General features: G+C 68.7%; 58 protein-coding genes and 1 tRNA gene (2 of these 59 running past the window's edge). 27 read left to right on the top strand and 32 right to left on the bottom strand.

Annotated elements, in window-relative coordinates; all coding sequences use genetic code 11:
- Positions 1–596, top strand: the 3' portion of a protein-coding gene (locus ABD648_RS01685; protein WP_282217004.1) for an aldo/keto reductase. 244 nt of this gene lie to the left of the window's left edge; the window shows 596 of its 840 coding nt (coding positions 245–840); its start codon lies off the left edge, out of view; its stop codon occupies positions 594–596.
- A 7-nt stretch (positions 597–603) separates the two neighbouring features.
- Here ABD648_RS01685 and ABD648_RS01680 read toward each other — a convergent pair whose 3' ends face one another.
- On the bottom strand, positions 604–1,440 hold the full coding sequence (locus ABD648_RS01680) for an MmyB family transcriptional regulator (RefSeq protein ID WP_282217003.1): 837 nt from the start codon (positions 1,438–1,440) through the stop codon (positions 604–606).
- 100 nt (positions 1,441–1,540) lie between these two features.
- On the opposite strand from ABD648_RS01680, the gene ABD648_RS01675 reads away from it, so the two are divergent.
- On the top strand, positions 1,541–2,305 hold the full coding sequence (locus ABD648_RS01675) for an SDR family oxidoreductase (protein WP_282217002.1): 765 nt from the start codon (positions 1,541–1,543) through the stop codon (positions 2,303–2,305).
- A 13-nt stretch (positions 2,306–2,318) separates the two neighbouring features.
- Here the strand turns inward: ABD648_RS01675 and ABD648_RS01670 are convergent, their stop codons facing one another.
- From ABD648_RS01670 to ABD648_RS01630, 9 genes are all read right to left on the bottom strand, one after another.
- Positions 2,319–3,272, bottom strand: a complete 954-nt coding sequence (locus ABD648_RS01670; protein WP_282217001.1) for an L-lactate dehydrogenase — start codon at positions 3,270–3,272, stop codon at positions 2,319–2,321.
- Positions 3,273–3,301: 29 nt separating this feature from the next.
- A complete protein-coding gene (locus tag ABD648_RS01665; RefSeq protein WP_282217000.1) occupies positions 3,302–4,192 on the bottom strand; it encodes a TIGR01777 family oxidoreductase in 891 nt (296 codons plus the stop codon).
- Positions 4,193–4,282: 90 nt separating this feature from the next.
- Positions 4,283–4,633, bottom strand: coding sequence for a nuclear transport factor 2 family protein (locus ABD648_RS01660; RefSeq protein WP_282216999.1), 351 nt, complete (start codon positions 4,631–4,633; stop codon positions 4,283–4,285).
- Between the two features lie 34 nt (positions 4,634–4,667).
- A complete protein-coding gene (locus ABD648_RS01655) occupies positions 4,668–5,102 on the bottom strand; it encodes an SRPBCC family protein (RefSeq protein WP_282216998.1) in 435 nt (144 codons plus the stop codon).
- Positions 5,095–5,430: an ArsR/SmtB family transcription factor gene (locus ABD648_RS01650; RefSeq protein ID WP_282216997.1), complete on the bottom strand. Its 336-nt coding sequence runs from the start codon at positions 5,428–5,430 to the stop codon at positions 5,095–5,097. The genes ABD648_RS01655 and ABD648_RS01650 overlap by 8 nt, the downstream gene beginning before the upstream one ends.
- 96 nt (positions 5,431–5,526) lie before the next feature.
- Positions 5,527–7,557 (bottom strand): MMPL family transporter, encoded by a 2,031-nt coding sequence (locus tag ABD648_RS01645; protein ID WP_282216996.1) that lies wholly within the window; start codon positions 7,555–7,557, stop codon positions 5,527–5,529.
- 198 nt (positions 7,558–7,755) lie between these two features.
- A tRNA-Val gene (locus ABD648_RS01640) sits at positions 7,756–7,828 on the bottom strand.
- Positions 7,829–7,869: 41 nt separating this feature from the next.
- Complete coding sequence (locus tag ABD648_RS01635; RefSeq protein ID WP_282216995.1) at positions 7,870–8,763, bottom strand: RNA polymerase sigma-70 factor; 894 nt, start codon at positions 8,761–8,763, stop codon at positions 7,870–7,872.
- A gap of 10 nt (positions 8,764–8,773) precedes the next feature.
- The gene (locus tag ABD648_RS01630; protein ID WP_282216994.1) at positions 8,774–9,379 is read right to left on the bottom strand and encodes a carboxymuconolactone decarboxylase family protein; all 606 of its coding nucleotides are present in this window, start codon (positions 9,377–9,379) and stop codon (positions 8,774–8,776) included.
- A gap of 255 nt (positions 9,380–9,634) precedes the next feature.
- Between ABD648_RS01630 and aceE the strand changes: the two genes are divergently transcribed.
- The 6 genes from aceE (at position 9,635) to ABD648_RS01600 (ending at position 17,264) form a co-directional block, all read left to right on the top strand.
- The gene (gene aceE, locus ABD648_RS01625) at positions 9,635–12,361 is read left to right on the top strand and encodes a pyruvate dehydrogenase (acetyl-transferring), homodimeric type (protein WP_282216993.1); all 2,727 of its coding nucleotides are present in this window, start codon (positions 9,635–9,637) and stop codon (positions 12,359–12,361) included.
- Positions 12,362–12,392: 31 nt separating this feature from the next.
- Positions 12,393–13,595, top strand: coding sequence for a PucR family transcriptional regulator (locus ABD648_RS01620; RefSeq protein WP_282216992.1), 1,203 nt, complete (start codon positions 12,393–12,395; stop codon positions 13,593–13,595).
- Between the two features lie 100 nt (positions 13,596–13,695).
- Positions 13,696–14,616 (top strand): ACP S-malonyltransferase, encoded by a 921-nt coding sequence (locus tag ABD648_RS01615; protein WP_282216991.1) that lies wholly within the window; start codon positions 13,696–13,698, stop codon positions 14,614–14,616.
- The gene (locus ABD648_RS01610) at positions 14,613–15,614 is read left to right on the top strand and encodes a beta-ketoacyl-ACP synthase III (protein WP_282216990.1); all 1,002 of its coding nucleotides are present in this window, start codon (positions 14,613–14,615) and stop codon (positions 15,612–15,614) included. The genes ABD648_RS01615 and ABD648_RS01610 overlap by 4 nt, the downstream gene beginning before the upstream one ends.
- 67 nt (positions 15,615–15,681) lie before the next feature.
- Positions 15,682–15,930: an acyl carrier protein gene (locus ABD648_RS01605; RefSeq protein ID WP_017830435.1), complete on the top strand. Its 249-nt coding sequence runs from the start codon at positions 15,682–15,684 to the stop codon at positions 15,928–15,930.
- Positions 15,931–16,022: 92 nt separating this feature from the next.
- Entirely contained in the window at positions 16,023–17,264 is a 1,242-nt protein-coding gene (locus ABD648_RS01600) for a beta-ketoacyl-[acyl-carrier-protein] synthase family protein (RefSeq protein WP_282216989.1), read from the top strand.
- Between the two features lie 69 nt (positions 17,265–17,333).
- Here the strand turns inward: ABD648_RS01600 and yczE are convergent, their stop codons facing one another.
- Positions 17,334–17,999 carry a membrane protein YczE gene (yczE, locus tag ABD648_RS01595; RefSeq protein WP_282216988.1) on the bottom strand — a complete coding sequence of 222 codons (666 nt, stop codon included), beginning with the start codon at positions 17,997–17,999 and terminating at the stop codon, positions 17,334–17,336.
- A 95-nt stretch (positions 18,000–18,094) separates the two neighbouring features.
- Here yczE and yczR point away from each other — a divergent pair, with 95 nt between their 5' ends.
- On the top strand, positions 18,095–19,498 hold the full coding sequence (yczR, locus tag ABD648_RS01590) for a MocR-like transcription factor YczR (RefSeq protein WP_282216987.1): 1,404 nt from the start codon (positions 18,095–18,097) through the stop codon (positions 19,496–19,498).
- 146 nt (positions 19,499–19,644) lie between these two features.
- On the opposite strand, the gene ABD648_RS01585 is transcribed toward yczR, so the two are convergent.
- Both ABD648_RS01585 and ABD648_RS01580 read right to left on the bottom strand, forming a co-directional pair.
- A complete protein-coding gene (locus tag ABD648_RS01585) occupies positions 19,645–20,148 on the bottom strand; it encodes a DUF3145 domain-containing protein (RefSeq protein ID WP_116634819.1) in 504 nt (167 codons plus the stop codon).
- 242 nt (positions 20,149–20,390) lie between these two features.
- Positions 20,391–21,164, bottom strand: coding sequence for a hypothetical protein (locus tag ABD648_RS01580; protein WP_282216986.1), 774 nt, complete (start codon positions 21,162–21,164; stop codon positions 20,391–20,393).
- Positions 21,165–21,340: 176 nt separating this feature from the next.
- Here ABD648_RS01580 and ABD648_RS01575 point away from each other — a divergent pair, with 176 nt between their 5' ends.
- Genes ABD648_RS01575 through ABD648_RS01565 form a run of 3 tightly spaced genes read left to right on the top strand, consistent with a single transcriptional unit; the run spans position 21,341 to position 24,941 of the window.
- On the top strand, positions 21,341–23,344 hold the full coding sequence (locus ABD648_RS01575) for a DUF262 domain-containing protein (protein WP_282216985.1): 2,004 nt from the start codon (positions 21,341–21,343) through the stop codon (positions 23,342–23,344).
- Positions 23,344–24,600 (top strand): alpha/beta fold hydrolase, encoded by a 1,257-nt coding sequence (locus ABD648_RS01570; RefSeq protein WP_282216984.1) that lies wholly within the window; start codon positions 23,344–23,346, stop codon positions 24,598–24,600. The genes ABD648_RS01575 and ABD648_RS01570 overlap by 1 nt, the downstream gene beginning before the upstream one ends.
- 56 nt (positions 24,601–24,656) lie before the next feature.
- Complete coding sequence (locus tag ABD648_RS01565) at positions 24,657–24,941, top strand: hypothetical protein (RefSeq protein WP_282216983.1); 285 nt, start codon at positions 24,657–24,659, stop codon at positions 24,939–24,941.
- Positions 24,942–25,010: 69 nt separating this feature from the next.
- Here ABD648_RS01565 and ABD648_RS01560 read toward each other — a convergent pair whose 3' ends face one another.
- From ABD648_RS01560 to glgA, 3 genes are all read right to left on the bottom strand, one after another.
- The gene (locus tag ABD648_RS01560; RefSeq protein ID WP_282216982.1) at positions 25,011–25,268 is read right to left on the bottom strand and encodes a type B 50S ribosomal protein L31; all 258 of its coding nucleotides are present in this window, start codon (positions 25,266–25,268) and stop codon (positions 25,011–25,013) included.
- A gap of 111 nt (positions 25,269–25,379) precedes the next feature.
- Positions 25,380–26,165: an ABC transporter ATP-binding protein gene (locus tag ABD648_RS01555; protein ID WP_282216981.1), complete on the bottom strand. Its 786-nt coding sequence runs from the start codon at positions 26,163–26,165 to the stop codon at positions 25,380–25,382.
- A 17-nt stretch (positions 26,166–26,182) separates the two neighbouring features.
- Entirely contained in the window at positions 26,183–27,367 is a 1,185-nt protein-coding gene (glgA, locus tag ABD648_RS01550; RefSeq protein ID WP_282216980.1) for a glycogen synthase, read from the bottom strand.
- 70 nt (positions 27,368–27,437) lie between these two features.
- On the opposite strand from glgA, the gene ABD648_RS01545 reads away from it, so the two are divergent.
- The 3 genes from ABD648_RS01545 to ABD648_RS01535 are packed head-to-tail and all read left to right on the top strand — an operon-like array spanning position 27,438 to position 30,104.
- Positions 27,438–28,679 carry a glucose-1-phosphate adenylyltransferase gene (locus ABD648_RS01545; protein ID WP_282216979.1) on the top strand — a complete coding sequence of 414 codons (1,242 nt, stop codon included), beginning with the start codon at positions 27,438–27,440 and terminating at the stop codon, positions 28,677–28,679.
- Positions 28,680–28,729: 50 nt separating this feature from the next.
- A complete protein-coding gene (gene serB, locus ABD648_RS01540) occupies positions 28,730–29,365 on the top strand; it encodes a phosphoserine phosphatase SerB (protein ID WP_282216978.1) in 636 nt (211 codons plus the stop codon).
- A 43-nt stretch (positions 29,366–29,408) separates the two neighbouring features.
- A complete protein-coding gene (locus ABD648_RS01535; protein WP_282216977.1) occupies positions 29,409–30,104 on the top strand; it encodes an alpha/beta fold hydrolase in 696 nt (231 codons plus the stop codon).
- Between the two features lie 24 nt (positions 30,105–30,128).
- On the opposite strand, the gene ABD648_RS01530 is transcribed toward ABD648_RS01535, so the two are convergent.
- Complete coding sequence (locus tag ABD648_RS01530; RefSeq protein ID WP_045280106.1) at positions 30,129–30,839, bottom strand: beta-ketoacyl-ACP reductase; 711 nt, start codon at positions 30,837–30,839, stop codon at positions 30,129–30,131.
- A 143-nt stretch (positions 30,840–30,982) separates the two neighbouring features.
- On the opposite strand from ABD648_RS01530, the gene ABD648_RS01525 reads away from it, so the two are divergent.
- Genes ABD648_RS01525 through ABD648_RS01510 form a run of 4 tightly spaced genes read left to right on the top strand, consistent with a single transcriptional unit; the run spans position 30,983 to position 33,002 of the window.
- Positions 30,983–31,600: a DUF4190 domain-containing protein gene (locus ABD648_RS01525; protein WP_282216976.1), complete on the top strand. Its 618-nt coding sequence runs from the start codon at positions 30,983–30,985 to the stop codon at positions 31,598–31,600.
- A gap of 51 nt (positions 31,601–31,651) precedes the next feature.
- Complete coding sequence (locus ABD648_RS01520; protein ID WP_282216975.1) at positions 31,652–32,002, top strand: DUF3099 domain-containing protein; 351 nt, start codon at positions 31,652–31,654, stop codon at positions 32,000–32,002.
- Entirely contained in the window at positions 31,999–32,193 is a 195-nt protein-coding gene (locus ABD648_RS01515) for a hypothetical protein (RefSeq protein ID WP_282216974.1), read from the top strand. Before ABD648_RS01520 ends, ABD648_RS01515 begins: the two co-directional genes overlap by 4 nt.
- The gene (locus ABD648_RS01510; RefSeq protein ID WP_282216973.1) at positions 32,190–33,002 is read left to right on the top strand and encodes an SURF1 family cytochrome oxidase biogenesis protein; all 813 of its coding nucleotides are present in this window, start codon (positions 32,190–32,192) and stop codon (positions 33,000–33,002) included. The genes ABD648_RS01515 and ABD648_RS01510 overlap by 4 nt, the downstream gene beginning before the upstream one ends.
- A 6-nt stretch (positions 33,003–33,008) precedes the next feature.
- Here the strand turns inward: ABD648_RS01510 and ABD648_RS01505 are convergent, their stop codons facing one another.
- The 5 genes from ABD648_RS01505 to abc-f are packed head-to-tail and all read right to left on the bottom strand — an operon-like array spanning position 33,009 to position 37,201.
- Entirely contained in the window at positions 33,009–33,776 is a 768-nt protein-coding gene (locus tag ABD648_RS01505; protein ID WP_282216972.1) for a hypothetical protein, read from the bottom strand.
- Positions 33,777–33,779: 3 nt separating this feature from the next.
- Positions 33,780–34,214, bottom strand: coding sequence for a cupin domain-containing protein (locus ABD648_RS01500; RefSeq protein ID WP_282216971.1), 435 nt, complete (start codon positions 34,212–34,214; stop codon positions 33,780–33,782).
- A gap of 36 nt (positions 34,215–34,250) precedes the next feature.
- The gene (locus tag ABD648_RS01495; protein ID WP_282216970.1) at positions 34,251–34,937 is read right to left on the bottom strand and encodes an HAD family hydrolase; all 687 of its coding nucleotides are present in this window, start codon (positions 34,935–34,937) and stop codon (positions 34,251–34,253) included.
- A gap of 50 nt (positions 34,938–34,987) precedes the next feature.
- Positions 34,988–35,545 (bottom strand): pyridoxamine 5'-phosphate oxidase family protein, encoded by a 558-nt coding sequence (locus tag ABD648_RS01490; RefSeq protein WP_282216969.1) that lies wholly within the window; start codon positions 35,543–35,545, stop codon positions 34,988–34,990.
- A 57-nt stretch (positions 35,546–35,602) separates the two neighbouring features.
- Positions 35,603–37,201 (bottom strand): ribosomal protection-like ABC-F family protein, encoded by a 1,599-nt coding sequence (gene abc-f / locus ABD648_RS01485; protein WP_282217476.1) that lies wholly within the window; start codon positions 37,199–37,201, stop codon positions 35,603–35,605.
- Between the two features lie 164 nt (positions 37,202–37,365).
- Here abc-f and ABD648_RS01480 point away from each other — a divergent pair, with 164 nt between their 5' ends.
- From ABD648_RS01480 to ABD648_RS01465, 4 genes are all read left to right on the top strand, one after another.
- Positions 37,366–37,983, top strand: a complete 618-nt coding sequence (locus ABD648_RS01480) for a DedA family protein (protein WP_282216968.1) — start codon at positions 37,366–37,368, stop codon at positions 37,981–37,983.
- A 5-nt stretch (positions 37,984–37,988) separates the two neighbouring features.
- Positions 37,989–39,233, top strand: coding sequence for a sensor histidine kinase (locus ABD648_RS01475; protein ID WP_282216967.1), 1,245 nt, complete (start codon positions 37,989–37,991; stop codon positions 39,231–39,233).
- On the top strand, positions 39,230–39,901 hold the full coding sequence (locus tag ABD648_RS01470; protein ID WP_282216966.1) for a response regulator: 672 nt from the start codon (positions 39,230–39,232) through the stop codon (positions 39,899–39,901). The genes ABD648_RS01475 and ABD648_RS01470 overlap by 4 nt, the downstream gene beginning before the upstream one ends.
- A 97-nt stretch (positions 39,902–39,998) precedes the next feature.
- Positions 39,999–41,309 (top strand): acyltransferase family protein, encoded by a 1,311-nt coding sequence (locus ABD648_RS01465; protein ID WP_282216965.1) that lies wholly within the window; start codon positions 39,999–40,001, stop codon positions 41,307–41,309.
- Positions 41,310–41,312: 3 nt separating this feature from the next.
- Here ABD648_RS01465 and ABD648_RS01460 read toward each other — a convergent pair whose 3' ends face one another.
- A complete protein-coding gene (locus ABD648_RS01460) occupies positions 41,313–41,906 on the bottom strand; it encodes a CbiQ family ECF transporter T component (protein ID WP_282216964.1) in 594 nt (197 codons plus the stop codon).
- Positions 41,903–42,601, bottom strand: coding sequence for an energy-coupling factor ABC transporter ATP-binding protein (locus ABD648_RS01455; protein ID WP_282216963.1), 699 nt, complete (start codon positions 42,599–42,601; stop codon positions 41,903–41,905). The genes ABD648_RS01460 and ABD648_RS01455 overlap by 4 nt, the downstream gene beginning before the upstream one ends.
- Before the next feature lie 90 nt (positions 42,602–42,691).
- On the opposite strand from ABD648_RS01455, the gene ABD648_RS01450 reads away from it, so the two are divergent.
- Entirely contained in the window at positions 42,692–43,276 is a 585-nt protein-coding gene (locus ABD648_RS01450) for a TetR family transcriptional regulator (RefSeq protein ID WP_282216962.1), read from the top strand.
- Here ABD648_RS01450 and ABD648_RS01445 read toward each other — a convergent pair.
- The 7 genes from ABD648_RS01445 to sufB are packed head-to-tail and all read right to left on the bottom strand — an operon-like array spanning position 43,239 to position 49,820.
- Positions 43,239–44,609 (bottom strand): MFS transporter, encoded by a 1,371-nt coding sequence (locus ABD648_RS01445; RefSeq protein WP_282216961.1) that lies wholly within the window; start codon positions 44,607–44,609, stop codon positions 43,239–43,241. The genes ABD648_RS01450 and ABD648_RS01445 overlap by 38 nt on opposite strands.
- Positions 44,606–45,760 (bottom strand): MalY/PatB family protein, encoded by a 1,155-nt coding sequence (locus ABD648_RS01440; RefSeq protein ID WP_282216960.1) that lies wholly within the window; start codon positions 45,758–45,760, stop codon positions 44,606–44,608. The genes ABD648_RS01445 and ABD648_RS01440 overlap by 4 nt, the downstream gene beginning before the upstream one ends.
- A 2-nt stretch (positions 45,761–45,762) precedes the next feature.
- Complete coding sequence (locus ABD648_RS01435; protein ID WP_046011974.1) at positions 45,763–46,092, bottom strand: metal-sulfur cluster assembly factor; 330 nt, start codon at positions 46,090–46,092, stop codon at positions 45,763–45,765.
- A 9-nt stretch (positions 46,093–46,101) separates the two neighbouring features.
- Complete coding sequence (gene sufC / locus ABD648_RS01430) at positions 46,102–46,872, bottom strand: Fe-S cluster assembly ATPase SufC (protein ID WP_282216959.1); 771 nt, start codon at positions 46,870–46,872, stop codon at positions 46,102–46,104.
- Positions 46,873–47,199 carry a non-heme iron oxygenase ferredoxin subunit gene (locus tag ABD648_RS01425; RefSeq protein WP_116637043.1) on the bottom strand — a complete coding sequence of 109 codons (327 nt, stop codon included), beginning with the start codon at positions 47,197–47,199 and terminating at the stop codon, positions 46,873–46,875.
- Complete coding sequence (sufD, locus tag ABD648_RS01420) at positions 47,196–48,401, bottom strand: Fe-S cluster assembly protein SufD (RefSeq protein WP_282216958.1); 1,206 nt, start codon at positions 48,399–48,401, stop codon at positions 47,196–47,198. The genes ABD648_RS01425 and sufD overlap by 4 nt, the downstream gene beginning before the upstream one ends.
- Positions 48,402–49,820 carry a Fe-S cluster assembly protein SufB gene (gene sufB, locus ABD648_RS01415; protein WP_282216957.1) on the bottom strand — a complete coding sequence of 473 codons (1,419 nt, stop codon included), beginning with the start codon at positions 49,818–49,820 and terminating at the stop codon, positions 48,402–48,404.
- Between the two features lie 234 nt (positions 49,821–50,054).
- Between sufB and ABD648_RS01410 the strand changes: the two genes are divergently transcribed.
- Positions 50,055–51,176, top strand: a complete 1,122-nt coding sequence (locus ABD648_RS01410) for a COX15/CtaA family protein (protein WP_282216956.1) — start codon at positions 50,055–50,057, stop codon at positions 51,174–51,176.
- Positions 51,177–51,242: 66 nt separating this feature from the next.
- Entirely contained in the window at positions 51,243–51,719 is a 477-nt protein-coding gene (locus tag ABD648_RS01405; RefSeq protein ID WP_282216955.1) for a hypothetical protein, read from the top strand.
- Between the two features lie 103 nt (positions 51,720–51,822).
- On the opposite strand, the gene ABD648_RS01400 is transcribed toward ABD648_RS01405, so the two are convergent.
- Entirely contained in the window at positions 51,823–52,737 is a 915-nt protein-coding gene (locus ABD648_RS01400; protein WP_425561718.1) for a heme o synthase, read from the bottom strand.
- Between the two features lie 254 nt (positions 52,738–52,991).
- Between ABD648_RS01400 and tkt the strand changes: the two genes are divergently transcribed.
- Positions 52,992–54,515 carry the 5' portion of a transketolase gene (tkt, locus tag ABD648_RS01395; RefSeq protein ID WP_282217474.1) on the top strand. The gene runs 588 nt beyond the window's last position, so the window shows 1,524 of its 2,112 coding nt (coding positions 1–1,524); it begins with the start codon at positions 52,992–52,994; its stop codon lies beyond the right edge, outside the window.

The raw sequence follows: 54,515 nt of genomic DNA, 5'->3' as shown, positions 1-54,515 counted from the left end.
ACCCGACCGCGAAGGCGCGCACCAGCATCGAGGAGAGCCGCTCGCGGCTCGGCCTCGACATCACGGACCTGCACCTCATCCACTGGCCCAACCCGACCCAGGACGAGTACGTCCAGGCATGGGCCGCCCTCGTGGACGCCCAGGAGCGGGGCATCGTGCGACAGATCGGCGTGTCGAACTTCCTGCCGGAGCACCTCGAGCGCATCGAGCGCGAGACCGGTGTCCGGCCCGTCGTGAACCAGATCGAGCTGCACCCGTACTTCCCGCAGGAGGAGCAGCTGGCCTATCACCGCGAGCACGGCATCCTCACCGAGGCATGGAGCCCGCTCGGTCGCGCCCGCGAGCTCGTCGACGAGGGCGTGGTGGCCGAGGTCGCCGCGGCGCACGGCATCACCCCGGTGCAGGCCGTTCTCGCCTGGCACGTCGCACGGGAGACCGTGTCGATCCCGAAGGCCTCGTCCCTCGAGCACCAGGTCTCGAATCTGGCCGCCGCGGAGATCGTGCTCGATGACGCCGAGGTCGCCGCGATCACGGCGCTGGGCCGTGCGGACGGACGGCTCTTCGACGCCGACCCGCGGACCCACGAGGAGTCCTGACCCCAGATCAGACGACCTGCGTGCCGAGCACCCGGACCAGTTCGAGCTTGCTGGCCGCCTCGCTTCCGGGCGCGGCGGTCAGCACGATCAGCGCCTGGGACTCGTCCTCGGTGAAGAGCGCCTGACAGTCCACCTCGATCTCGCCGAGCTCGGGATGCACGAGCACCTTGTGCTCCTCGAACCGACGACGTACCTCCTGCGCGTCCCAGAGCTCGACGAACTCGGGGCTCCGCGCCGTCAGCTCCCGGACGATCTCGCCGGCGCGGGAACGGCTGCCGAGCAGACCCTGCGCGGCACGGAGCGATGCGACGAGCGAGCGGCTCTGCCGCGCATGATCGCTCTCGAGATATCGCCCTCGCTCGGACTCGGGGTGGGCGAACCACCGGTAGATGCCGCTGCGCTCGAGACCGACCAGATGGCTCGCGTCCCCGAGGAGAGCGCGGGCCGCGTCGTTCTGCACCAGGACCTCATCGAGCACGGAGACCACGAAGGCCGGTGCGTCGTGCAGCCGGTCGAGGATGCGGAGCATTCCCGGACGCACGTAATCGGTCACGGCTCCACGATCCGGGGCGCTGTAACCGGCCACGCGATGCAGGTAGTCGCGCTCGTCGGAGGTGAGACGGAGTGCTCGGGCCAGAGCGGCGAGGATCTGAGGACTGGGCTGCGGGCCGCGCTGCTGCTCCAGACGCGTGTAGTAGTCGGTCGACATGGTCGCGAGCTGCGCGACCTCTTCCCGCCGCAAACCCGGTGTGCGTCTGCGCACTCCGGGGCTCAACCCGACATCCGAGGGCTGCAGCATCTCCCGTCGTCGCAGGAGGAACTCGGCCAGCGCTTCACGATCCACCTCTGAAGTATCCCTCTCGCCGAGGTCGGCATCCAGGGACCGCCGATCCCCGGATGAGCGCTCTCTGGTGGGCGTCGCGCACCTGATCGACGCTGAAGTCATGAACATCAGCGGAAACACCATCTTCATCCCCGGCGCCACGAGCGGGATCGGTCTGGCTCTCGCCCGCGCGCTCCGCGCCGAGGGCAACACCGTCATCGTCGGCGGGCGCCGCACCGCGCTCCTGCAGGAGATCGCCGCGGCGGATCCCGCCATCCACACGGTGCAGATCGACACGACGGATGCCGAGAGCATCCGCGCCGCGGCATCCGAGGTCATCGCGGCGCACCCCGACCTGAACGCCGTCATCACGATGGCGGGCGTGATGCGCGTCGAGGACTGGTCGCAGCCGTCCGGATTCCTCGCGACGGCCGAGGAGACCATCGTGACCAACGTGCTCGGACCGATCCGCCTCATCGGCGCATTCATCGAGCAGCTGCGCAGCATGCCCGACGCGACCATCGTGACCGTTTCGTCCGGGCTGGCCTTCGCTCCCCTGCGCGTCACGCCGAGCTACAACGCGAGCAAGGCGGCGATCCACATGCTCAGCGAGTCGCTGCGGCTCCAGCTGGAGGGATCGACCGTGAAGGTCGTGGAGCTCGAGCCGCCGTCCGTGCAGACCGACCTGATGCCCGGTCAGAGGGAGAGCGACTTCGCGATGCCGCTCGAGGACTTCATCACCGAGGTGATGCACCTGTTCGAGACTCAGCCCGACGCCACGGAGATCCAGGTCGAGAACGTCAAGTTCCTCCGCTACGGCGAGGCGCGCGGCGACTACGACCAGGTGGTCGCGACGCTGAACAGTCGCGACCCGCACGGCCACTGAACCGGCCGGCGGTTCAAGCGCCCAGGGTCGCCCTGACGCCCTCGAGCGCGGTCGCCGAGCGATGGAGCAGGTCGAGTTCCTCTGCGGAGAAGGACGTGTTCCTGATCGGCACCGCGCCCGTGGCGCTCACGATCGACGGCACTGAGAGCGCCACCCCGTCCACGCCGTGGAAGTCGTGCAGCACCGTGCTGACCGGCATGACCGCGTGCTCGTCGCGCAGGATCGCCTCGACGATGCGGGCGCTCGACAGACCGATCGCGTAGTTCGTCGCACCTTTGCCCCGGATCACCTTGTACGCGGCGTCGCGGACGTCGATCGCGATGGCATCCAGTTCCTCCCGCGTGAGACGTGGATGCCCCGGCACCTGCCAGTCGAGGATCGGCACCGTGCCGATCGTGGCGCGCGACCACAGCGGGAACTCGGTGTCGCCGTGCTCGCCGACGATGTGAGCGTGCACGCTGCCGGTCGAGACGCCGGCGCGCTCGGCCAGCTTCCAGCGCAGGCGAGAGGTGTCGAGGACCGTGCCCGAGGCGAAGACGCGCTCCGGCGGAAGCCCGCTGACCTCCTGCGCGATGACCGTGAGCACGTCGCACGGATTCGTGACGATGACGTAGACCGCATGCGGGGCGACCTCGAGCAGCTGCGGCATCATGCTGCGGATGATGCCGGCGTTCACCTCGGCCAGCTCGGTGCGGGTCTGGCCGGGCTTCTGCTTCGCACCGGCGGTGATCACGACGACGTGGGATCCGGCTGCGACCGAGATGTCGCTGCCGCCCACGATGTCGCTCGACCCGGTGAACTGCGTGCCGTGGGCGAGGTCGAGGACCTCCGCCTCGACCTTCTCGGTCGCGACGTCATAGAGGGCGATGTGGCGGGCGGATCCGCGGATCAGCGCGGCGTAGGCGACGCTCGAGCCCACGCTTCCCGCACCGACGACCGTGAGCTTCGAGTTCTCGATGATCTCCATGGGCTCAGTCTCGCAGTCGCGGGACGCGATCACACCGCCGAGGCGACCGCCTCCTGCGCTGTCGGATGCGTGAACCGGAAACCGGACTTCTCCAGCACCGTGGGCCGCACATCCGCGTCGGAGAGGAGGAGGGAATCGGCCGCGGCCGCGCTCAGCGCGAGACGCAGCGCCCAGGCGGGGGCAGGCAGCCAGAAGGGGCGGTGCATCGCACGGGCGAGGCCGCGGCCGATGTCGTTCGCCGTCGCGGGTGTCGGTCCGGTGAAGTTCACGGGTCCGGTGATCTTCTGATCGATGACGTGCCGGATGCCGCGGACCTCGTCCTCGAGCGACATCCAGGGCCAGATCTGCGTTCCGCGGCCGAGGGGGCCCGCGAGGCCGAATCGCGTGAGCTGGATCATCGGCTTGAGAACACCCTGCCGGTGGATCACCGGAGCCGTGCGCAGCAGGGCCACCCTGGTCTGGTCCTCGGCGCGGCGGGCCTCCGCCTCCCATTGCACGCAGAGCTCGGCGAGGAAGGTGTCGCCCGCGGGCGAATCCTCGGTGAGCTGCTCCCCCGGTGCCGAGCCGTAATAGCCGACGGCGGATGCCGAGACGAGGGCCGGAGCATCGTCGCGCAGCGCGCGCAGCGCGGTCGTGATCGTGCGCGTGCTCTTCAAGCGGGAGTCGACCAGCTCCTCGCGATACCGGGGCGTCCACGGCAGTCGCCCGACGCTGGCGCCGCCGAGTGCCACGATGGCCTCCGCGCCGGCGAGCACCTCGGGGTCGAGGTCGCGCTCCCCCGGCGCCCACTGCCGCTCGGACGAAATCCTCGGAGGGCGTCGCACGAGCGTCGTGACGTCGATGCCGTCCGCGCGGAGAGATGTCGTCAGCGCGCCGCCGATCAGTCCGGATGCCCCGCTGATGACGATGCGTCGCGCCATGGTCGCTCCTGGAGTTCAGTCGCTCTGCCGTGGGCGATGCTCACGGTGTGAGTGCTGTCCAGACTAACCGCAGGCTCGATCGGATCCTCCTCACGGACGCGGCGGACCGTAGGAGAGACGATCGAAGACGAGGATGCTCTCGCTGATCCGCCCGTCGCGCACCGTGAAGTACTCGGCGGCCGGCGCGGTCGACGTCGCAGCGGTCTGGGGGTAGTAGAACAGCGCGACACGGTCCCCTTCGGAGAACTCGGCGATGTCGCCGATGCCCGTGAGCGTGGGCGCGAAGCCGCCGATGTACCGCGCGTACGCCTCTTTGCCCTGCAGGTCGACCCCGGGTGCGCGACAGGTGATGTCGTCCGCGACGTAGGTCATCGCCTGCTCCACGTCGCCGCTGGTCCAGGCCCGGTGATAGCCCTGGACGATGTCGGATGCCGTATCCATGTTCTTCCCCTTGCTGTGCGCGGTCGGTGGGTGTTCAGTCGTCGAGCGGACGCCAGTCGTCGGCTCCGAGGTCGTCGCCTGCGCCTGCGGCCGCGAGACGCGGCAGGAAGTGCGCCCAGCCGTGCGCGTGACCGCGCACCTCGGTGTCGGGAAGGTCCGAGTGGGTCAGGTCGACGCGCGTGCCGGTGCCGGTCGGAGTGAGGGTGAACTCGACGCGCGATGATCCGGCGGGAAGCGTCTCGCTCCCGGCCACGCCCCAGGAGACGACGACACGGCGCGGATGCTCGACGTGCAGATACTCTCCCCGGATGGCGTGCCCGGCGATGTCGACCGCGAACCGGCCGCCGGGTGTCGGATCGAGCTCGGCGTACTGCCCCATCCAGGCGGTCATGCCCTCCGCCGTGACGAGATAGTCGAACACGGTCTCCGGAGCGGCGGCGATGTCGATCGAGTCCCGGAACTCAGCCACGATCGTCGCCCTCGCGCGCCTCGATCACGGACTTCAACGTGGCCAGCTTGCTCGGCCAGAAGTCGTCCAGGTAGGAACGCACGGCCGACAGGCCGTCGGTGTCGACCGAGAACAGATGCCGCGTTCCCTCACGGGTGCTGACGGCGAGCCCTGCTCGCCGCAGGACGCCGAGGTGGTGGGAGGTCGTCTGCTGGGAGAGTCCGGCAGCATCCGCGATCGCGCCCACCGGCAGCGGAGCGGAGCGGATCACCCGGAGGATCGCGCGGCGGTTCCCGTCTGCCAGGGCGCGCAGCGCGAGGTCGAGATCAGCAACGGCTTCGGCACCCATCGGCCACCTCCTCCTTCGGATGAGCCGACGCTAGCACAAATGCTCCTTTGTACTCAAGAACGTTGGTGGAAGGGTTCCCGCTGCCACGGCCCGCCATCAGTGAACGCGAGCGGCGACGCGACGCCGCGGCCACATGCGGTCTCCGACGACCGCGAACAGAGCGGGAACGACGAGCGTGCGAACGACGAGTGTGTCGACGAGCACACCCACGCCGACGATGAGACCGATCTGCCCGAGGGTCACCAGCGGGAGCAGGCCGAGGGCTGCGAACACCGCGGCGAGGACGATCCCCGCGCTGGTGATGACGCCTCCCGTCGTCGCGAGCGCGGTGACCATTCCCGCCCGCGTCCCCACAGATTCCGCTTCGGTGCGCGCACGGTGCACGAGGAAGATCGTGTAGTCCACTCCCAGGGCGACCAGGAACAGGAATGCCAGCAGCGGAACCTGAAGGTCCAAGGCGTCCCAGCCGAACAGGGTGCGGCTGAGCCAAGCGCCCGCCCCGATCGCGGCGATCGCGCTGAGCGCGTTGACGGCGAGCAGGATGACTGGAGCGAGCACCGCGCGCAGCAGCACGATGAGCACCAGCAGGGTCAGGATCAGGATGAGAGGAGCGACGAGCAGGAAGTCGCGCAAGTTGCCCTCTCGCGCGTCCACATCCGACGCGCCTTGACCTCCGACGATGGCGTCCGCTCCCGGGACAGCGTGCACTGCCGTCCGCAGATCCGTCACGAGCTCCCGACTTTCGGGGCTTCCTGGCGCCGGCTCCCCGATCACAGACAGTCGGACCAGCTCGCCGTCGTCGCTGGTCGCCGACTCTGTGACCTGCACCACGCCATCGACGGATGCCGCAGCATCCTGGACGTCCTGAGACTCGGCGGCCGATGCGACGATGACGAACGGCTGCGCCTGCCCTGCATCGAAATGCGAGCTGAGTGCTTCGAGCCCGATCGCCGACTCCGACGGCACACGGAACTTCTCCACCTGGCTGAGACCGACAGACACCCCGAACAGTCCGGCGGACATGACGCCGAGCAGCGCGAGCCCGGCAACGAGCGGCACCCACGGCTTGTTCACGACACGCGTCGCGACCTTTCGCCACACCTTCCCCTGCTCTGCGGCGGTTTTAGCGCCGGGGCGCGGGACGAACGGCCAGAACACGCCCCGCCCACACACCGCCAGTGCCGGCGGCAACACGAGCAGCACAGCTGCGAGAGCGATCACCAGTCCCAGGGCGCATGCGACCCCGAGACCACGCGTGCCCGGCACAACGGCCAGCACCAGGGTCAGCAGCGACAGCACGACTGTCACGTTGGACGCCAGGATCGCGGGAACGGTCGCCCGCCACGCGGCTGCCAATGCGCTCCGATGATCAGGATCCGACGACAACTGCTCGCGATACCGCGAGATCAACAACAGTGCGTAGTTCGTTCCCGCACCGAACACCAGCACGCTCACGATGCCGGTGTCGAACTGCAGGCCCATCGCGCTGCCGAGTGCGGCCGTGGCCTTATTGGCGGCCTGATCAGCGACGCCGACCACCACAAGCGGGATCAGCCACAACACGGGGGAACGATAGGTGAAGATCAGCAAGAGGGCGACGATCCCGATCGTCACCAGGAGCAACGTGAAGTCAGCGCCGTCGAAGGCCGCCGCGATATCGGCGCCGAAAGCCGGACCACCCGTCACCTGGGCATCGACCCCGTGCACGCGGTGATCCGCGACGATGCCGCGCACTTCCTCCACGAGAAGGCGATCAGCTTCGGTATGGTCATCGCTCACGGACGCCGTCACCTGGATCACCTGGGCGATCCCGTCATCGCTCGGAAAGGGCCCCAGCACCTTTGCCCCGGCAACCGCTTCCAGCTCGTCCGCAAGCGATGCGATCCCGGCCCGCTGAGCATCTGTCAACGCTGACTCGTCTGCGCTCGAGGCCACGACGATCAACGTCCGGTCGTCCGCGTCGGGGAACTCCTCGGTCACGGCGGCGACCCGAGCGGACTCGGATCCTGGGGGTTCGCTCTGGTCGGCCGTCGTCATCGCGGCGCGACCGAAGATGCCGAGCAGAGCGACCAGCGCGATGACACCGATCGCCAGAGAAAGCCACGCTCCGCGGCGGGAGGTGAGCATACGAGACAGAGATTCAGAGAAAGCGTGCACGACTCAAGCAAAGTCGGCCGTCGGATCCCGGGCATCGCCCGGACCATTGACACCCATCTCCATCAAACGATGGACGCGCGACAGCCTCGACAGCGGACATCGACGAACCGGGGGTCGCGCTCGGTTGCCTGAGATCGAAGAGATCCGCTTTGCCCAGTACTTTCTCGGTGGGCCCTGCCGGGATCGAACCGACGACATCCACGGTGTAAACGTGGCGCTCTACCAGCTGAGCTAAAGGCCCTTCCCGATCATCTTATCGACGAGAACGCGCAGAGGTTGCCCTCACCGCACCAGCGGCACCTCGAGGCCCATGCGTCCGAGCTTGTCCGGGTTCGCGACCGAGTAGATGCGGGCGATCAGTCCGGCCTCGACCACGACCGCGACGACTCCGGCGAGCTCCCCGTCGACCTCCAGCCGGATGCCCGGCTGACCGTTGATGGTGGTCGCCGCCGCGTGGAAAGCGCCGGTGAGCTTGGCGAGGCTGCCGACGAGGTAGCGGGCGATCGTGTCCGCGCCGACCAGCGGCCGACGTGCGGCGCCGCGCACCTTGCCGCCGCCGTCCGCGACGGAGACCACGTCCGGGGCGAGCACGTCCATCAGCCCCTGGAGGTCACCGGTGTTCAGCGCGGCGACGAGCTGGTCGACGGCGCGTTCGTGCTCGGAGGCCACCACGCGGATGCGCGGACGGCGGGCCGCGACATGATCCTTCGCGCGGTGCGCGATCTGCCGCACGGCGGCGGGGGTCTTGGCCACGGCATCCGCGATCTCGTCGTACGGCACATCGAACACCTCGCGCAGCACGAAGACCGCGCGCTCGGCCGGACTCAGTGTCTCCAGAACGGTGAGCATCGCGATCGACAGGCTCTCGGCGAGCTCGACGTCCTCGGCGACGTCGGGGGCGGTGAGCAGCGGCTCGGGCAGCCACTCCCCGACGTAGTCCTCGCGACGCCGTGAGACGGAGCGGATGTGGTTGAGCGCCTGCCGCGTCACGATCCGCACGAGGTAGGCCTTGGGTGCCATGACCGTCGACGGATCGACCGCCGCCCAGCGCAGCCAGGACTCCTGCAGCACGTCCTCGGCATCCGCCGCCGAACCGAGCATCTCGTAGGCGACGGTGAAGAGGAGGTTCCGGTGCACGACGAACGGGTCATCGGCGGCGCTCTCGACGCGATCCATGTCCGCGAGCCTACGCAGTGTCCCCGACGGCCTCACGGGCGGTGGGCCGTTCAGCGAGCGGAGGCAGCCCGCACGCGTCGGCGAACTCTTCGGAGTGGATGCCGAGGGCCACGTTCATCCTGGCGCTCATGTTCATGAACGCGACGCGCGCGGCGAGCTCGACGAGTGCGGCAGGTCCGAGGTCGGCGAGCAGCGCGTCGGAGAGCTCGTCCGTCACGGCCGGCGGCGTCTGGCTGGCAGCCTCCGCGTACTCCATCACTCTGCGTTCGACGGGCGAGAAGACAGTCGCCTCCCGCCAGCGCGGCACCTCCCGGATCTTCGTCGCGTCGAGACCGTGGTTGTGCCCCATGAAGTAGTTGAAGTCGAGGCAGAAACTGCAGCCGATCGTCGCCGCGGCCGCCATCGCCGCGTACGACGCCAGATCTCGGTCGAGCTCGGACCAGCTCTCGCTCTTCTGGCCGATGCCCATCGCGTCCTTCATGACCGCAGGGTTGTTCCAGAGGACTCCGACGGATTCCGGCACCCGGCCCATCATCTTCTTCGCGAACACCTTCACCATCGCGCCGTAGATCCCGGTGACCTCTGCGGGCGGGATGCGGGTCATGTTGCTGCTCATGTTCGTGTCTCCTTCTATGTCGATGCCGGGTTTTCGGACCTTCGACATGGAGACACCGGCCGCGCCCCCGATGTGACAGGGGACTCGCGAACTCTTGCCGGCATCCGCCCATGTGCGTCGGGGACCCGATGCACGCCCGTGTCGTGGAAGAGGGATAGGCTGAACCCGGCGCGCGTTGTGCACAGCCGACAAGGCTGCCCGCGTCGCTTCCCGTTTCCTTGGCATGACCTGCCAGCTTGACGAAAGGTTCGCCCCGTGACTGTGCACGACCAGGATCCTTATTCCCAAGGCCCCCAGGACAGCGATCCGGAAGAAACCGGAGAGTGGCAGCAGTCGCTCGATGAGCTGGTGGATGCCAAGGGCCACGGCCGCGGCCGCGAGATCATGCTCAGCCTGCTCAAGCGCTCCAAGGAGCTGCACCTGGGCGTCCCGATGGTTCCGACCACGGACTACATCAACACGATCGCTCCGGAGAACGAGCCCGAGTTCCCCGGTGACGAAGAGGTCGAGCGTCGCTACCGCGCGTGGATCCGCTGGAACGCGGCCATCACGGTGCACCGCGCACAGCGCCCCGGCATCGGCGTCGGCGGCCACATCTCGACCTACGCGTCGTCGGCCGCCCTCTACGAGGTGGGCTTCAACCACTTCTTCAAGGGTGCCGACAACCCCGGCGGCGCCGACCAGATCTTCGTGCAGGGCCACGCCTCCCCCGGCACCTACGCCCGCTCCTTCCTCGAAGGCCGCCTGACCGAGGACCAGCTCGACGGATTCCGCCAGGAGAAGTCGCACGCCCCGAACGGCATCCCCTCCTACCCGCACCCGCGCCTCATGCCGGAGTACTGGCAGTTCCCCACCGTCTCCATGGGTCTCGGTCCGATCAACGCCATCTACCAGGCGATGTCGAACAAGTACCTCGAGAACCGCGGCATCAAGGACACCTCCGCCTCGCACGTCTGGGCCTTCCTCGGCGACGGCGAGATGGACGAGGTCGAGAGCCGCGGTCAGCTGCAGGTCGCGGCGAACGAGGGTCTCGACAACCTGACCTTCGTCGTCAACTGCAACCTCCAGCGTCTCGACGGCCCGGTGCGCGGCAACGGCAAGATCGTCCAGGAGCTCGAGTCGTTCTTCCGCGGTGCCGGCTGGAACGTCATCAAGGTCGTCTGGGGTCGCGAATGGGACGACCTGCTCGCCCGCGACACCGAGGGCGCTCTGCTCAACATCATGAACGTCACCCCCGACGGCGACTACCAGACCTACAAGGCCGAGTCGGGCGCGTACATCCGCGAGCACTTCTTCGGTCGCGACGAGCGCGCAGCCGCCCTCGTCAAGGACTACTCCGACGACGACATCTGGAACCTCAAGCGCGGTGGCCACGACTACCGCAAGGTCTACGCCGCGTTCAAGGCCGCGACCGAGCACAAGGGCAAGCCGACCGTCATCCTCGCGAAGACCGTCAAGGGCTACGGCCTCGGTCCGCACTTCGAGGGCCGCAACGCGACCCACCAGATGAAGAAGATGACGCTGGACAACCTCAAGACGTTCCGCGACGCCATGCACATCCCGATCACGGACGCGCAGCTCGAGGAGAACCCGTACCTGCCCCCGTACTACAACCCGGGACCCCAGGACGAGACGATCCAGTACATGCTCGAGCGCCGTCAGGCACTCGGCGGCTTCCTTCCCGAGCGCCGTTCGACGCACGTCGGACTCTCGCTGCCGGATGACACGGCCTACGCCCTGCCCAAGAAGGGCTCGGGCACGCAGGAGATCGCCACGACCATGGCGTTCGTCCGTCTGCTCAAAGACCTCCTGCGGTCGAAGGACTTCGGCCACCGCATCGTGCCGATCATCCCCGACGAGGCGCGCACGTTCGGTATGGACGCGTACTTCCCGACGGCGAAGATCTACAACCCGAACGGCCAGCACTACACCTCGGTCGACCGTGAGCTGCTCCTCGCCTACAAGGAGAGCCCGCAGGGCCAGATCATGCACGTCGGTATCAACGAGGCGGGCGCTCTCGCGGCGTTCACGGCCACGGGCACCTCGTATGCCACGCACGGCGAACCGCTGATCCCGATCTACCTCTTCTACTCGATGTTCGGCTTCCAGCGCACCGGTGACGCGCAGTGGGCCGCCGGCGACCAGATGGCCCGCGGGTTCATCATGGGCGCCACCGCCGGCCGCACGACGCTGACGGGTGAGGGCCTGCAGCACGCCGACGGTCACTCGCACCTGCTCGCGTCGACGAACCCGGCGACGATCTCGTACGACCCGGCCTACGGCTACGAGATCGCGCACATCATGCGCTCCGGTCTCGAGCGCATGTACGGCGGCAACCACGAGGACCCCAACGTGATGTACTACATCACGCTCTACAACGAGCCCATGGTGATGCCCGCCGAGCCCGAGAACGTGGACGTCGACGGCATCGTCCGCGGCATCCACCGCGTCTCGGTCGGCGAGGGCGAAGGTCCCCGCGCTCAGCTGTTCGCATCGGGTGTCGGTCTGCCCTGGGCCCTCGAGGCGCAGGAGCTCCTGAAGAACGACTGGGGCGTGATCGCCGATGTCTGGTCGGTCACCTCGTGGACCGAGCTGCGCCGCGACGGCCTCGCCGCCGACGAGCACAACTTCCTCTACCCGGAGGAGGAGCCCCGCACGGCGTACCTCACCCAGAAGCTGCAGGGTGCAGAGGGTCCGGTCGTCGCGGTCAGCGACTTCATGCACGCGGTGCAGGACCAGATCCGCCCCTGGGTGCCGAACCGGTTCGCGACGCTCGGTGCGGACGGCTTCGGCTTCTCCGACACGCGTGCCGCCGCTCGTCGCTTCTTCAAGATCGACGGACCGTCGGTCGTGGTCCGCACGCTGCAGTCGCTCGCCGAAGACGGCGTCGTCGACCGGTCTCTGGCCGCGCAGGCGATCCAGAAGTACAGCCTGCACGACGTCAACGCCGGCACCAGCGGCAACGCGGGCGGGGAGAGCTGAGCCCTCGGTGACAGGTTCGTCTTCCCGCAGTATGGACAAGACCGCGACGCTCACCTGGCTGCGCCGTATCTCCGGTGACATCGCCTCGGTGACGATCAAGCGGCTGGAAGACACGCTCCCCTGGTACGCCGACATGCCACCGGCCCGCCGCTCCGCGGTCGGGCTGGTGGCGCAGGCGGGCATCACCTCGTTCATCCAGTGGTACGAGGATCCGACTTCGACGCCGTGGATCGCGGCCGACATCTTCGCCGCGGCTCCCCGAGAGCTGCTGCGCAGTGTCAGCCTCCAGCAGACCCTGCAATTGATCCGTGTGACGGTCGAGGTCACCGAGGAGCGTGTCGCGGGTCGCGGAAACGACCTCCGCGAGGCGATCCTGCTCTACTCGCGTGACGTGGCCTTCGCCGCGGCCGACGTCTACGCACGCGCGGCCGAGGCACGCGGTCTCTGGGACGCCCGCCTCGAGGCGCTCGTCGTCGACTCGATCCTCACGGGCGAGGCCGACGAGGAGCTGCCCAGCCGTATCGCGGCACTCGGCTGGCACGGCCATGGCGAGGTCGCAGTCCTGGTCGGCACGACTCCCCCGCAGTTCGATGTCGACCTCGTGCGTCGCACGGCCCGCAAGCTCGCCGTCGACGTGCTCATCGGCGTGCAGGGCTCGCGGCTGGTCCTCGTGCTCGGACGCGCCAGGGTCGCCGGCCAGGACAACGAGGAAGTCGAGGACGAGCTCGGCTTCCAGGAGATCGCCACGCGGCTCGAGCCCTCGTTCGGCCCGGGATACGTCGTTCTCGGCCCGGCGGTCGCCGCGCTCGTGGACGCGAGCCAGAGCGCACGCGCCGCACTGGCCGGCTTCGCCGTCGCCCGCGCCTGGCGCAGCGCCCCCCGCCCCGTCGAGGCCGACGATCTGCTGCCGGAACGCGCTCTCGCCGGAGATCCGCTCGCGAAGCACACCCTCATCGAGCGCATCTTCCGCCCTCTCCAGGCACACTCGACCGACCTCGTGACGACGCTGTGGAGCTACCTCGACAACGGCCGCTCCCTCGAGGCGACCGCCCGCGAACTGTTCGTCCACCCGAACACCGTGCGCTATCGCCTCAAGCGGGTGAGCGAGGTCATCGGCTGGGATGCCACCGGGCCCCGCGAGGCGCTGATCCTGCAGACGGCGTTGATCCTCGGATCCATCGGCGTGACGGATCAGACACGCCGTCGTCCGGCCGTCCGCCGCCCGCAGCGCTGAGCCCCGGAATCCCGCGGGCTGTACGCCACACACAAGGGTTCGTCGGAATCTTGTGATGGATCATCCACCGCTCGGCACGAAACGTTGGCAGACTGAGGATGTGATTGTCGTCGTCTGCCCTGGACAGGGCTCGCAGACCCCCGGATTCCTCGCACCCTGGCTCGAGCTCGACGGGGTGGCCGAGCGCCTCGCCGCCTACTCGGAGGCCGCGGAGGTCGATCTCCGCGAACACGGCACCGTCTCGGATGCCGACACGATCCGCGACACGCGCATCGCGCAGCCGCTGATCGTCGCCGCCTCGCTCATCGCCGGCGACGCACTCGCCGAACGGGCCGGTCGTCGCCCCGACGGCACAGCAGGACACTCGGTGGGCGAGATCGCCGCCCTCGTCGGCAGCGGCGTCATCGACGCCGAGACGGGCATGCGCCTGGTCGGCATCCGCGGACGAGCGATGGCGGAAGCCGCAGCGCAGACACCGACCGGCATGAGCGCTGTTCTCGGCGGAGACGAAGCCGCGATCCTCGAGCGCCTCACCGAACTCGGCCTCTCCCCCGCGAACTACAACGGCGGCGGCCAGCTCGTCGTCGCCGGCGAGCTCCCCGGACTCGAGGCCCTCGCCACGCAGCCCGTCAAGGGCACGCGGGTGATCCCGCTGCAGGTCGCCGGAGCCTTCCACACGGAGTACATGGCATCCGCGGTGACGGCTCTGCGCGATGCTGTCGCCACGGTAGCGCCCGCCGACCCCTCGATCACGCTCTGGACCAACCGCGACGGCTCGGTCGTCGACAGCGGCGCCCAGGCGCTCTCCTACCTCGTCGACCAGGTGTCCTCCCCCGTGCGCTGGGACCTGTGCATGAGCTCCTTCGCCGACCGCGGCATCACGGGCCTGATCGAACTCGCTCCCGCCGGCGCGCTGGTCGGGCTGGCCAAGCGCGGTCTCCGCGGTGTGCCCACGGTCGCCGTCAAGACCCCCGAAGACCTCGACGCGGCGGTCGCGCTGCTGAACGGAGAAGCCGCATGAGCATCACCCTCGCCCAGGTCGCCGGCCCCGCCTACACCCGCATCTACTCGTTCGGTGCAGCACGCGGCGAGAACGCCGTGCCGAACGAGGACCTCATCGGCCCCATCGACTCCAGCGACGAGTGGATCCGCCAGCGCACGGGCATCATCACGCGTGCCCGGGCGAACAAGGACACCGATGCCATCGACCTCGCCACCGAGGCGGCCGCCGAGGCCATCGAGAAGTCCGGCGTCCCCGCCGACCAGGTCGACCTCGTGATCGTCGCCACGATCAGCAACCCCAAGCAGACGCCGTCGGTCTCCGCGATCGTCGCCGATCGCGTCGGGGCGAACCCGGCCGCCGCTTACGACATCAACGCCGCGTGCGCGGGGTACGCGTATGCGATCGCCCAGGCCGACGCCCTGATCAAGGCGGGAGCGGCCCGCTACGCCCTCGTGATCGGCACGGAGAAGCTGTCCGACGTCGTGGACCCGACGGACCGGAGCATCTCCTTCCTGCTCGGCGACGGTGCGGGCGCCGCTCTCATCGGCCCGAGCGACACGCCCGGCATCGCCCCGGCCGTGTGGGGCTCCGACGGCTCCAAGGCGGATGCCGTCGGCATGAACGGCACTCTCACCCAGTTCCGCGACGGCGAGGTGCCATGGCCGACGCTCCGCCAGGAGGGCCAGACGGTCTTCCGCTGGGCCGTGTGGGAGATGGCGAAGGTCGCCCGCGAGGCGCTCGACAAGGCCGGCGTCGAGCCGACCGACATCGCCGCCTTCATCCCGCACCAGGCGAACATGCGCATCATCGACGAGTTCGCCAAGCAGCTGAAGCTGCCGGAGAGCACGGTGATCGCCCGCGACATCGAGACGACCGGCAACACGTCCGCCGCGTCCATCCCGCTCGCGAGCCACCGGCTGATGGCCGAGCACCCCGAGCTGTCGGGGGGTCTGGCGCTGCAGATAGGCTTCGGCGCGGGGCTCGTGTTCGCCGCACAGGTCGTCGTCCTCCCCTGAGTTCGCGCGACCTTCTCTAGACTGTTCCACGGTTCCGAATACAACCCGTAAGAAAGAGGAAGACCACATGGCTTTCACCAACGATGAGGTCCTCGCAGGCCTCGCTGAGCTGATCACCGACGAGACCGGCATCAACGCCTCCGAGGTCGCACTCGAGAAGTCGTTCACCGACGACCTCGACATCGACTCGATCTCGATGATGACGATCGTCGTCAACGCCGAGGAGAAGTTCGGCGTCACCATCCCCGACGACGAGGTCAAGAACCTCAAGACCGTCGGCGACGCCGTCAGCTTCATCGTCGCAGGCCAGGAGTAATCCCCGCAGGATGCCACCCCCGCGACCGCGGGGCGTGGCATCCTCTGCCTTGCCCGAACTCCGCTCCACCCCGCCCGACAAGGAACCACACCATGACCAAGCGCATCGTCGTCACCGGCATCGGCGCCACGTCCGCCATCGGCGGGACCGCCCCGGAGAACTGGGCGAACCTGCTCGCAGGCATGTCCGGCACCCGGACCCTCGAGCACGACTGGGTGCAGCAGTACGAACTCCCCGTCACCTTCGCCGCCGAGGCCATCGTCCGCCCGGAAGAAGTTCTGCCGCGCCACGAGGCGAAGCGGCTGGACCCGTCCTCGCAGTTCGCTCTGATCGCCGCGCGTGAGGCCTGGGCCGACGCCGGCTCGCCCGAGGTCGTCCCCGAGCGCCTCGGCATCGACTTCGCCACCGGCATCGGCGGCCTCTGGACTCTGCTCGACGCCTGGGACACTCTTCGCGAGAAGGGCCCGCGGCGTGTCATGCCCCTGACCGTGCCGATGCTCATGCCGAACGCCGCGGCGGGCAACCTGTCGCTGCAGTTCCACGCCCGCGCCTACGCCCAGACCGTGGTGAGCGCGTGCGCGTCGAGCACCGAGTCGATCATCCACGCCTTCCACCACCTGCAGGACGGCGATGCCGACATCGTGATCGCCGGCGGCACGGAGTCCGCGATCCACCCGATCACCATGGCGTCGTTCGCGTCGGCGCAGGCGCTGTCGCGTCGGAACGACGACCCCGCCACGGCGTCCCGTCCCGGCGCGATCGACCGTGACGGCTTCGTCATGGGCGAGGGCGCGGCGGCGCTCATCCTCGAGACCGAGGAGCACGCGAAGGCGCGCGGCGCCAAGATCTACGGATACGTGCTCGGCGGCGGCGTCACGGCCGACGCGTACCACATCACCGGGAACGACCCAGAGGGCAACGGCGCCGCGCGCGCTGTCACCCAGGCCCTGGAAGAGGCCGGCATCACAGCCGACCAGGTCACGCACATCAACGCGCACGCCACGTCGACCCCGGTCGGTGACCCGAACGAGTACGTCGCACTCCGGAAGGTCTTCGGAGAGCGGATCGATGAGATCCCGGTCTCCGCGACGAAGGCCTCCACCGGCCACCTGCTGGGAGGCACCGGCGCCCTGGAGGCGATCTTCTCCCTCCTCGCGCTGCGCGATCGTGTCGCCCCGCCGACGATCAACATGACCGAGCCCGACCCCGCCGTGCCGTTCCGCCTCTCCGGAGACGCGACGCCGCTCGGCGACGGTCCGCAGTTCGCGATCAGCAACTCGTTCGGCTTCGGCGGCCACAACGCCGTCGCGGTGTTCGCCGGCGTCGACTACTGACCTGCGGAGCAGCGCACGAAGAAGGCCCTGGGATCACTCCCGGGGCCTTCTTCGTGTCTCTGTGCGGTGTCACCGCATCGGCAGGGGTGCGAGCCGGAGAGAGCGCTCCTCACGCAGACGGGTGATCGCCGGCAGGAACCATCCGATCAGCGGCCCGACTCCCAGCGCGAAGAGCACGGTGCCGACGCCGACGGGCCCGCCGAGCAGGAAGCCCACGAGCAGCACGCTGCCCTCGATGAGCGTGCGGACGATCCAGACCTTCCAGCCGGTGACGCGGACAAGTCCCGTCATGAGACCGTCGCGCGGTCCGGGTCCGAAGCTCGCGGCGATGTACAGGCCGGTGGCGAAGGCGAGCAGCACCAGCCCGAGGACGAACATCGGGGCGCCGACCCAGATCGACGGCGGCGCCGGCACGACGGCGAGCGTGACGTCGGCGCTCGGCCCGACCAGAAGCGCATTGAGCAGCGTCCCGATGCCCACTCGCTGGCGCAACGGAATCCACAGCAGCAGCACGACGACCGAGACGAGCACGGTGACCGTGCCGTAGCCGATCCCGGACTGCCCCGATACACCGAGGGCGAGCACGTCCCATGGGGCGACGCCGATGCCACCGCGCACCATCAGACCGAGGGCGACGCCGTAGAGGAAGAGTCCGGCGATCAATTGCACGAAGCGCTCGACGAAGTCGCGTCGGCTCGTGGCGGTGACGGGGATGAAGAGGGAGCGCAGCTGCATCTTTCCATCGTGGACGGCCCGAACGCGACCGAAGCGAGACCAGTCATCGAAAAGTGGCCTGCAGATACGAGGCCACTTTGCGGCATGCTGGAACCATGACATCACGACTCGTGGAGCAGTTGGGCGCGCAGAACGCCGCGGGATCCACGGCCGCCGAGCTCGCGGGTCAGATCCGCGCGCTGATTCTCGACGGACGACTCACCAACGGCGAACGGCTTCCCAGCGAGCGCGCACTGGCCCTCGAGCTGCGGCGCTCGCGTTCGACGATGACACGTGCGTACGGCCTGCTCGAGAGTGACGGCTACGTCACCCGCCTGCACGGTGGTAGCACGCGGGTCGCTCTTCCGCACATCGAGCACAGGGCGTTCGACTCCGACGACGCCTCCGCGATCGATCTCTCGATCGCCTCGATGGACTCGACGCCCGGACTCTACGACGCCACCGTGCGATCGCTTCCGCGGCTGGCAGCACTGCGCAGCACGAGCGGATATTCGCTGCAAGGCCTGCCCGAGCTCCGGGACGCCGTCGCGAGTCGGTTCACCCAGCGCGGGGTCCCGACATCGCCCGAGGAGATCATCATCACGTCCGGCGCGCTCAATGCCGTCAACCTGGTTCTCGCCGCGATCGGGCGGCGCGGTGAACGCGCCGTGGTCGAGCAGCCGTCGTTCCCCCACGCGCTCGACGCATTGGACCGGAACGGCTATCGGCTGACTCCCACACCGGTCGGCATCGACGGCTGGGATGTCCGCCATCTCACCGAGCTGCTGCTGCGGAGCCGCCCGCGGGTGGCCTATCTGATCCCGGACTTCCACAACCCGACGGGCGCGACCATGACGGATGCCGATCGGGATCGCGTCGCTGCCACCGCGCGGAACGTCGGCACGAGCGTGATCGCCGACGAGACCACCACCGAGCTCGATATCGATCGGGGGTGGACGCCGCTTCCGATGGCCGCGTTCAGCCCGCAGGTGATCACGGTCGGCTCGATGTCGAAGATCGCCTGGGGCGGTCTGCGCCTCGGATGGATCAGGGCGGAGAAGCCGGTCATCGCGCGCGTGCTCGCGGTCCGCCCGTCGTTCGAGCTGGGCACGGCGCTGCTCGACCAGTGCATCGCGGTCGAGCTGCTGGACGAGATGCCCGCGCTCGCCGAGCACGTCCGCTCCCGTCTGCACGCGGGGCGGTCGGCCGTGAGCGCCGGACTGGAAGCCATCGGAGACCTGCGGATGCCGCGCACTCCCGGCGGGCTGTCCGCCTGGATCGACCTGGGCGCTCCGATCTCGACACGGCTCTCACTCGCGGCACGTGATCGCCGACTGATCGCACCGCCCGGTCCGCGGTTCTCCACCGGCGGAGTGCTGGAGCGATTCCTTCGCATCCCGATCACCTATCCGCCCGAACGCACGATCGAGGCGCTGGAGCGGCTGCGCCTCGCCTGGGACGACGTCCGCGAGGGCACGGCCTTCCGTCCGGTCGCTGACACGCACGCGGCGGTGATCTGAACGCGTCGGCTCGACGGACGAGAACCCCGCCTCGGTGAACAGAGGCGGGGTTCTCGTCGGTGGAGCGAGGATACGTTTCTCAGCGTCCGGGAGAGACCACCGGCATCCGATACTCGGCCTCCTGCGCTCCAGGTCTGTCGTCGGCCTCAGCCGACCTTGTGGAGCCAGACGACGCGCGCGTCGTCGCTGGCGTGGCGGAACGGCTCCAGCTCCTCGTCCCAGGCCGAGCCGAGCGCGATGTCCAGTTCGCGCTGCAGCTCGACCGCGTTTCCGGCGGAGATCTCCATCGCGTAGCGGATGCGATCCTCGCCGATGACGATGTTGCCCGCCGCATCCGTCTGGGCGTAGTGGATGCCGAGGTCGGGCGTGTGCAGCCACCGGCCGCCGTCGCTGCGCGGCGTGGGATCCTCGGTGACCTCGAAGCGGAGGTGCTCCCAGCCGCGGATGGCGGTCGCGAGAGCGGCCCCGGTGCCCACGGGTCCGTCCCAGTAGAACTCGGCGCGGCGGGCGCCGTCGAGGACGGGCTGTTCGGTCCAGTCGAAGTTGACCGCACGCCCGATGGCGCGTCCTACCGCCCATTCCAGGTGCGGGCAGAGCGCGCGAGGCGCAGAGTGGACGAAAACCACTCCGCGTGCGTAAGCCGTCGCCATGATCTCTCCGTTTCATCAGGTGCGTCTTCCCCAACGACCTGAAACCCACGAGAGTGGCGAGAATATGCGGTTATGGGCCCATTCTCGCCCAGTCGGCACGAAATCACAAGCATGTAGTTCCGGCGCAGAAAGGCCCCGGTCATTCCGACCGGGGCCTTTCACGCTTCGACAGGCTCAGCGACCCATGACGGGCAGCTCAGCGAGCCACCCGATGGGGGCTCAGCGAGACTCGACGAAGGGGCTTACGCCTCGCTCATCGCCTGCTTGACCTGCTGGCCCTTGGCGGCGTAGTACGCGGCGCGAGCGGCATCCTTGCGGGCCTGCTCGGCGTAACCGAACTCGAGCGTCTCCTGGTCGACCTCGTAGTTGGGGACGTCGTCCGTGCCGTTGTACTTCTCGATGTAGGCGTCGAGCTCCGGGCCCGAGGTCCACGACGTGATCAGGCAGTAGCGGGGCTCGTCGCCGTTGTGCGTGGCGGCATGCCACAGGCGCTGGGTGTCGACGATGAGCTGGGCCCCGGCCGGCAGAGCGATGCGGTACTCGATGCTCGGGTCCGTGCGGTTCTCGCGGAGGACGAAGTAGCTGTCCTTGTCGTCGGTGAGGTTGAAGAACCCGCGGACGACCCAGCCGGTCCCGTCCGGGTTCAGACGGTTGTTGTCGTCCTGGTGCAGGTTGTAGAGGCACTCGCCATAGGGCGTGGGCTGCAGCTCGATGACGCGGCAGCGACCGACGTTGGCGCCCGGCTCCTGCGCGCGACGCGTCAGATTCGGCGCCTTGGCCGTCTGCGAGTCGATCCAGACGCCGTCCTTGTCGGTGCGCGGCGGCTTGTGGTTCCAGAAACCGTTGCACTCGATGTCACCGAAGGCGCTGGCGAGCGGTGCGAACCGGGTGTCGCCGGACGACTTCCAGTCGTTGTACTCGATGTCGAGCCATTCCTTGGGGTCGAGCTCCTGGTTGTAGCTGTCGAGGACGACGAATCCCTTTTCCTCGAGGGCAGCGGACTTGATGTATCCCATGATCTGAGTCAGATCCTTTCATCGGGGGCCAGCACGTTTTAACAGGCCCTGATAAGGCAAGCCTAACAGCGTCCGCGCGGCGTTCCCCGGAGGTCCGCCGTGCATAACCGAATAGACTGAGCGGGGCGCCCGGCGAGTCCTCGGTGCCCTGTGCAACGGGAGGACGAGACACCAGCATGAGCACCGCGACCAACGTCGAGGCGACAGCAGTCAACACGATCGAGTGGCTCGCGACGGGGACGACGACCATCGTGGTTCCGGTGTATCAGCGGCAGTACCGGTGGGACATCGGGGGCTGCGAGCGGCTGCTCTCCGACATCCGCGCGGTGGCCGGCGAGGACGATGCGCACCGGCACTTCATCGGGTCGATCCTCTCTGCCCAGGACGGCCAGGAGCCGGGCTCCGACCTCATCCTCATCGACGGGCAGCAGCGCATCACGACGCTGATGCTGCTGGTCGCCGCCCTGCACCACGCCGTCCGCGACGACGATCCGACCATGGCGGCGGCGCTCGAGCGCGTACTGGTGCGCCCCGACTCCCCCGGTCGCACCAAGCTGAGGCCGCACGACGCCTGGGCAGACCTGTACGAGTCCGTGGTGCTGGACCGCCGCGACGACGTCGATCGCGAATCCCGGTTCGACGACAACTACGCCTTCTTCCGCAGCCAGATCCACGCCGACGAAGCCCCCCGCATCTGGAGCGGACTGCAGAAGCTCGAGCACGTGTCGATCACTCTCGGAGCGCAGGCGAACGCGCAGCAGATCTTCGAGAGCCTGAACTCCACCGGCGAGCCGCTGCGCGATCACGAGCTCATCCACAACTACATCCTCATGGGGCTGACGCACGCTGAGCAGCTCGACGTGGAGACCCGGTTCTGGCTGCCGATCGAGCAGCACACGGGTGAGGCCATCGGCGCGTTCTGGCGTCACTACCTCGTGATGACCACCGGCCGCGAGCTGGCGGCGAACGGCGAGCACGGCGTGTACAGCGCGTTCCGCCGATCGTTCCCCCGCGTCGACGTCGCCCATCTGCAGGCGGATGCCGAGAACTGGCGGCACTTCGCCGAGATCTACGGCGTCCTGCTCGATCCCTCGCGCGAGCAGGACCCTGAGATCGCGCGACAGCTCCGATACGTGAACACGTTCGGCCGGTCGACGTACCCGCTCGTGATGAGCGCCTACAGCGACCACACCCGCGGCGTCATCGGTCGCGAGGAGCTCATCGAGACGCTGGAGTGGATCCAGACGATGCACCTGCGCCGGACGCTCGTGAATCTGCCGGGCGAGCGTCTCATCGCCCGCCTGTGCCGGGCGCGCACGGCCGGCCGCGACGCCCTCGCCCGCGCGTTCGCGCGCATCACGCCGTCGGACGAGCGCGTGAGCGCCGTGCTGAAGTACAGCGAGCTCCCGCACGCGGCCTACGTGCTCGGCCGCCTCGAGGGCGTCGACGACATCGAGGGATTCGACGTGGAGCACATCGTCCCGTCCGTCCCCGGCGACACCTGGTCGGGCGACGGGGCGCGCCCGTGGAGCGAGTACTCGGAGGACGAGCAGAACAGCCACCGTGCTCTCGCGCCCACCCTGGGGAACCTCACCCTGCTCGAGCAGCCGCTGGCCGAGCGCGTCTTCGGAGCGTCGTATCCGGTCAAGCGCGTCGAGGCCTACGCCCGGAGCACGGTGCCTGGTACCCGGACCATCGGCGAGACGGCCTCCTGGGGCACGGCGGCGATCACGCAGCGCACCGTCGCGCTCACCGCCGACCTCCTGCGGATCTGGGCCCGCCCGGCTCTGCCCGAGATCGACGACGACGGCCTGACCCCGATCCTGGATGCGGTCCGCCGTCGCGGGTGGCCGGCCGGCTGGGAACACGAGTTCGACTACGTCGAGTACCGCGGAGAGCGCTGGGAGGTTCCCGACGTCAAGTACCTCTTCAACCGCGTTTTCCGCCGCGCGTGGACCGACACCCCGGCGGCAGCACTCGCCTACTGTGCGAGCCACGGCGGTCCGATCTACGACGAGATGGCATGGAAGGGGCAGTGGGACGACCTCGACGACACGCACTTCCTCTACATGGGCTGGGACTCGAACTACATGATGACCGCCGTGCAGGGCGTGCTGGAGGAGTCCGGCATCGCCTCGGAGGTCTTCGTCAAGTACTCCTATATCGGAAACGTAATGTGATGACCACTGCCAAGACCGTCACCCGCCGGCTGCTCGATCTGACCGTCGAGGAGCACACCCTGACCGTGCCCCTCGTCTGGGACGACCCGACCGATCACCGCACGATCGACGTGTTCGCCGCGGTCGTGTCACGGGAGGGCGGCGAAGCGCTGCCGTTCCTGGTCTTCCTCCAGGGCGGACCTGGCCACGAGGCGCCGCGCCCGTTCCACTCCCCCGTCTCGCCCGCGTGGCTCGACGAGCCCCTGGCCCACTACCGGGTCGTGCTGCTGGATCAGCGCGGCACGGGTCGATCCACTCCCGTCGGCGACGACGATCTCGCTCTGGGCTCGTCCGCGATCGCCGAGCACCTCACGCACCTGCGCGCCGACGCGATCGTCCGCGACTGCGAGGCCCTCCGCGAGCACCTCGGAGCGGCGACCTGGAGCGTGCTCGGCCAGTCCTTCGGCGGCTTCACGACGCTGGCGTACCTGACGACCGACGCCGCCTCCCTGGACCAGGTCTTCATCACCGGCGGGCTGAGCGCCGTGGGCCGCCACCCGGACGACGTCTACGCGCTGTGCTATGACAAGATGCGCTCCGCATCCGAACGCTACTACCGTCGCTTCCCCGAGCATCGCGACGCGATGCGACGCCTCGTCGACCGCGCGGATGCCGGTGACATCGTCCTGCCCGATGGCGAAGTGGTCTCGCGCTCGCGCCTCCGCTCGCTGGGGTCCGCCCTCGGCACGAACGACGGCTGGCAGACCGTGTGGTCCCTCCTGGAGCGCGATCCGCGGTCCAACGCCTTCCGCCACGATCTGATGCATGCGATGCCGTACAGCGGGCGCAACCCGATGTACTTCGCGTTCCACGAGTCGAGCTATGCAGACGGCGACGCGACCCGCTGGTCGGCCGAGCGCACGGAGCCGGCGGACTTCCGCGAGGACCCGACACTGTTCACGGGCGAGCACATCCGCCGGGAATGGACCGAGACCGTCCCCGCGTTCCAGCCGTGGCGCGAGGTCGCGCTCGAACTCGCCGAGTTCGCCTGGCCGAGCATCTACGACGCGGACGCGATCTCCGCCTCCGGGGCGACCGGTGCCGCCGCCGTCTACGTGAACGACGTCTACGTACCGATGGAGTTCTCGCTGGAGACGGCTCGCCTGCTCCCCGGCGTGGAGCTCTGGGTCACGAGCGAGCACGAGCACAACGGACTCCGCGCGGGACCCGTGCTGACGCACCTGATCGACCTCGCGCACGGGCGACGCATCCGCTGAGAAAGTCCACCCGCAGACGGATGCCGCCGTGACACCGCCCTGCCTATCCTGGTCGTATGACCGATGTGATGGCGTGGGCGACACTGGCGCTGGTCCTCGCCATGGGGCCGCTGCTGCTCATCATCGGCATGATGCACACGTTCTCGCGCAAGCCCGTCGAGGAGAAGTACGAGAACGCCACGGCCGGCGGGCTGGGCGGTGCGTTCGACGCCGTCTGGTCTCCTTCGGCCCACGAAGCAGGACAGGAGCGGGACCGGCAGACGCAGCGGACCGCACCGGCGCCGTCTCCCGGCGATCCGCCGAGCAGGATCGACGGCGGCCGCATCGTGATCGACATCTGACGGTCGCGTCCGACGCATGACGAAGGCCCCGCACTCCGAGGAGCACGGGGCCTTTCGAGGCGGAGGTCCTTACTTGGACGAGCCGCCGAAGCCCTTGAAGCGCTGGTTGAACTTCTCGACGCGACCGGCCGAGTCCATGATGCGCTGCTTGCCCGTGTAGAACGGGTGCGATGCCGAGGAGATCTCGACGTCGATGACGGGGTACTCCACGCCGTCCAGCTCGATGGTCTTGTCGCTCGACACCGTGGAGCGGGTGAGGAAGGTCTCGCCCGAGCCGAGGTCGCGGAACACGACAGCCTTGTAGTCGGGGTGAATGTCAGTCTTCATGGGATTCCTTAGTTGCTGCCCTGGATTGTGCCAGGGACGAGGGAAGTCTGCGGCGCGGTGAGCACCAAGGATCGATTCTATCAGTACTTCGACGAAGCTCAGTAATCAGGTTCAGGCGGCTGCGCGGGCGGCGTACCGGCCCTCGTCGCTGGTCAGGACGATGGGCATTCCGAAGGTCTCACCCAGGTTCTCGGCCGTGAGCGTGTCAGCGATCGGGCCCGCTGCGACGACGGCGCCGTCGCGGATCAGCATCACATGGGTGAATCCGACCGGGATCTCCTCCACGTGGTGCGTGACCATGAGCATCGCGGGGGTCGTCGGCGACGACGCGTAGCCGCTGAGAAGCGTCAACAGCTCCTCGCGCGAGCCGAGATCGAGAGAGGCGGTCGGCTCGTCGAGCAGCAGCAGCTCCGGGTCGGTCATCACCGCTCGGGCGATCTGCACGCGCTTCTGCTCGCCGTCGCTCAGGGTGCCGAAGGTGCGCTCCGCGAGGTGCGCGAGGCGCCAGTCGCCGAGGACGCGCAGAGCGCGGCGCTCATCGATCTCCTCGTAGTTCTCGTTCCAGCGTCCGAGCACCGAGTACGCGGCGGTCAGGACGGTGTTCAGGACCGTCTCGTCGCGCGGGACGCGCTTGGCCATGGCCGACGACGCGAATCCGATGCGCGGGCGCACCTCGAACACGTCGGTGCGGCCCAGGGTCTCTCCGAGAACGGTGACCGTGCCCGAGGTCGGATGCATCAGCGTGTCGGCCAGCTGGAGCAGCGTGGTCTTGCCTGCGCCGTTCGGACCGAGGATCACCCATCGCTGGTCGTCTGAGACGTCCCAGGTCACGTGATCGATGATGTTGCGTCCCTCACGGCGCACGACGACGTCGGTGAATTCCAGAGCGCTCGGCATGCACCAAGCCTATCGGCTCAGGGGGTGAGCTCCGCGTAGAGCGCGCGGGTGGTGTCGGCGATCGCGCCCCAGCTGAAATCGCTCCGCGCGCGCTCGCGTCCGGCCGCACCGTACTCACGGGCCCGCTCCGGATCCATCGCCACCTCGGTGAGCACGGCAGCCAGATCGGCGACGTAGCGCTCGGGATCGACGGGCGTGCCCGTGCCGTCCTGCAGCTGCTCGATGGGCACGAGGCGACCCGTCACACCGTCCGCCACGACCTCGGGGATGCCGCCGGTCGCGGTGCCGACGACCGCCGCTCCGCAGGCCATCGCCTCGAGGTTCACGATCCCCAGCGGCTCGTAGACCGACGGGCAGACGAACGTCGTCGCGGCGGTCAGGATCGCGGACAGCTCGTCACGCGGCAGCATCCGCTCGATCCAGATGACGCCGTCGCGGCTCTGCTGCAGCAGACGGACGCCTTCCTGCACCTCCGCCATGATCTCGGGGGTGTCGGGGGCGCCGGCGCACAGCACGAGCTGCACCTCCGGCGGCAGCAGCCGCGCTGCCTGGAGCAGGTACGGGAGACCCTTCTGCCGCGTGATCCGACCGACGAAGACGACGGACGGCCGCGTCGGATCCATCCCGATCGACTCCAGGAACGCCGCATCCTGCACCGGACGCCAGCGCTCGACATCGATCCCGTTGTGGATCACCCGCACCTTGGCGGGGTCGACCTGTGGGTAGCTGCGCAGGATGTCGGCGCGCATTCCGGCACTGACCGCGATCACCGCCGCGGCGTTCTCGTACGCGAGCTTCTCGATCCCGCTGGACACCACGTAGCCGCCGCCGAGCTGCTCGGCCTTCCACGGACGCAGCGGCTCGAGGCTGTGCGCGGTGAGCACGTGCGGTATCCCGTGCAGCTGCGACGCCAGGTGTCCGGCGAAGTTCGCGTACCAGGTGTGGCTGTGCACCACGTCCGCGTCGGCGATCGCCGAGACGATCTCGAGGTCGGTGCCCAGAGTCTGGAGCGCCGCGTTCGCGCCGGCGAGTTCCGCGGGGGGCTGATAGGCGAAAGTCCCCTCCTCGTCGCGCGGTGCGCCGAACGCGCGGACGCGCACATCGATGCTCTTCCGCAGCGCGGTGACGAGCTCGGCGACGTGCACACCGGCCCCGCCATAGATCTCCGGCGGGTATTCCTTGGTGATCATCTCGACTCGCATGCAATAGACGCTAGCGACTCACTTGTAAAGACGCTAGGAACCGGAAAGGAGTGGCATCTATGGTGGAGCCATGTCCGCTCCAAAGAAGGTCTTCGGGATCATCCTCGCCGGTGGCGAGGGCAAGCGCCTCATGCCCCTGACGGCCGATCGTGCCAAACCCGCCGTGCCCTTCGGCGGACAGTATCGACTGATCGACTTCGCGATCTCGAATCTCATCAACTCCGGCCTCCGCCAGGTCGTCGTGCTCACCCAGTACAAGTCGCACAGCCTCGACCGGCACATCTCGCAGACATGGCGGATGTCCGCGCTCCTGGATTCGTACGTGGCGTCCGTGCCGGCGCAGCAGCGGCTCGGGAAGCGATGGTTCTCCGGCTCCGCCGACGCGATCCTGCAGAGCATGAACCTCATCAACGACGAGAAGCCCGACATCGTCGTGGTCATCGGCGCCGACCACGTCTACCGGATGGACTTCCGTCAGATGCTCGAGGCGCACATCGCCTCCGGGGCGAAGGCCACGGTCGCCGGCATCCGTCAGCCGCTCGCCCTCGCATCGCAGTTCGGCGTGATCGATGCGGACGCCGAGTCCGGCCTGATCAAGCAGTTCCTGGAGAAGCCGACCGACATCGCCGGCCTCGAGGACTCCCCCCACGAGGTGCTCGCCTCCATGGGCAACTACATCTTCGATGCCGACGCCCTGATCGCCGCCGTCGAGGCCGACGGCGAGTCCCCCACCTCGGGTCACGACATGGGCGGCGACATCGTGCCCTACTTCGTCGATCGCGGTGAAGCGGGCTATTACGACATGAAGCAGAACGAGGTCCCCGGGTCCTCGCCGCGCGACCGGTCGTACTGGCGGGACGTGGGGACGATCGACTCGTTCTTCGATGCCCACCGCGACCTGATCTCGACGCTTCCGATCTTCAACCTCTACAACATGGAGTGGCCGATCCACTCGCAGGCGGTCAACTCGCCGCCGGCGAAGTTCGTCCGGGACTCGGTCGGACGCATCGGCAACGCCATCGACTCGATCGTCTCGCTCGGCTCCGTGCTCTCGGGCACGCATCTCGAGCGCAGCGTGGTCGGGCCGTGGACGCTCGCAGGCGGCGGCTCGACCATCACGGACTCGGTGGTGTTCGACCATGTGCAGCTGGGCCAGGGGTCGCGGGTGCATCGCGCGATCCTCGACAAGAATGTCGTGCTGGCCGACGGCGCGACCGTCGGAGTCGACCGCGAGCGAGACCTGGCGCGCGGCTTCACGGTCACCGAGTCGGGGATCACCGTCGTCGGCAAGGGTGTCTTCATCGAACGCTGAGTCGGTCACGCGGCGGGAAGACGGTGCGCGCGGTCGCTAGGCTCGAAGCCGTGACCTCCGCGCGATTCCTCGTCGTCCTCGATGCCGATTCCACCCTCATCCGCAATGAGGTGATCGAGCTGCTCGCCGACGAGGCGGGCCGCCGCGACGAGGTGCAGGCCGCGACCGAGGCGGCGATGCGCGGCGAGGTCGACTTCGCCGCGAGCCTGCGGTCGCGCGTGGCCGCGCTCGAGGGCGTCCCCGTGTCGGCGTTCGCCCGCGTCCGCGCACGGATCGAGCCGACGCCGGGGGTGCGAGAGCTCACGGACGCCGTGCACGCACGCGGCGGTGTCGTCGGCGTGGTCTCCGGCGGGTTCCACGAGATCCTCGACAGCGTCGCCCCCGACCTCGGAGTCGACCGCTGGCGCGCCAACCGACTCTCGGTCATCGACGGAGCCCTCTCCGGCCACATCGACGGCGACATCGTGGACGCCGCGGCGAAGGCCTCCTCCCTGCGCGAGTGGGCGGCCGAGCTCGGCGTCGCGCCCCACGCGACGATCGCGATCGGAGACGGCGCGAACGACCTCCAGATGATGGCGGCGGCAGGTCTCGGCCTCGCCTTCAACGCGAAGCCCGCGGTGCGCGAGGCGGCGAGCCTGGTCATCGGCCCGCAGGACCTCGCCGAGGTCATCGCGCTGCTGCCCTGAGGATGCCGTGGCGGATGTCGGTGAGCCCCACTACCGTCGGGTCATGGACATCATCCTCATACCAGGACTCTGGCTCGACGCCTCCAGCTGGGACGACGTGATCCCCACGCTCGAGAGAGCAGGGCACCGCGTGCATCCGCTCACTCTGCCGGGCCTCGGTGCGCCGGCTTCCGAGTCGGCCGAGATCGGGATCGCCGACTGGGTCGACGATGCGACGCGCGCCCTCGACTCGCTTCCGGGCGAGGCCGTCGTGGTCGGGCACAGCGGCGGCGGCAACGTCGCGTGGGGCGTGGCCGACGCTCGTCCCGAGCGCGTGAGGCGCGTGATCTTCGTCGACACCGTGCCTCCGCCCTCCAGTAACGGCATCAGCGAGTTCGAACTGGTCGACGGCGTCGTGCCGTTCCCCGGGTGGGACTTCTTCCCCGACGAGGACGTCAGCGATCTCGACGAGGAGACGCGGTCGCGCACCGCTCCCCTGACGCACAGCGTGCCGGCACGCGTGCCGACCGACGAGATCGTCCTCACCGACAGTGCCCGCTACCGCATCCCTGTGACGCTCCTCATGGGCGGGCTCGATCAGGAGACGTTCGAGGGGATGATCGATCAGTGGGGGCCGTACGCCGACGAGTACCACGCGATCGATGACGCGGAGGTCGTCAAGGTCGGCTCCGGACACTGGCCGCAGTTCTCGGTGCCGGAGAAGCTCGGCGAGCTGATCAACGCGGCGATCGCGCGCTGAGAGCTCGCGTCGCTCCCGCTGGGGTCAGTGCCCCATGCCCAATCCGCCGTCCACCGGGATGACCGCGCCGGAGATGTAGCCCGCGTCGTCGCCGGCGAGCCAGGTGACGACTCCGGCGACCTCGTCGGGCGTCGCGAAACGTCCGGCGGGGATGTTCGCCTTGTACTGCTTCTGGGTCTCCTCAGGAAGCTCGGCGGTCATGTCGGTCTCGATGAATCCGGGCGCCACGACGTTCGCGGTGATCCCGCGACCGCCGAGTTCCCGGGTGAGCGAGCGGGCGAACCCGACCAGAGCGCTCTTCGAAGCGGAGTAGTTCACCTGTCCGGCGGAACCGTAGAGTCCCACGACGCTGGAGATGAGGATGACGCGTCCGAAGCGGGCGCGGAGCATGCCCTTCGATGCGCGCTTCACGACCCGGAAGGTGCCGCCGAGATTGGTCGCGACGACGCTGTCGAAGTCGTCTTCGCTCATGCGCAGGAGCAGCGTGTCCTTGGTGATCCCGGCGTTCGCGACGACGATCTCGACCGGACCGAGCTGCTGCTCCACCTCGGTGAACGCGGCGTCGAGGGCCGCGGCATCCGTCACATCGGCGCGGACCGTGAGCGTGCCCTCCGGGCCCTCCCCGGAACGTGCGGTGACGGCGACGCGATACCCGTCACGGACGAAGCGCTCGGCGATCGCGCGGCCGATGCCGCGGTTGCCTCCGGTGACGAGGACGACGCGCTGAGCACTCATGGATACCACTCCTGATCTGAACCGGGGTCTCGGAGCCTCCGAGCCCTGATCGATCCTATCGAGGATGCCCCGCAGACCTGAGGCGTGGCGTTTGACAGGAGCAGGCCACCCTGGAACTCTGAACGTGACGAAAGGGCTTCCGCGTGAGCGACAACAGCTTCCCTCCCCCCGCCGGCGAGCAGCAGGTTCCACCGCCGCCTCCCGCGCCCACGCCTCCGGCTCTGCCGCCTGCCCAGCCCGTGCAGGCGTATCCGGGAGCCGCGCCCGCGTACGGTCAGGCACCCCCGCCTCCCGCCGGATACCCGGCGCCTCCCGCCGCCCCGCCCCAGCCGGGGTACGCGATCGCCCCGAGCCAGCCCGTCTACAGCGCAGCGCCCGTCCCGCAGGGGTACGGCGCCGCTCCTGGTCAGCTTCCGCCGCAGCAGCCCGGCTACGCGCCGTACGTCACGCCCGGCTACCCCATGCCCGCTGCACGACCGACCAGCGGTCTCGCCATCACCTCGCTGGTCTGCGGCATCGCCGGGATCGTGCTGTTCTGGGCCGTCGTCCCGATGCTGGCCTCGATCGTCGCGGTGATCACCGGTCACATGGCGCTCGGCCAGACCAAGCGCAACCCCGCGCTCGGCGGTCGCGGCATGGCGTTCGCCGGTCTGATCACCGGATACGTCGTCGTGGCGCTCCTGGTGTTCACGATCGTGTCGACCGTCATCAGCCTGCTCTTCTTCGGCGCCTTCACCCTCCCGTTCCTGTTCTCCAGCTGAGCGCGAATCCCGCACGCCGCGCGCCCTGCACCGGCGTAGGCTGGACTCATCGTGAAGAACACGCGTCAGGTCCCGGCTGTCACCTCCCTCCCGCAGTCCCCGCGGGATGAGGCTGACCATCGTGTGCGCCGGTACGCCCTCACGATGACGATCCGCATCGCGTGCTTCGCCCTGATGGTGCTCGTCCAGCCGTACGGCTGGTACACCTGGGTCTTCGGGATCGCCGCTGCCGTGCTGCCGTACATCGCCGTGGTGTTCGCGAATGCGGGGAGCGACAGCACCGAGACCATCGCGGAGTCCCCCGTGCAGGAGCTGGAAGCACCACGACCCGAGCCGACCGTCATCGAGCCCACGGATCCCACGGTGTACACGATCCGCGAAAGCCGGCAGGACGGATCGTGACCGAGTTCGAATGCTCGCGCGCCGGATGCCGGAGCGCGGCGACCAGGAGTGTGATCTGGCGGAATCCCCGCATCCACGCCGCTGACCGCGAGAAGGTCTGGCTCGCCTGCGAGGAGCACGTCGAGTTCTTGCGCGACTACCTGGCCGCGCGGGACTTCCCGGTGACCGTGCGGGACGGTGTCCCTGCATGAGCAAGAGGATGACCCGGTGGGGCGTGTATGTGCTCGTCGCGATCGGATTCGCGATCGCCTGCGCCTTCCTGTCGAACTGGCAGTTCGAGCGCAACGAGTCCCGGTCCGAGCAGATCGCGCTCATCGAGCAGAACTACGACGCCGACCCCGTGCCCCTGGCCGACCTCATCGGCGACGACGGTGCGCTCGAACCGGGCGACCAGTGGCATCCGGTGATCCTGCAGGGCGAGTATCTCGCCGATCAGCAGCTGCTGGTGCGCAACCGTCCGCACGGCGGCACGAGCGCCTTCGAGGTGCTGGTGCCCTTCCGCGACGCCGACGGTCGCGTGTTCATCGTGGACCGCGGGTGGGTGCCGCCGGGCGACGGCGATGCCCCCGACGCGGTGTCCGCACCACCGAAGGGCGAGGTCACCGTGATCGCGCGACTGCGCCAGAGCGAGCAGGTCCCGGCCTCGGGTCGCGGCGCGCCCGAGGGCCAGGTTCCGACGATCAACCTTCCGACGATCGCCGATCTCCTCGAGGGCGACGTGATCACCGGCGCCTACGGTCAGCTCATCAGCGAGGACCCCGCGGCCGACGCCTCGCTCGGCGGGTTCGACTCCCCCACCGACGACCCCGGCCCGCACCTCTCCTATGCGATCCAGTGGATCCTGTTCGCGCTGATGGGCTTCGTGTTCATCGGCTACATCATCCGCACCGAGATCGTGAAGCATCGCGAGGACCAGGAAGACGCGCCCGCACCGGCCAGGAAGACGCGTCGCCGCGACAAGGACGCCGACGTCGAGGACGAGCTGCTCGACGCGCGCTGAGACCGATCAGCTCCAGGCCCTGACCTCCGAGACGACGGCGGTCTTGGGATAGGCGCCCGAGGGCGCGCCGGCCTCGAAGAGATCGATCAACAGCATCAGCGGATAGTCCGGCGCCTGCGGCATGCGCCGGAGCACGCGCCCTTCACAGCCGATCGTCGTCTCACCATCGCCCCAGATCACGGTCCAGGTGTGGGGCTCGCTCGCATCGAACGGGAGCACCACCTCGGCCATGTCGGTCATGAGCCGCGGATCATGGTGCGCCTTGATGCCCGTCCGCGCTCGCGTCACCGTGGATACGGCGTCGGCGTCGATCTCGAAGATGCAGATCTCGCCAGAATCGGTCTCGGCGAGGTGCTCCGTTCCGACGAGCCAGGCCGCGAGCATGCACCCTTGGTCGGTGCTCGCAGCGACGGTCAGATCGATGCGTCCCCGCGACGGGGCGAACAGCAGGCGTGTCGGCATCGCGGTCCGCACCTCGAGACCGTCGGGACGATGGCGGTGGGTCCCTCGCGTCGAACCGACGGCACCGGAGAAGACCGCGGTCTGCAGGTTCGACACGCGCATCGGAGCATCCTCCTCACGCCAGTCGAGCTGGTCGGAGTCGATCCGGAGCTCGAGACCGGACTCGACGACCCGGTACCGTGCCTCCGACCGCTCGGGGACGGTCCACTGCGGAAGGTAGTGCGCGATCCACTTCTCCGCATCGAGTCCGTCCTGGAAGTCGTCGGTGAAATCCGGCGACCGTGATGGCGTCGGCGTCAGGGTCTCATCCATGGGTCAGTCGATCCAGGGCATCGGCTTCTCGGGCAATCGCGAGCTGTCGTCGGGAAGGTGGGGCAGTTCTTCGCCACCCGCGCGGAGGCAGAGCCAGCGCAGCTCGCCCCCGCTGTCCGGGCGGGCTCGCCAGGTTCGGGCGACACCCTGCCCCACACGGATCACCGTTCCCGGGCCCACCTCGATGACGTCGTCGTCGAGTCCCATCTGGCCGCGGCCGGCGAGGAAGACGTAGACCTCTTCGATCTTCCCGTGCACGTGCCAGTAGCCGGCCTCCTCACCGGGCTCGAGCGCATTCGCCGTCATCCCGATGTACTGCATCGTCAGCTCGTGGTCGACGACCCGGCGCCCATCTCGCGATCGCGTCTCGTCGAAGCCGCCGTGGTGCCCGCGCCACTCGTCGAGAGCCCCGATCTCCACCACCTGATATCCGCTCACACTTCTCTCCTCTTCTGTCGTCGAGTGCTCACCTGATCATCCTGCCTGCGCGTCGAACTCTCCTGTGATGTTCGATGCGGATGGCGATTGGCCTCCCAGCAGCATCGGCAGCTCCTCGAGGGTGGAGATCCGCCGAGCTGATCCGGCGTGCGACCCGTGCCCCGCCTCGAAATGCAGGAACTCCGTTCCGAGGTCTTCGGCGATCTCGTGGTCGTGATTGGTGTCGCCGATGATCAGGACATCACCCGGCTCGAGTCCTGACGTCGTCAGCCAGCTTCGGATGACATCGTGCTTGGACGCCCGGTACGGGTCATCGATCGTGAGGACCGCCTCGAACGCGCCGTCCAGCTCATGCGGTTCCATCTGGCGCTCGAGCGCCTGTGCGACGGTGGCCGATGCGAGAACCTGTCGAATCCCGAGGCCACGGATGGCGGCGACGGTGCTGTGCGCGCCCGCATGGAGTCGAGCCTCGCCGACCCGCAGCGCCAGTCGCTCCAGGTAGGCGGTCGCGGCGACGACGAAGCGATCGTCGCCGACGCCCACGGAGCGGTAGAAGTCGCGGATCGGGAACCGGAAGACGGATCGATAGGCCTCCAGATCGGCCAGCGGCTCACGCCCGTGCTCGACGATCACAGTGTTCATGACCTGTCGGCAGATCTCCGCGTCATCGAGCAGGGTGCCGTTCCAGTCCCAGCAGACCGCGCGGATGTGGGCGAGACTCATCCGTTCACGCTACTGCCGGTCACCGACACCGGCCCACGCTCTCGGCGAGATCAGTCCCGGATGATCGAGTGCGTCCAGCCGTCGCCGACGGGCTCGTAGACGACCCGCGTGTGGCGGCGGTCGCGGGATCCCTGCCAGAACTCGATCCGCGCCGGGACCACGCGCCAGCGAACCCAGTCTCCGGGGGCGACACCAGCCTGCGCCGCGGCCGATCGCGCCGCGAGATCGGCCGCGCTCTCCTCGGCCGTCGCCTCTTCCACGCGGCCGCGCACCCGAACCGCGCGCACCTGCGGCTGCCACCAGAAGTTCAGCGCCGCGGCCGGCGAGGCAGCGAGCTGCTCGCCCTTGCGCGAGGAGCGCGTGCTGGCGAAAGCCCATCCACCCGCGTCGATCCCCTTGAGGATCAGCGTCCGCGCATCGGGCACGCCCGCCGCGTCGACGGTCGCGAGGGTCGCAGTGTGCGGTTCGGGGACGCCGTCGGCATCCGCGCACAGGATCCATTCACGGAAGAGGATCGTCGGCTCCGCGGGCAGTGCGTCGAGATCCCACTCCGGCGCGACTCCGGTCAGCGCGTGACGACCGCGAAGCCAGTCGTTCAGAGGGGGCATCTCACGGTCCTGAGCGTCGAACATCACGCTCTCGACTATGCCATGCCCGCGTGCCGGCTACGCCAGCTCGATCAGGTCCTGGTAGTCCTGGCTCCAGATGTCCTCGACACCGTCCGGCAGGATCAGCACCCGCTCCGGATTCAGGGACTGCACGGCGCCGGGGTCGTGCGACACGAGCACGACCGCGCCCTCGTAGTGCGCGAGGGCTCCGAGGATCTCCTCGCGCGACGCGGGATCGAGGTTGTTCGTGGGCTCGTCGAGCAGCAGCAGGTTCGCGGACGACACGACGAGCGTCGCGAGCGACAGACGCGTCTTCTCCCCACCGGAGAGCACACCGGCCGGCTTGAGCACGTCGTCACCGGTGAACAGGAACGAGCCGAGGACCTTGCGCGCTTCGGTCTCGGTGATGTGCGGAGCCGCGGAGACCATGTTCTCCAGCACCGAGCGCTTGACGTCGAGGTTCTCGTGCTCCTGCGCGTAGTAGCCGACCTTGAGGCCGTGGCCCGGCTCGAGCTGACCGGTGTCGGGCTGGTCGACACCGGCGAGCATCCGCAGGAGCGTCGTCTTGCCGGCACCGTTGAGTCCGAGGATGACGACCTTGGAACCACGATCGATCGCGAGGTCGACGTCGGTGAAGATCTCCAGCGAGCCGTACGACTTCGACAGACCGGATGCCATGAGCGGCGTCTTGCCGCAGGGCGCGGGCTTCGGGAACCGCAGCTTCGCGACGCGGTCTTCCTGGCGCACGTCGTCGAGTCCGGCGAGCATCTTCTCGGCGCGCGCCACCATCTGGTGAGCGGCCGCGGCCTTGGACGCCTTCGCACCGAAGCGCGCCGCCTGCAGCTGCAGCGTGGTCGCCTTCTTCTCGACGTTGGCGCGCTCCTTCTTGCGGCGCTCCTCGTCGGCCACCCGCTGACGCAGGTAGTTCTTCCAGTTCATGTTGTAGGTGTCGATGACCTGACGATTCGCGTCGAGGTAGAAGACGCGGTTCACGGTCTCGCCGACGAGCTCCACGTCGTGACTGATCACGATCAGCCCGCCCTTGTACCCCTTGAGGAACTCACGCAGCCAGACGACGCTGTCCGCGTCGAGGTGGTTGGTCGGCTCGTCGAGGATCATCGTCTGCGCGTCCGAGAACAGGATGCGCGCGAGTTCGATTCGACGACGCTGACCACCGGAGAGCGTCGAGAGCGGCTGGTCGAGGATGCGGTCGGGCAGCGAGAGGTTGTGCGCGATGGAAGCCGCCTGCGCCTCGGCCGCGTATCCGCCCTGTGCCTCGAACTTCTCGGTGAGGGCGGCGTAGCGCTTCATCGCCTTCTCGGCGACAGCAGGATCATCCGACCCCATGGCGAGCGACGCCTCGGTCATCCCGAGGTTCAGCTGGCCGAGGCCGCGGGCGTCGAGGATGCGAGTCCGCGCGAGATCTTCCGGATTGCCGGAACGCGGGTCCTGCGGGAGGTAGCCGAGCTCGCCCGAAAGCGTCACGGTGCCGCCGGACGGCAGCACGTCGCCGGCGAGCACCTTGGTCAGCGTGGTCTTCCCGGCGCCGTTGCGACCGACGAGTCCGATCTTGTCGCCGTCGGCGACGCGGAACGAGACGTTCTCCATGAGCAGGCGCGCGCCAACGCGGATCTCGAGGTCGTGCACGGCAAGCACAGCGGATGTCCGTTCGTTCAAGGGGAGAGAGTCGGCCGACGGGCCAGCCTCCCAGTATAAGCGGCACCGCAGGGAGTGACGGTCAGGAAGATCAGTCCGGAGAGTGAGAGGGACGATACCCGGGAGGGATGCCGTCCCTGGCACGCGCTCCGTACCGTGCAGGAGTGGACATCCTCAACGAGCTCATCATGCAGGCGATCGCCTCACCCTGGCTCTACCTCGTGCTGTTCGTCGTGACGATCATCGATGGCTTCTTCCCGCCGGTTCCGAGCGAGACCGTGCTGGTCGCGGCAGCGGCCGTGGCCGTGTCGTCCGGAGACGGGAACCTGCTGCTCCTCGGCGCGGTCGGCGCCCTCGGAGCCGCGATCGGCGACAACATCGCCTTCGCGATCGGCCGGAAGCTCGGGACGACCCGCTTCGCGTGGATGCGACGTCCACGGGTCGCCGCCGCGTTCGCGCACGCTCAGACAGCGTTGGATCGCCGCAGCGCCGTACTGATCCTCGGCGCCCGCTACATTCCCGTGGGACGGGTCGCCGTCAACATGTCCGCCGGCGCACTCGGCTTCCCCTGGCGGCGCTTCCTCCCCCTGAGCCTCATCGCCGGACTGAGCTGGAGCATCTTCAGCCTCGCCATCGGCCTGCTCGCGGGAGCCTGGATCAAGGACCAGCCGCTGCTCAGCGCCGGGCTCGGCATCGGCATCGCCCTCGTGGTCGGCTTCGTGATCGACCGGGTCGCAGCCGCCCGTCGACGACGCGAGACCGTTCCCCGACTGGCAGGATGACAGACATGGCACGTCGCAGAGAGCGCACCCCGCGCCGTCCGCGGATCAACCCGCGGACAGCGGCGTTCGCGGCACTGTGCGCGGCGATGATCGTGCTGTACGCGAACCTCGTCCCGATCCAGACCGTTCTCCTCGGCACGCCTCTCCCGCTGGCGTTCATCCTCGGCGCCGCCCTCTGCGCATCGCCGCTCCTCGCGATCCCCCATCCCCGCTGGGCCATCGCGCTGTTCAGCGCCGCGGCCTTCATCCTGCCGCTCCTCGTCGTCCCCGAGCTCGCGACCCAGTCGCCCTGGCCGTGGTCGGTGCCCGCGCTCCTGACCTTCGTCCTGTTCGTCGGAGTGGTGACGTTCGTCCACGGCGCACGGGTCGGCGTCTTCCCCCTCGTCATCGGCGTGGTCGTGTCGCTCGCCGCGCCCGTCCTGCGTCCGGACATCATCGCGACGCCAGGATCAGCCGGCAGCGCCACCGCCGACCTGATCGTGACCTCGTCGATCGCCGCGGCGATGCTCCTGATCGCCGCCCTCGTGGCCGGCCGGCTGCGGGTGTCGGCGGAACTGACGCGCGAGAAGGAGCACAGCGCCCTCGAGGGTTCACGCCGGGCCCTCGTCGAGGAGCGCACGCGCATCGCGCGCGAGCTCCACGACGTCGTGGCTCACAGCATGTCGGTGATCCAGGTGCAGGCGTCGACCGCGCGCTACCGCCTTCCCGAGATCGGCGAGTCCGCGTCGGCCGAGTTCGACGACATCGCGGCGACGGCCCGCGCCTCTCTCACCGAGATGCGGCGCATGCTCGGCGTGCTCCGCACCGAGGATCAGAGCGCCGAACTCGCTCCGCAGCAGGGCATCGACGACGTGCCGGCGCTCGTGGACAGCATCCGTCGCGCCGGCGTCGAGGTCGGGCTGGTGATCGAAGGCGGAGACGCCGCCGCCGCTGCGAACCCCGCCGTGCAGATCGCCACGTTCCGCATCATCCAGGAGGCCCTGAGCAACGCGGTGCGTCATGCCCCGGGCGCCCGCATCGCCGTGCGACTGCACGCGGACGCCGCGTCGATCCGCATCCGCGTGCACAACGCCGCGCCCCCGCGCAGCCCGGAAGACCACGGCACGGGCTACGGCCTCCGCGGCATGCGGGAGCGGTCCGAACTACTGGGCGGCAGTCTCTCCGCCGGCCCGGACGGCGACGGAGGGTGGACCGTCGAGGCGTCGCTCCCCGTCGGCGACGGCCCCACCATCGAGAAGGAGACCACGTGACCATCAGCGTGCTCATCGCCGACGACCAGGCCATGGTCCGCGCGGGATTCGCCGCCCTGCTCGATGCCCACGAGGGCATCCGCGTCACCGGGCAGGCCGCGACCGGCGCCGAGGCGGTCACGCTCGCGGCCCGCGTCGATCCCGACGTGATCCTGATGGACGTGCGGATGCCGGAACTCGACGGCATCGAGGCCACCAGGCGCATCCTCGGTCCGAACTACCTCGCCGCGCACGTGCCGCGGATCCTGATGCTCACCACGTTCGACATCGACGACTACGTGTACGACGCGCTGGAGGCCGGGGCCAGCGGGTTCCTGCTCAAGGACGCGCTGCCGGAGGAGCTCGTGCATGCGGTGCGGGTCGTGGCCGGCGGTGATGCCCTGCTCGCGCCGAGCGTCACGCGACGCATGATCGAGCAGTTCGCCGGACGACGTCCGCGAAGTCCCAGAGCGACCACGGCGCTGGCCGAGCTCACCGAGCGCGAGCGGGAGGTGCTCGTGCTCATCGGAAAGGGACGTTCGAACACCGAGATCGCCGCCGATCTGTTCATCGCCGAGCAGACGGTGAAGACGCACGTCGGAAAGGTGCTGGCGAAGCTGAACCTGCGCGACCGCGTCCACGCGGTGATCCTCGCGTACGACACCGGGCTCGTCGAACCGTCCTCCTGACTCATCCTCCGGTAGGGGGAGAGAACGGGACCGGAGAGTGATGCCTCCGCGTGCACCGCGTCCATAGTCTTCGGGAACACCGTTCCGAGGAGGACTCATGACCATCGCCCAGGCGCCGCGCACGGCGACTCCCACTCCCCCGCCGCGCGCCTCGCGCGACACCGGGATCGACCTCGTCAGGGCCCTGTGCGTCCTGGGGGTCGTGCTGCTCCATTCGATCATGGTCGGCGTCACCGTCACCGACGCAGGGCCGCTCTTCGAGAACGCCAGCGACAGCACGTGGTGGATCGCGCCGCTCAGCTGGGTGCTCCAGGTGATGCCCCTCTTCTTCGTGATCGGCGGGTTCTCGGGTCTCCTCGCGTATCGGCGTCTGCAGCAGCGAGGCGGGACGGCGACCGACTTCGTCGCGGGGCGGATCCACCGCCTCCTGCGACCCGCGATCTTCACGGTCGTCGTCGTCGGATTCGCCCTCGCCGTCCTCACCGTGATCGGCGTCCCCGCCGACCTCATCGCCACCGCCGGCTTCCGCTACGGTCAGCCGCTGTGGTTCCTCGGCGTGTTCGTCCTCTGCCAGGCGCTCCTGCCGGTGCTCGCGGCGGCGCACGAGCGCGCTCCGTTCGTGACGATCGCGGCGCTGGCGACGGCATCCGTCCTGGTCGACGCGCTGCGCGCCACCAGCGGCATCGACGGCCTGGGCTTCCTGAATCTCGCCTTCGTCTGGATGACGCTCCAGCAGCTGGGCTTCTTCCTCGCCGACGGCCGCATCGACGCCCTCAGCCGCCGCACGCGCATGCTCGCCGTCGGCGGAGCGGTCGCGCTCCTGGCAACCACCTTCCTCACCGGGGTCTACTCCCCCGACCTCATCGCGAACATCAACCCGCCCACGGCGGCGCTGCTGCTCGTCGGCGTGGCGCACACCGGGGCGCTCTCGCTGCACCGCGACAGGATCGAACGCCTCAGCCGGCGCCCCCTCCCGGCCGCGTTCACCGGATTCGTGACGCGACGCGCCATGACGATCTACCTGTGGCACATGCCGATCCTGCTGGCCATGGCCGGCATCACCGCAGTCTTCGCGCTGCTCACCGGCGTCGTCCTTCCCGCTCTCGACAGCGCGGACTGGTGGGCAGGAAGGCCTCTGTGGCTCGCCACGGCTCTCGCGCTCACGGCCGTCACGGCCCTGGCTTTCACCCGATTCGAGACGCAGGCCGCCCCCGAGCCGACGCGCTCGACGCGCGGGCTCGCGCTGGGCACGCTGCTGGGATTGATCGGCATCGTGCTGCTCCTGGTGCTCGGCACGTCCGTGGCGACCGCGATGATCGCGGCCGCTCTCCTCGCCGCATCTCTCCGCCTCGCTCGGCGCGCGCCCACCGAGACGATGCCCGGCCGCGCGGCGTTCGCCCTCGCGTGACCGTCAGCCGATGCCGCGAGCGGCCAGCGCGTCGCCTACGTCGTCGGCGTGACGCAGAGCGAGCACGAGCATCGGGACGACCGCTCGCGGGCCGAGCCGCACACCGCGTGCTCGGCCCGCCTCACGCACCCGTTCCGCGAACCCCGCGACCACCGGGATCATCGTGAGGGTGAGCGAGATCGTCATCGCCACCGCCTCCACATCGACGCCGATGCGGCGGAGCGGATGCAGCAACCGGCGCAGGACGTCCAGAAGCGCGGACATCGGGGTGGTGAGGGTCAGCAGGCTCGCCAGCAGGAGAAGCACGACGACGCGTCCGGTGCTGATCCACGCCGCGACCGGGGAGACGAACACCGCCAGCGCGGTGGCGAGCACCAGGACGATCCACCGGAGGCGCCAGAGTTCAGCGCCGAGCACACGTGACCCCATCCGTCCCACCGCGTAGAGCGCGCACACCGCGAGGAGGGCGATGCCGATGCTCAGCGGATCATGCGGATACAGCGAGAGCACCAGCGCGGCGACCGCGAGGATGCTGAGCTTGACGCCCGCCGGCGCACGGTGGAGCAGGCTCGACCCCGGCCGGTGGAGCGGGATCATCCGCAGCTCCGCCGATACGCCTCGATGACGTCGTCCGGCGCACCTGAAGCCGTCACGCGGCCCTCGTCGAAGAGCACGGCCGTGTGGCAGCGCGCGGCGAGTTCGAGGTCATGGGTCACGAGCACGACCTGCGCCGACTGCGCGAGCAGCAGATCGGCGATCCGACATGCATTCCGCAGGTCGAGGAGTGTGGTCGGCTCATCCGCCACGATCACCCGCGGCTCCGTGATGAGGACCGACGCCAGGGCGAGCATCTGCTTCTGGCCCCCGGACAGCGTCGACGCCGGGACGTCGGCGTGGGCGGCGAGCCCCTGGGCGGCGAGGGTGTCCCGCACCCGCACCTGGACCTGGGCACGCGGCAGGTCGCGGAGCGAGAGCGCGAGGTCCTCCGCGGGCGTGGGCATGAGGATCTGCGCCTCCGGGTTGGCGAACACGAAGCCGGCGCGACGGCGCACGAGTGCACGGTCGCGCACCGTGTCCAGGCCGTCCACGGTCACCTGCCCTGTGGTGGGAGCGACGAGCCCGTTGAGCAGACGTGCGAACGTCGACTTGCCCGAACCGTTCGCCCCGATGACGGCGATGGTCGGCGCGGTCAGGTCCACCGTCACATCGTGGAGCACGGCGCGACCGTCGAAGTCGACCGAGACACCCTCGACCGCGATCGACGCACGGGCTGTCGTGACGACCTTCTCCATCCGCGGTCCTCTCGTCGGCGGAGCGCTGCCACCTCGCGGGCAGCCCTCCTGAACACCGTTCACCTGAACGCTGTTCACTATAGTGAGAGCATGAGCCCCGAACACAATCCGGCACGGCACGACCGCGAGAGCGTCGCACGCACGGCCCTCGCGCTGCTCGACGAGGTGGGCCTCGCCGATCTCTCCATGCGGCGCATCGCCGGTCGGCTCGACGTGCAGCCCAGCGCGCTCTACTGGCACTTCTCCAGCAAGCAGGAGCTCCTCGCCGATCTCGCGGACCGGATCACAGCGATCATCCACGGAACCGGGGCGGGAGTGCTCACGACGGCACGGAGCATCCGCGACGCGCTCTTCGCCCACCGCGACGGCGCGGAGCTTGTCCTCAGCACCTACGCCCTCCGACTCGGCGCCTCGCCCGCGCAGTCCGCCCTGGCGAGAGCCCTCGAGAACGAGGGGGCCACGGACGTCGAGCAGCGCGCGGTCGCGATCCTGCACTTCATCCTCGGGCACGCGACTCTCGTGCAGCAGCGCATGCACGCCGACAGCCACGGGGCCCTGCTCGGCGGGGATGAGAACGACGTCACCGCCGGACTGGACCGCGTCTTCGATCTCGGCGTGACCGCCCTCACGGGTGCGATCAGCGCGGCAGCGACTCCGCCGCGTGACCGAGCCTGAGCCCGGGCACGACCGCCAGCAGCACCAGCGCGATCCCGAAGGCGAACACGGCCCCGAAGGCCCCGGCTCCACCGCCGAGCGTGGCGACGCCGAGCCCCGCGAGGGCGATCGCCACGGCTGATCCCGTGGCATCCGAGATCGACAGCGCGGAGGAGTTGAACCCCTGGTTGGTCTCGTCGGAGTAGGCCAGCGTGAGCACGGTCAGACGGGGATACAGCAGACCCATCCCTCCCCCGGCGAACGCCCAGCCGATGATGACGACGATCGGCGTGATACCCGTCAGCGCGGCCACGAGCACGCAGATCATCGCGAAGAGGATCAATCCGAGACTGATCAGAGTGATGCGATGGTTGCCCAGTCTCTCGCCGAACTTTCCCTGCACCGCGGACGCACCCGCCCAAGCGAATGCCGCCAGCATCAGGGCCACGCCGGCCCAGGTGGCCGTGAACGCGTACCGCTCCATCAGCAGATAGGGGATGTAGGCCTCGGCTGCGAAGAACGCCCCCGCGGCGATACCGCGCATGAGCACGACGCTGGGCAGTCCCGGTCCGGCGCGGAGCGTGCGTCGCGGCACCAGCGGGAGCACGGCGAACGCGATCACCGCCACCGCGACGAGTGCGACAGGCCATCCGACCGCGGGTGCCATGTCGGCGGAGAATCCGATCACCACGGCGAGGACCGCGACCACCACGGCGAGCAGCAGCCTCGTGACGAGCGCGCGGCCGTCCTGAGGCTCGCCGTGACCGAGGTCGACCCCACGGAGTCGCACCGCGATCATGAGGAAGGCCCCTGCGGTCAGGACCGCGACGCCGAGGAACGCCCAGCGCCAGTCCAGGTACTCCGCGACGGCCCCGGCGAGGAACGGTCCGACCATGGAGGGCACCACCCACGCCGCGGCGAACGCGGCGAAGATGCGGCCGTGCAGGTGCGCGGGGTACAGTCGCGCCACCACGACGTAGAGCGCGACGGTCTGACCGCCCGTGCCGAGGCCCTGCACCAGCCGGCCGACGAGGAACTGATGCATCGTCGTGGCGAGGCCGGAGATCAGGAGACCGGCGACGAAGAGCGTCACCGCGACATAGAGCGCGCCGCGCGGCCCGCGGGCGTCGGACCATGCCCCCGCCGCGACCATGCCGATCACGCTCGTCGCCAGGGTTCCGGCGAACGCGACCGCGTAGAGCGACTGACCGTCGAGCGCCTCGCTCACCACCGGCATGACCGTCGTGACCGCCAGCGCCTCGATCGCCGCGAGGAAGATCAGGGCGACCGCGCCGAGCGTGACCCAGATACGGTGGCGATCCCAGATCGACGCGGCGGGTTCCACCGACGTCATCGGCCGACGAGCGCCGCGATGCGCTCGATGGCCTCGGTGATGATCTCCGGGCTCGTCCCGAAGTTCAGTCGCACGTGTCCAGCCCCCTCGGCGCCGAAGGCCGGGCCGAAGTGGAGCGCCACCCTGGCGTCTTTCAGGATCCTTCGGGCGGGGTTGTCGCCCCACTCCAGAGCCGAAAGATCGATCCAGGCGAGGTAGCCGGCATCGGGGATGCGGTACCGCGCACCGGGCAGACGCGCGGCGAGCAGATCCTCCAGGAGCACCCGATTCTCATCGAGCGTGCGCAGCAGCCCGTCGAGCCACTCGTCGCTCTCCGCGGAGAACGCGGCGACCGCGGCGAGCAGTCCGAACTGCCCCGTGCGCCACTCGACCTCGACGGGGAGTCCGCGCACGACGGCGCTGGTCTCGTCGTGCGCGGTGACCATCAGGGCGCACTTGAGTCCGGCGAGGTTGAACGCCTTGCTCGCACTCACGACCGCGTAGCCGACGCGCTGTGCCGCGTCGCCCGCTGTCAGGAACGGCGTGAAGCCGGTGCCGGGCTGAGCGAGCGGTCCGTGGATCTCGTCGGAGACGACGGCGGCGCCGAACTCCTCGGCGATCTCGGCGAGAGCCGTCAGCGCGTCGCGATCGTGCACAGTCCCGGTCGGGTTGTGCGGATTGCAGAGCAGGATCGCTGTCGCCCCGTCTTCGAACGCGGAGCGGATGCCGTCGAGATCGAGTTCCCACGCCGTCCCGGTGTCGCGCAGCGGAACGCGTGCCACCTCCGCGCCGGCCTCGGCGACGAGCTCGTAGAACGGTGGATAGACCGGGGGCGTGACGATGACGCGGTCGCCGGGCTGCGTGACGCGCCGGAGGATCTCGACGATCCCCATGCTCACGTCGGCCGTGCTCCGCATGCGCGCGGGGTCGGGATCCCACCCGTAGCGACGGGAGGCGAACGCGGCGAAAGACTCCGCCAGCGGCGTCCGAGAGGCCACGTACCCGGTGTCGCCGATCTCGACGGCGCGCTGAAGTGCGGTCGTGATCGCCGGCGCCAGCGGAAAGTCGGTCTCCGCGACGAACAGCGGCAGGACGTCAGCGGGATACTCCCGCCACTTCTCGCTGCTGCGCTCGCGGAGTTCCGCCAACGGCAGGGCCGTGACGCGGAGCATCCCTAGATCGCGAAGCCGAGGGCGCGCATCATGTCGCGCCCATCGTCGGTGATCTTCTCCGGACCCCACGGCGGCATCCACACCCAGTTGATGCGGAAGCGATCCACGACCTTGTCCAGCGCCTCGGCGGTCTGCTCTTCGAGGACGTCGGTCAAGGGGCAGCCCGCGCTCGTCAGCGTCATGTGGATCACGAGAGCATCGTTCTCGTCATCCCAGGCGAGGTCGTAGATGAGACCGAGGTCGACGACGTTGATCCCGAGCTCGGGATCCATGACGTCCTTCAGAGCCTCGGTGACCTCGTCGTACTTCTGGTCGGTGAGCGTCGCGGTCATGCGGTCAGCCTACGCCTCGATGGGGGCAGCGGGGTCGAGGAAACGGTCGTATCCCTCGTCCTCGAGCCGGTCGGCGAGCTCGGGTCCGCCCTCTTCGACGATCTTGCCGGCGACGACCACGTGCACGTAGTCGGGACGGATGTAGCGGAGGATGCGCGTGTAATGCGTGATGAGCAGGACGCCCAGGCCGGTCGACTCCTTGGCGCGGTTGACGCCCTCGGAGACGATCTTCAGCGCATCGACGTCGAGGCCGGAGTCGGTCTCGTCGAGGATCGCGAACTTCGGCTTCAGCACCTCGAGCTGCAGGATCTCGTGACGCTTCTTCTCACCACCGGAGAAGCCCTCGTTGACGTTGCGCTGTGCGAACTTCGGGTCCATGCGCAGGTTGGACATGGCCGCCTTGACGTCCTTGGTCCAACCGCGGATCGCCGGCGCTTCGCCGTCGAGAGCGGTCTTGGCCGTCCGGAGGAAGTTCGTCACGGTGACACCGGGGATCTCGACCGGGTACTGCATCGCGAGGAACAGGCCGGCACGAGCACGCTCGTCGACGCTCATCGCGAGGACGTCCTCGCCGTCGAACGTGATGGAGCCGGAGGTCACCGTGTACTTGGGGTGACCCGCGATCGTGTAGGCGAGCGTCGACTTGCCCGAGCCGTTGGGGCCCATGATCGCGTGGGTCTCACCCGTGTTCATGGTGAGGGTGATTCCGTTGAGGATCGGGGTGGTCCCCGACTCGGTCTCGACCGTCACAAACAGGTCGCGGATCTCGAGAACAGACATTCAGACTTCCTTCGTCACGGTCGGGTCGATGAGCACGTCGTCGCCGTCGATCTCGACGACGTAGACCGGGACGGGCTCATAAGCGGGGAGGTTCTGGGGCTTGCCGGTGAGCAGCGAGAAGGCGGAGCCGTGGGCCCAGCACTCCACCGTGTCACCTTCGACGAAGCCCTCGGAGAGCGAGATGTCGCCGTGCGTGCAGACGTCGCCGATGGCGTGGATCACGCCGTCGCCGTCCTTGATCACCGTGATCGGCACACCGGCGGGATCGACACGCAGCGGCGTGTCCTGCTCGAGGTCGGCGACGCCGCACACGCGTTCGGCGGTCATGCGTCGACCACCGCGAGTTCGGTCTCGATGGCGTCGAGCAGCTCCGTCTCCAGGGCCGGGATACCGAGGCGCTGCACGATGTCGGTGAGGAAGCCGAGCACGACGAGCCGTCGTGCCTCTTCTTCACTGATGCCGCGCGCCTGCAGATAGAACAGCTGCTCGTCGTCGAAACGACCGGTCGCACTCGCGTGGCCGGCGCCGAGGATGTCGCCCGTCTCGATCTCGAGGTTCGGGATCGAGTCGGCGCGCGCGCCCTCGGTGAGCACGAGGTTGCGGTTCGCCTCGTAGGAGTCGGTGCCGTTGGCGTTCGCGCCGATCAGCACGTCGCCGATCCAGACGCTGTGCGCACCCTTACCCTGCAGGGCGCCCTTGTACAGCACGTCGCCCTTGGTGTGCGATCCCTTGTGGTGCAGGTAGACCTGGCTCTCGAGGTGCTGACCGGCATCCGCGTAGGAGAGGCCGTAGAGGTAGCCCTCGGAGCCGGCGCCGGCGAGCTCGACGTTCGGGTTGACCCGGACCACGCCGCCGCCGAAGCTGACGACGAAGTGCTTGAGCGTCGCATCCGCTCCGACGCGGGCCTGGTGCGCGGAGGCGTGCACGGCGTCGTCCTGCCACTGCTGCAGGCTGATGACCGTGAGCTTCGCACCGTCGCGGACGATGATCTCGACGTTCTGCGCGTACTGCGCCGAACCCGTGTGCTGGAGGACGACGGTCGCGGAGCTGTGCTCGAGCGCCTCGATCACGATGTGCGCATCGGCGCGACGGTCGGCGCCGAGACCCGTGATCGACACGAAGACGGGCTCCGCCACCTCTTCCTCGCGCGGGATGCGCACGTGCAGGGCCTCGGTCGCGCCCTGCCAGGCGACGGCCGCCGTCACGTCCTCGGCGAGGAAGACCTCGCCACGCGGAGCATCGCCGGCTGCGAGCGGGGCGGAGACGTACTGCTCCCCCGCGCTGAACTCGTAGCGGACGCCGTCGTTCGGCGACGCGACGGCGAACAGCGACGTCAGCTTCGCGACGGGCGTGTGCTTCCAGTTGACCTCGCGCCCCGTCGGCGCGCCGAAGTCGGCGGGCTCGAAGGAATGCGGCCGCTCGGAGCGGGTCTGCACGGGGACGAAGCCCGCGGCGGCGACCTGTGCTGCCGGGTCGATGTGCGCGTTCGTATCCTGCGTCCCTGCGGACGCCGTAGCCTGAGCCGTCATCTAGCCGACACTGCCTTCCATGCCCATCTCGATGAGCTTGTTCAACTCCATCGCGTACTCCATCGGCAGCTCGCGCGCGATCGGCTCGATGAAGCCGCGCACGATCATCGCCATCGCCTCGTCCTCGGGCATGCCGCGGGACTGCAGGTAGAACAGCTGCTCCTCGCTGACCTTCGAGACCGTGGCCTCGTGGCCGAGCTGCACGTCATCGACGCGGATGTCGATCGCCGGATAGGTGTCCGAGCGCGACTTCGTGTCGACCAGCAGCGCGTCGCAGCGCACGGTGTTCGCGGAGTGGTGCGCGTTGGCATCCACCCGGACCTCGCCGCGGTAGCCGGCTCGTCCGCCGCCGCGGGCGATCGACTTCGAGACGATCGACGACTGCGTGTACGGAGCCATGTGGATCATCTTCGCGCCGGCGTCCTGGTGCTGGCCGGGGCCGGCGAACGCGACGGACAGCGTCTCACCCTTGGCGTGCTCGCCCATCAGGTAGATCGACGGGTACTTCATCGTCACCTTGGAGCCGATGTTGCCGTCGACCCACTCCATGGTCGCGCCCTCGTGGGCGACGGCACGTTTGGTGACGAGGTTGTAGACGTTGTTCGACCAGTTCTGGATCGTCGTGTAGCGCACGCGGGCGTTCTTCTTCACGATGATCTCGACCACGGCGGAGTGCAGCGAGTCCGACTTGTAGATCGGGGCCGTGCAGCCCTCGATGTAGTGGATGTAGCTGTCCTCGTCGGCGATGATCAGCGTCCGCTCGAACTGGCCCATGTTCTCGGTGTTGATGCGGAAGTAGGCCTGCAGGGGGATCTCGACGTGCACGCCCTTGGGGACGTAGACGAACGAGCCGCCCGACCAGACGGCGGTGTTGAGCGCGGCGAACTTGTTGTCGCCGGCCGGGATGACCGTGCCGAAGTACTCCTCGAAGAACTCGGGGTGCTCGCGCAGGGCCGTGTCGGTGTCCATGAAGATGACGCCCTGCTGCTCCAGGTCCTCGCGGATCTGGTGGTAGACGACCTCGGACTCGTACTGCGCGGCGACGCCGGCGACGAGGCGCTGGCGTTCAGCCTCGGGGATGCCGAGGCGCTCGTACGTCTCGCGGATCTCGACAGGCAGGTCCTCCCAGGACTGCGCCTGCTTCTCCGTCGAACGCACGAAGTACTTGATGTTGTCGAAGTCGATCTCGCTGAGGTCTGCACCCCAGGTCGGCATCGGCTTCTTGCCGAAGAGCTGGTATCCCTTGAGACGGGTCTTCAGCATCCACTCGGGCTCATGCTTGAGGGCCGAGATGCCGCGGACCACCTCTTCCGAGATTCCGCGTTTCGCAATGGCTCCGGCGGCATCTTCATCGTGCCAGCCGAACTCGTACACCCCCAGGCTGTCCAGCTCTGGGCGGTCGATCAGCACATCCGACATCTCACACTCTCCTCACAGGTCCCGAAACGGTGTCATCCGCCCCGGCACACGTGATCCCCGTCGAGTCTGCGGGAGTGTGTGCCGTTGGTTGGGCCCTCATCACCGGCGCATTCATCGCGCCTAAACTGTTGTCGATGCTGCAGCGCTGTCAGCGCTCATCGCAACAATCCGATTCTACAGGTTTCGCCTGACAACCGGGCCGTGCCCGCCGAGTCAGCCCGGTCCGGAGGACCCATGCCCGACACGAAGATGCCCGCCGCCATCGCGAAGACCGGCGGCGGTCCGGGGGCGACAGCGACGCGACCCGCCGTGTGGGGGCGTGCACTTCGGATCCTCGCCTGGCTGTCGTTCCTCACCGAGACCATCATCATCGGCACAGGTGGCGCCGTGCGCCTCACCGGTTCGGGACTCGGATGCTCGGAATGGCCGCTGTGCACACCGGAATCGCTCGTTCCGACGCCGGAGCAGGGGATCCACGGCGTCATCGAGTTCGGCAACCGGATGATGACCGGCGTGGTCGGGATCATCGCGATCGCGGTCGTCCTGCTCGTGCTTCACCGCATCGGCGGCCGGCGTGCGCTGGTCAGTTCGCTCTGGTTCGCCGGCGGCGGAATCGTGGCCGCGGTCGTGGCCTACGCGATCGCGCGCCCCATCAATAAGGATCTGGCCTTCCCCGTCGCGGCGGCCGTGCTGCTGCTGGTCGTGATCGCCGCGGCGGTGTACTCAGTGCGTGCAGCCACCGAGCGCCGAGATCTCATCCTGCTCGCCTGGATCACGCTCGTCGGCGTGGTCGCGCAGGCGTTCGTCGGCGGCATCACCGTGCTCACCGGCCTGAACCCGTTCATCGTCGGCTTCCACTACACGTCGTCCCTCCTGCTCGTCTGCGTGACCGCAGCCTTCATCGTGCGTCTTTACGCGGCGCCCGGCCCGCGCGAGCGAGCGGTGCCCAAGTGGTTCGCGATCCTCAGCCACGTCACGGGGCTCGCTCTGGCCGTCACGATCGTGTTCGGCGTACTGACGACCGGCTCCGGCCCCCACTCGGGCGATGCCGACGTGTTCCGCCACGGCTTCGACGCGACCGTGCTCGCGCACGTGCACTCCTGGCCCGGGTACATCCTCGCCGGGCTCGTGCTCGCGCTGACGATCTCGGCTTGGGTTCTGCGCCTGGAGCCGCGTCGCTGGCTGCTCGTGCTGGTCATCGCCATCGCCGTGCAGGTCGGCGTCGGCGTGCTGCAGGCTCGCGAGGGCCTCCCTCCCCTGCTGGTCGGCATCCACATGGTGCTCGCCTCGCTGTCGGCCGCCGCGTACACGGTCGTCGTGCTGCATCTCAAGCGACCGGTCGCTCAGGAGGACTGACCCCGCACAGGCGATCCATAGGGCCCGCATCGGCGTCTCATCAGCGCATCGGGAATCGTGGGCCGCATGAACACCTCACTCACACGAAGCATCGGATTCTGGCTCCTCCTGGTCGTGTCCCTCGCCACGACGGCAGTCGGCGGCTGGCTCATCTCCGGCCAGATCGGCACGATGACGACCACCCTGCTCGATGGCACCGCCACCGGCGTCGAGGTCTACGTCGGGCAGTCCCTCGTCGTCGTGGGCGCCGGTGTGCTCGCTGCCGGGATCGTCGGCATCCTGCTCACCCTCGGACTCGTCGCGGCGCGATCGCTCGTCCCCGCACCCGCACCCGCGCCCGCGGTCGTCGAGGCGATCGACTGGACGGCCGAGCCCGAGGAGAAGGCCACCCCGGTCGAGACGGCATCGACGACGGTCGAGGGCTCGGTCGGCGCCACTCACGATGCGGAGCCTGCTGCCGCCGCCGATGCAGAACCCGCCGACGCAGAACCTTCCGACACCGAGGCGGAGTCCGAAGAGACGACTCCGGCGGTCACGCGCTGATCGGATCGCCTCACAAGGAGCGGCGTCGAGCGATCGGCGCCGCTTCGTCGTCTCCGCACCACCGCGGCGACGGGCTCGCGGTCGAGACTGGAAAGTCAGCCGGTCAGAACGGGAGCAGCGGATCGAGCGCGACGGCGACGAAGATCAGCGTCAGGTACGTGATCGACGCGTGGAACACCCGCATCGGCCGCGCCTCGGTGCCGTGCACGGCCCGGTTGTAGAGACGGTGCGACTCGTAGATGAACCATCCGCCGAACACGAGAGCCGAGACGGTGTAGACCAGTCCCATGTTCGCGATCGGGACGAGCAGCAGCGAGCACGCCACCGTCGCCCAGGCGTACAGGATGACCTGGAGCCCGACCTGCGAGGCGTTGCGCGTGACACCGAGCATCGGCACGTCGACGTCCTCGTAGTCGCCCTTGTACTTCATCGACAGCGGCCAGTAGTGCGGCGGCGTCCAGAGGAAGACGAGCAGGAAGAGGATGAACGCCGGCCAGTCGAGCGAGCCGGTGACGGCGGACCATCCGATGAGCACGGGGAAGCATCCGGCGATCCCGCCCCAGATGATGTTCTGCTCGGTGCGGCGCTTGAGGATCATCGTGTAGATCACGACGTAGAAGAAGATGGCGACGGCGGAGAGTGTGGCGGCGAGCCAGTTCGTGGTGAGCAACAGCCAGACCGTCGAGGTCACGGCGAGCGTCCAGGAGAAGATCAGCGCACCGCGCGGGGTGACCTCGCCCGTCACCAGCGGGCGCTTCTCGGTGCGGTGCATGTGCGCATCGATGTCGCGGTCGAGGTACATGTTGAACGCCGCGGCGGAGCCGGCGCTCAACGAGCCTCCGACAACGGTCGCGAGCACGAGCCACATGTTCGGGAGTCCGCCTTGAGCGAGGAACATCACCGGAACGGTGGACACCAGCAGCAGCTCGAGGACGCGCGGCTTGGTGAGGGCGACGTACGCCTTCACGGTGCGACCGATGGATTTCCTCACAACGGTCTGATCAGACATCGTCGAGATCTCGATCGCCTCCTCCGCACGCGTCACGACAGCCCTTCCAGTCTATGGCACACCGGCCGGGCGCCTTGTCCGCTGACGGCTTCACACCCGCTCTCCGAGCCATGTGAAGCGTCGTAAAAGGGGGTAACGGAGCGACCCACGGGGCTATGCTGAAAAGACTCGCGCGCCCGGCGCTCATCCACCTCTTCCGTAACGATGCGGACCGCGATTGTTGCTTCCCGGGTGCTCTCGAACTGTTGGAGAAGGGCTTCACCGTGTCGGAATTGCAGTGGGATGAGATCGATCGGCGTGCGGTGGACACCGCACGGATCCTGGCGGCGGATGCTGTGGAGAAGGTCGGCAACGGCCACCCCGGTACCGCGATGAGCCTGGCTCCCGCCGCGTATCTCCTCTACCAGCGTGTGCTGCGCCACGACCCGACCGATGTCGACTGGCTCGGCCGCGACCGCTTCATCCTCTCCGCGGGTCACTCCTCTCTGACGCAGTACGTCGAGCTGTACCTCGGCGGATTCGGCCTCGAGCTGGACGACCTGAAGGCGCTGCGCACGTGGGGCTCCCTCACCCCGGGTCACCCGGAGTACGGTCACACCAAGGGCGTCGAGATCACCACCGGCCCGCTCGGCCAGGGGCTCTCCTCCGCCGTCGGCTTCGCCTACGCCGCCCGCTACGAGCGCGGCCTGTTCGATCCGGATGCCGCTGCCGGCACCAGCCCGTTCGACCACTTCGTCTACGTGATCGCCGGTGACGGCGACCTGCAGGAGGGCGTCACGAGCGAGGCCTCCTCGCTCGCGGGCCACCAGCAGCTCGGCAACCTCATCGCGATCTACGACTCCAACCAGATCTCGATCGAGGACGACACGAACGTCGCCTTCACGGAAGATGTCGCGAAGCGCTACGAGGCCTACGGCTGGCAGGTGCAGGTCGTCGACTGGAAGAAGACCGGCGAGTACGTCGAGGACGTCGCCGAGCTCTACGCCGCCATCGAGGCCGCCAAGGGCGAGACCGCGAAGCCCTCGCTCATCATCCTCAAGACGATCATCGGCTGGCCGTCGCCCGGCAAGCAGAACTCCGGCAAGATCCACGGTTCCGCGCTCGGCGCCGACGAGCTCGCGGCGACCAAGAAGGTCCTCGGCTTCGACCCCGAGCAGAACTTCGCCGTCGCGGACGACGTGATCGCGCACACCCGCGGCCTGGCCGACCGTGCCGCCCAGGCACGCGCGGACTGGCAGGAGTCCTTCGACGCCTGGGCCGCCGCCAACCCGGAGCGCAAGCAGCTGCTCGACCGGCTCGAGTCGGGCGAGCTGCCCGCCGACATCGACGCCGCCCTCCCTGTCTTCGAGAGCGGCAAAGAGGTCTCGACCCGCGCCGCATCCGGTCAGGTCATCAACGCCCTCGCCGCCGAGCTCCCCGAGCTGTGGGGCGGATCTGCCGACCTCGCCGAGTCGAACCTCACGACGATCAAGGGCGCGCCGTCGTTCATCCCCGCCGAGTGGTCGACGCACGAGTGGTCCGGCAACCCCTACGGCCGCGTGCTGCACTTCGGCATCCGCGAGCACGCGATGGGTGCCATCGTCAACGGCATCGTGCTGCACGGCCCGACCCGCCCGTTCGGCGGCACGTTCCTCATCTTCAGCGACTACATGCGCCCCTCGGTGCGTCTGGCCGCGCTGATGAACATCCCGAGCATCTTCGTCTGGACGCACGACTCCGTCGCGCTCGGCGAAGACGGCCCGACCCACCAGCCGATCGAGCAGCTCGCCACGCTCCGCGCGATCCCG

This window comes from Microbacterium luteolum (genome assembly GCF_039533965.1).
Lineage (GTDB): Bacteria > Actinomycetota > Actinomycetes > Actinomycetales > Microbacteriaceae > Microbacterium > Microbacterium luteolum.
Note: the sequence above shows the minus strand (reverse complement) of the source record. Positions and strands in the feature narration are given on the sequence as shown.

What these genes read in the sequence shown, in the direction of transcription:
- glgA (WP_282216980.1), bottom strand. Translation starts at nt 27,367, where the DNA reads ATGCGAGTCGAGATGATCACCAAGGAATACCCGCCGGAGATCTATGGC.
- ABD648_RS01545 (WP_282216979.1), top strand. Translation starts at nt 27,438, where the DNA reads ATGTCCGCTCCAAAGAAGGTCTTCGGGATCATCCTCGCCGGTGGCGAG.
- ABD648_RS01675 (WP_282217002.1), top strand. Translation starts at nt 1,541, where the DNA reads ATGAACATCAGCGGAAACACCATCTTCATCCCCGGCGCCACGAGCGGG.
- ABD648_RS01580 (WP_282216986.1), bottom strand. Translation starts at nt 21,164, where the DNA reads ATGGGATACATCAAGTCCGCTGCCCTCGAGGAAAAGGGATTCGTCGTC.
- ABD648_RS01620 (WP_282216992.1), top strand. Translation starts at nt 12,393, where the DNA reads ATGGACAAGACCGCGACGCTCACCTGGCTGCGCCGTATCTCCGGTGAC.
- ABD648_RS01455 (WP_282216963.1), bottom strand. Translation starts at nt 42,601, where the DNA reads ATGGAGAAGGTCGTCACGACAGCCCGTGCGTCGATCGCGGTCGAGGGT.
- ABD648_RS01465 (WP_282216965.1), top strand. Translation starts at nt 39,999, where the DNA reads ATGACCATCGCCCAGGCGCCGCGCACGGCGACTCCCACTCCCCCGCCG.
- ABD648_RS01560 (WP_282216982.1), bottom strand. Translation starts at nt 25,268, where the DNA reads ATGAAGACTGACATTCACCCCGACTACAAGGCTGTCGTGTTCCGCGAC.
- ABD648_RS01435 (WP_046011974.1), bottom strand. Translation starts at nt 46,092, where the DNA reads ATGACCGCGACGCTCACCGACCAGAAGTACGACGAGGTCACCGAGGCT.
- ABD648_RS01570 (WP_282216984.1), top strand. Translation starts at nt 23,344, where the DNA reads ATGACCACTGCCAAGACCGTCACCCGCCGGCTGCTCGATCTGACCGTC.
- ABD648_RS01475 (WP_282216967.1), top strand. Translation starts at nt 37,989, where the DNA reads ATGGCACGTCGCAGAGAGCGCACCCCGCGCCGTCCGCGGATCAACCCG.
- yczE (WP_282216988.1), bottom strand. Translation starts at nt 17,999, where the DNA reads ATGCAGCTGCGCTCCCTCTTCATCCCCGTCACCGCCACGAGCCGACGC.
- ABD648_RS01490 (WP_282216969.1), bottom strand. Translation starts at nt 35,545, where the DNA reads ATGCCCCCTCTGAACGACTGGCTTCGCGGTCGTCACGCGCTGACCGGA.
- ABD648_RS01555 (WP_282216981.1), bottom strand. Translation starts at nt 26,165, where the DNA reads ATGCCGAGCGCTCTGGAATTCACCGACGTCGTCGTGCGCCGTGAGGGA.
- ABD648_RS01460 (WP_282216964.1), bottom strand. Translation starts at nt 41,906, where the DNA reads ATGATCCCGCTCCACCGGCCGGGGTCGAGCCTGCTCCACCGTGCGCCG.
- ABD648_RS01610 (WP_282216990.1), top strand. Translation starts at nt 14,613, where the DNA reads ATGAGCATCACCCTCGCCCAGGTCGCCGGCCCCGCCTACACCCGCATC.
- ABD648_RS01450 (WP_282216962.1), top strand. Translation starts at nt 42,692, where the DNA reads ATGAGCCCCGAACACAATCCGGCACGGCACGACCGCGAGAGCGTCGCA.
- ABD648_RS01445 (WP_282216961.1), bottom strand. Translation starts at nt 44,609, where the DNA reads ATGACGTCGGTGGAACCCGCCGCGTCGATCTGGGATCGCCACCGTATC.
- sufD (WP_282216958.1), bottom strand. Translation starts at nt 48,401, where the DNA reads ATGACGGCTCAGGCTACGGCGTCCGCAGGGACGCAGGATACGAACGCG.
- sufC (WP_282216959.1), bottom strand. Translation starts at nt 46,872, where the DNA reads ATGTCTGTTCTCGAGATCCGCGACCTGTTTGTGACGGTCGAGACCGAG.
- ABD648_RS01535 (WP_282216977.1), top strand. Translation starts at nt 29,409, where the DNA reads ATGGACATCATCCTCATACCAGGACTCTGGCTCGACGCCTCCAGCTGG.
- ABD648_RS01585 (WP_116634819.1), bottom strand. Translation starts at nt 20,148, where the DNA reads ATGGCGACGGCTTACGCACGCGGAGTGGTTTTCGTCCACTCTGCGCCT.
- sufB (WP_282216957.1), bottom strand. Translation starts at nt 49,820, where the DNA reads ATGTCGGATGTGCTGATCGACCGCCCAGAGCTGGACAGCCTGGGGGTG.
- ABD648_RS01575 (WP_282216985.1), top strand. Translation starts at nt 21,341, where the DNA reads ATGAGCACCGCGACCAACGTCGAGGCGACAGCAGTCAACACGATCGAG.
- ABD648_RS01425 (WP_116637043.1), bottom strand. Translation starts at nt 47,199, where the DNA reads ATGACCGCCGAACGCGTGTGCGGCGTCGCCGACCTCGAGCAGGACACG.
- ABD648_RS01405 (WP_282216955.1), top strand. Translation starts at nt 51,243, where the DNA reads ATGAACACCTCACTCACACGAAGCATCGGATTCTGGCTCCTCCTGGTC.
- ABD648_RS01660 (WP_282216999.1), bottom strand. Translation starts at nt 4,633, where the DNA reads ATGGATACGGCATCCGACATCGTCCAGGGCTATCACCGGGCCTGGACC.
- ABD648_RS01565 (WP_282216983.1), top strand. Translation starts at nt 24,657, where the DNA reads ATGACCGATGTGATGGCGTGGGCGACACTGGCGCTGGTCCTCGCCATG.
- ABD648_RS01530 (WP_045280106.1), bottom strand. Translation starts at nt 30,839, where the DNA reads ATGAGTGCTCAGCGCGTCGTCCTCGTCACCGGAGGCAACCGCGGCATC.
- ABD648_RS01605 (WP_017830435.1), top strand. Translation starts at nt 15,682, where the DNA reads ATGGCTTTCACCAACGATGAGGTCCTCGCAGGCCTCGCTGAGCTGATC.
- ABD648_RS01410 (WP_282216956.1), top strand. Translation starts at nt 50,055, where the DNA reads ATGCCCGACACGAAGATGCCCGCCGCCATCGCGAAGACCGGCGGCGGT.
- ABD648_RS01600 (WP_282216989.1), top strand. Translation starts at nt 16,023, where the DNA reads ATGACCAAGCGCATCGTCGTCACCGGCATCGGCGCCACGTCCGCCATC.
- ABD648_RS01645 (WP_282216996.1), bottom strand. Translation starts at nt 7,557, where the DNA reads ATGCTCACCTCCCGCCGCGGAGCGTGGCTTTCTCTGGCGATCGGTGTC.
- ABD648_RS01510 (WP_282216973.1), top strand. Translation starts at nt 32,190, where the DNA reads ATGAGCAAGAGGATGACCCGGTGGGGCGTGTATGTGCTCGTCGCGATC.
- ABD648_RS01440 (WP_282216960.1), bottom strand. Translation starts at nt 45,760, where the DNA reads ATGCTCCGCGTCACGGCCCTGCCGTTGGCGGAACTCCGCGAGCGCAGC.
- ABD648_RS01630 (WP_282216994.1), bottom strand. Translation starts at nt 9,379, where the DNA reads ATGAGCAGCAACATGACCCGCATCCCGCCCGCAGAGGTCACCGGGATC.
- ABD648_RS01635 (WP_282216995.1), bottom strand. Translation starts at nt 8,763, where the DNA reads ATGGATCGCGTCGAGAGCGCCGCCGATGACCCGTTCGTCGTGCACCGG.
- ABD648_RS01665 (WP_282217000.1), bottom strand. Translation starts at nt 4,192, where the DNA reads ATGGCGCGACGCATCGTCATCAGCGGGGCATCCGGACTGATCGGCGGC.
- ABD648_RS01650 (WP_282216997.1), bottom strand. Translation starts at nt 5,430, where the DNA reads ATGGGTGCCGAAGCCGTTGCTGATCTCGACCTCGCGCTGCGCGCCCTG.
- yczR (WP_282216987.1), top strand. Translation starts at nt 18,095, where the DNA reads ATGACATCACGACTCGTGGAGCAGTTGGGCGCGCAGAACGCCGCGGGA.
- ABD648_RS01495 (WP_282216970.1), bottom strand. Translation starts at nt 34,937, where the DNA reads ATGAGTCTCGCCCACATCCGCGCGGTCTGCTGGGACTGGAACGGCACC.
- ABD648_RS01505 (WP_282216972.1), bottom strand. Translation starts at nt 33,776, where the DNA reads ATGGATGAGACCCTGACGCCGACGCCATCACGGTCGCCGGATTTCACC.
- ABD648_RS01670 (WP_282217001.1), bottom strand. Translation starts at nt 3,272, where the DNA reads ATGGAGATCATCGAGAACTCGAAGCTCACGGTCGTCGGTGCGGGAAGC.